This is a genomic window from Mesorhizobium sp. M0491 (assembly GCF_040321265.1).
GTDB lineage: Bacteria > Pseudomonadota > Alphaproteobacteria > Rhizobiales > Rhizobiaceae > Mesorhizobium.
This window is the reverse complement of sequence record NZ_JAMYRE010000031.1, coordinates 1-57,671: the sequence shown is the minus strand read 5'-3', so window position 1 is coordinate 57,671 and position 57,671 is coordinate 1. Positions and strand designations below refer to the sequence as shown.

General features: G+C 64.0%; 44 protein-coding genes and 1 tRNA gene. 19 read left to right on the top strand and 26 right to left on the bottom strand.

Annotated features, from left to right (window positions below; all coding sequences use genetic code 11):
- The first annotated feature begins 236 nt into the window (after nt 1-236).
- Nucleotides 237-1,127, top strand: coding sequence for an HpcH/HpaI aldolase/citrate lyase family protein (locus tag NKI69_RS29960; protein WP_352723104.1), 891 nt, complete (start codon nt 237-239; stop codon nt 1,125-1,127).
- A gap of 51 nt (nt 1,128-1,178) precedes the next feature.
- A complete protein-coding gene (locus tag NKI69_RS29955) occupies nt 1,179-1,385 on the top strand; it encodes a DUF1737 domain-containing protein (protein ID WP_013528780.1) in 207 nt (68 codons plus the stop codon).
- On the opposite strand, the gene NKI69_RS29950 is transcribed toward NKI69_RS29955, so the two are convergent.
- Entirely contained in the window at nt 1,372-2,040 is a 669-nt protein-coding gene (locus NKI69_RS29950; RefSeq protein ID WP_352723103.1) for a hypothetical protein, read from the bottom strand. The genes NKI69_RS29955 and NKI69_RS29950 overlap by 14 nt on opposite strands.
- 175 nt (nt 2,041-2,215) lie before the next feature.
- Here NKI69_RS29950 and NKI69_RS29945 point away from each other — a divergent pair, with 175 nt between their 5' ends.
- Nucleotides 2,216-2,902 (top strand): TetR/AcrR family transcriptional regulator, encoded by a 687-nt coding sequence (locus NKI69_RS29945; protein WP_352723102.1) that lies wholly within the window; start codon nt 2,216-2,218, stop codon nt 2,900-2,902.
- A 31-nt stretch (nt 2,903-2,933) separates the two neighbouring features.
- On the opposite strand, the gene NKI69_RS29940 is transcribed toward NKI69_RS29945, so the two are convergent.
- Nucleotides 2,934-3,356, bottom strand: coding sequence for a metallopeptidase family protein (locus NKI69_RS29940; RefSeq protein ID WP_023763026.1), 423 nt, complete (start codon nt 3,354-3,356; stop codon nt 2,934-2,936).
- Nucleotides 3,357-3,539: 183 nt separating this feature from the next.
- Here NKI69_RS29940 and NKI69_RS29935 point away from each other — a divergent pair, with 183 nt between their 5' ends.
- From NKI69_RS29935 to NKI69_RS29925, 3 genes are read left to right on the top strand one after another with little or no spacing between them, the layout of a single operon-like run.
- Nucleotides 3,540-4,592 carry an ImuA family protein gene (locus tag NKI69_RS29935; protein WP_023810892.1) on the top strand — a complete coding sequence of 351 codons (1,053 nt, stop codon included), beginning with the start codon at nt 3,540-3,542 and terminating at the stop codon, nt 4,590-4,592.
- Nucleotides 4,534-6,009: a DUF6504 family protein gene (locus NKI69_RS29930; RefSeq protein ID WP_352723101.1), complete on the top strand. Its 1,476-nt coding sequence runs from the start codon at nt 4,534-4,536 to the stop codon at nt 6,007-6,009. Before NKI69_RS29935 ends, NKI69_RS29930 begins: the two co-directional genes overlap by 59 nt.
- Entirely contained in the window at nt 6,006-9,356 is a 3,351-nt protein-coding gene (locus NKI69_RS29925) for an error-prone DNA polymerase (RefSeq protein WP_352723100.1), read from the top strand. Before NKI69_RS29930 ends, NKI69_RS29925 begins: the two co-directional genes overlap by 4 nt.
- 224 nt (nt 9,357-9,580) lie before the next feature.
- Here NKI69_RS29925 and NKI69_RS29920 read toward each other — a convergent pair whose 3' ends face one another.
- From NKI69_RS29920 to NKI69_RS29905, 4 genes are all read right to left on the bottom strand, one after another.
- Nucleotides 9,581-9,820: a Trm112 family protein gene (locus NKI69_RS29920; RefSeq protein ID WP_023810889.1), complete on the bottom strand. Its 240-nt coding sequence runs from the start codon at nt 9,818-9,820 to the stop codon at nt 9,581-9,583.
- A gap of 9 nt (nt 9,821-9,829) precedes the next feature.
- Nucleotides 9,830-10,501, bottom strand: coding sequence for an LON peptidase substrate-binding domain-containing protein (locus tag NKI69_RS29915; protein WP_023810888.1), 672 nt, complete (start codon nt 10,499-10,501; stop codon nt 9,830-9,832).
- A 103-nt stretch (nt 10,502-10,604) separates the two neighbouring features.
- Entirely contained in the window at nt 10,605-11,606 is a 1,002-nt protein-coding gene (gene trxA / locus NKI69_RS29910; protein ID WP_023810887.1) for a thioredoxin, read from the bottom strand.
- An 83-nt stretch (nt 11,607-11,689) separates the two neighbouring features.
- Nucleotides 11,690-12,187, bottom strand: coding sequence for a prolyl-tRNA synthetase associated domain-containing protein (locus NKI69_RS29905; protein ID WP_023810886.1), 498 nt, complete (start codon nt 12,185-12,187; stop codon nt 11,690-11,692).
- 246 nt (nt 12,188-12,433) lie between these two features.
- On the opposite strand from NKI69_RS29905, the gene NKI69_RS29900 reads away from it, so the two are divergent.
- Both NKI69_RS29900 and NKI69_RS29895 read left to right on the top strand, forming a co-directional pair.
- Nucleotides 12,434-12,508 (top strand) — tRNA-Gly (locus NKI69_RS29900).
- A 176-nt stretch (nt 12,509-12,684) separates the two neighbouring features.
- Nucleotides 12,685-13,248, top strand: coding sequence for a type 1 glutamine amidotransferase domain-containing protein (locus tag NKI69_RS29895; RefSeq protein WP_023810885.1), 564 nt, complete (start codon nt 12,685-12,687; stop codon nt 13,246-13,248).
- 61 nt (nt 13,249-13,309) lie between these two features.
- Here the strand turns inward: NKI69_RS29895 and NKI69_RS29890 are convergent, their stop codons facing one another.
- Complete coding sequence (locus NKI69_RS29890; RefSeq protein ID WP_023810884.1) at nt 13,310-14,101, bottom strand: SapC family protein; 792 nt, start codon at nt 14,099-14,101, stop codon at nt 13,310-13,312.
- A gap of 266 nt (nt 14,102-14,367) precedes the next feature.
- On the opposite strand from NKI69_RS29890, the gene NKI69_RS29885 reads away from it, so the two are divergent.
- Nucleotides 14,368-14,733 (top strand): DUF6916 family protein, encoded by a 366-nt coding sequence (locus NKI69_RS29885; protein WP_245273203.1) that lies wholly within the window; start codon nt 14,368-14,370, stop codon nt 14,731-14,733.
- A gap of 106 nt (nt 14,734-14,839) precedes the next feature.
- Here NKI69_RS29885 and NKI69_RS29880 read toward each other — a convergent pair whose 3' ends face one another.
- The 6 genes from NKI69_RS29880 to NKI69_RS29855 form a co-directional block, all read right to left on the bottom strand.
- On the bottom strand, nt 14,840-15,433 hold the full coding sequence (locus tag NKI69_RS29880; RefSeq protein WP_023810882.1) for a GNAT family N-acetyltransferase: 594 nt from the start codon (nt 15,431-15,433) through the stop codon (nt 14,840-14,842).
- A 3-nt stretch (nt 15,434-15,436) separates the two neighbouring features.
- Complete coding sequence (locus tag NKI69_RS29875) at nt 15,437-16,759, bottom strand: DUF8189 domain-containing protein (RefSeq protein ID WP_023810881.1); 1,323 nt, start codon at nt 16,757-16,759, stop codon at nt 15,437-15,439.
- 31 nt (nt 16,760-16,790) lie between these two features.
- Entirely contained in the window at nt 16,791-17,315 is a 525-nt protein-coding gene (locus tag NKI69_RS29870; RefSeq protein WP_023810880.1) for a phage tail protein, read from the bottom strand.
- A gap of 9 nt (nt 17,316-17,324) precedes the next feature.
- The gene (locus NKI69_RS29865) at nt 17,325-17,831 is read right to left on the bottom strand and encodes a phage tail protein (RefSeq protein ID WP_023810879.1); all 507 of its coding nucleotides are present in this window, start codon (nt 17,829-17,831) and stop codon (nt 17,325-17,327) included.
- A gap of 12 nt (nt 17,832-17,843) precedes the next feature.
- Entirely contained in the window at nt 17,844-18,344 is a 501-nt protein-coding gene (locus NKI69_RS29860; protein WP_023810878.1) for a phage tail protein, read from the bottom strand.
- 215 nt (nt 18,345-18,559) lie between these two features.
- Nucleotides 18,560-30,907, bottom strand: coding sequence for an inverse autotransporter beta domain-containing protein (locus NKI69_RS29855; RefSeq protein ID WP_352723099.1), 12,348 nt, complete (start codon nt 30,905-30,907; stop codon nt 18,560-18,562).
- 257 nt (nt 30,908-31,164) lie between these two features.
- Between NKI69_RS29855 and NKI69_RS29850 the strand changes: the two genes are divergently transcribed.
- Both NKI69_RS29850 and NKI69_RS29845 read left to right on the top strand, forming a co-directional pair.
- Entirely contained in the window at nt 31,165-31,731 is a 567-nt protein-coding gene (locus tag NKI69_RS29850) for an invasion associated locus B family protein (protein WP_245273202.1), read from the top strand.
- Nucleotides 31,732-31,798: 67 nt separating this feature from the next.
- Complete coding sequence (locus NKI69_RS29845; protein WP_023810875.1) at nt 31,799-33,043, top strand: M24 family metallopeptidase; 1,245 nt, start codon at nt 31,799-31,801, stop codon at nt 33,041-33,043.
- A 281-nt stretch (nt 33,044-33,324) separates the two neighbouring features.
- Here the strand turns inward: NKI69_RS29845 and NKI69_RS29840 are convergent, their stop codons facing one another.
- From NKI69_RS29840 to NKI69_RS29820, 5 genes are all read right to left on the bottom strand, one after another.
- Nucleotides 33,325-34,761 carry an amidase gene (locus NKI69_RS29840; protein WP_023814187.1) on the bottom strand — a complete coding sequence of 479 codons (1,437 nt, stop codon included), beginning with the start codon at nt 34,759-34,761 and terminating at the stop codon, nt 33,325-33,327.
- Nucleotides 34,762-35,082: 321 nt separating this feature from the next.
- Nucleotides 35,083-36,174, bottom strand: coding sequence for a Gfo/Idh/MocA family protein (locus tag NKI69_RS29835; RefSeq protein WP_023814186.1), 1,092 nt, complete (start codon nt 36,172-36,174; stop codon nt 35,083-35,085).
- A 304-nt stretch (nt 36,175-36,478) separates the two neighbouring features.
- Nucleotides 36,479-37,642, bottom strand: coding sequence for an ABC transporter substrate-binding protein (locus NKI69_RS29830; protein WP_023813384.1), 1,164 nt, complete (start codon nt 37,640-37,642; stop codon nt 36,479-36,481).
- 68 nt (nt 37,643-37,710) lie between these two features.
- A complete protein-coding gene (locus NKI69_RS29825; protein WP_352723096.1) occupies nt 37,711-38,553 on the bottom strand; it encodes an ABC transporter permease in 843 nt (280 codons plus the stop codon).
- On the bottom strand, nt 38,550-39,377 hold the full coding sequence (locus tag NKI69_RS29820) for an ABC transporter ATP-binding protein (RefSeq protein ID WP_023813386.1): 828 nt from the start codon (nt 39,375-39,377) through the stop codon (nt 38,550-38,552). Before NKI69_RS29820 ends, NKI69_RS29825 begins: the two co-directional genes overlap by 4 nt.
- 336 nt (nt 39,378-39,713) lie before the next feature.
- Between NKI69_RS29820 and NKI69_RS29815 the strand changes: the two genes are divergently transcribed.
- Nucleotides 39,714-40,658 carry a MurR/RpiR family transcriptional regulator gene (locus NKI69_RS29815; RefSeq protein WP_128305959.1) on the top strand — a complete coding sequence of 315 codons (945 nt, stop codon included), beginning with the start codon at nt 39,714-39,716 and terminating at the stop codon, nt 40,656-40,658.
- A gap of 116 nt (nt 40,659-40,774) precedes the next feature.
- Nucleotides 40,775-42,589 carry an NAD(P)-binding domain-containing protein gene (locus NKI69_RS29810; RefSeq protein ID WP_352723095.1) on the top strand — a complete coding sequence of 605 codons (1,815 nt, stop codon included), beginning with the start codon at nt 40,775-40,777 and terminating at the stop codon, nt 42,587-42,589.
- A gap of 234 nt (nt 42,590-42,823) precedes the next feature.
- Here NKI69_RS29810 and NKI69_RS29805 read toward each other — a convergent pair whose 3' ends face one another.
- Nucleotides 42,824-44,056: an amidohydrolase/deacetylase family metallohydrolase gene (locus NKI69_RS29805; RefSeq protein ID WP_352442370.1), complete on the bottom strand. Its 1,233-nt coding sequence runs from the start codon at nt 44,054-44,056 to the stop codon at nt 42,824-42,826.
- A 29-nt stretch (nt 44,057-44,085) separates the two neighbouring features.
- Entirely contained in the window at nt 44,086-44,451 is a 366-nt protein-coding gene (locus tag NKI69_RS29800; RefSeq protein ID WP_128305956.1) for a RidA family protein, read from the bottom strand.
- A gap of 221 nt (nt 44,452-44,672) precedes the next feature.
- On the opposite strand from NKI69_RS29800, the gene NKI69_RS29795 reads away from it, so the two are divergent.
- The gene (locus tag NKI69_RS29795; RefSeq protein ID WP_352723094.1) at nt 44,673-45,158 is read left to right on the top strand and encodes a hypothetical protein; all 486 of its coding nucleotides are present in this window, start codon (nt 44,673-44,675) and stop codon (nt 45,156-45,158) included.
- Between the two features lie 12 nt (nt 45,159-45,170).
- On the opposite strand, the gene NKI69_RS29790 is transcribed toward NKI69_RS29795, so the two are convergent.
- Nucleotides 45,171-45,314 (bottom strand): hypothetical protein, encoded by a 144-nt coding sequence (locus NKI69_RS29790; protein WP_352442368.1) that lies wholly within the window; start codon nt 45,312-45,314, stop codon nt 45,171-45,173.
- A gap of 110 nt (nt 45,315-45,424) precedes the next feature.
- Here NKI69_RS29790 and NKI69_RS29785 point away from each other — a divergent pair, with 110 nt between their 5' ends.
- From NKI69_RS29785 to NKI69_RS29775, 3 genes are all read left to right on the top strand, one after another.
- Nucleotides 45,425-46,216 carry a COG4705 family protein gene (locus tag NKI69_RS29785; protein ID WP_352723092.1) on the top strand — a complete coding sequence of 264 codons (792 nt, stop codon included), beginning with the start codon at nt 45,425-45,427 and terminating at the stop codon, nt 46,214-46,216.
- A gap of 433 nt (nt 46,217-46,649) precedes the next feature.
- Complete coding sequence (locus NKI69_RS29780; protein ID WP_352442366.1) at nt 46,650-47,327, top strand: winged helix-turn-helix domain-containing protein; 678 nt, start codon at nt 46,650-46,652, stop codon at nt 47,325-47,327.
- The gene (locus tag NKI69_RS29775) at nt 47,324-48,697 is read left to right on the top strand and encodes a HAMP domain-containing sensor histidine kinase (protein ID WP_023813395.1); all 1,374 of its coding nucleotides are present in this window, start codon (nt 47,324-47,326) and stop codon (nt 48,695-48,697) included. Before NKI69_RS29780 ends, NKI69_RS29775 begins: the two co-directional genes overlap by 4 nt.
- A 222-nt stretch (nt 48,698-48,919) precedes the next feature.
- On the opposite strand, the gene NKI69_RS29770 is transcribed toward NKI69_RS29775, so the two are convergent.
- Nucleotides 48,920-49,348 (bottom strand): Lrp/AsnC family transcriptional regulator, encoded by a 429-nt coding sequence (locus NKI69_RS29770; protein ID WP_023813397.1) that lies wholly within the window; start codon nt 49,346-49,348, stop codon nt 48,920-48,922.
- 115 nt (nt 49,349-49,463) lie between these two features.
- On the opposite strand from NKI69_RS29770, the gene NKI69_RS29765 reads away from it, so the two are divergent.
- A complete protein-coding gene (locus tag NKI69_RS29765; protein ID WP_352723091.1) occupies nt 49,464-50,567 on the top strand; it encodes a saccharopine dehydrogenase family protein in 1,104 nt (367 codons plus the stop codon).
- A gap of 158 nt (nt 50,568-50,725) precedes the next feature.
- On the opposite strand, the gene lpdA is transcribed toward NKI69_RS29765, so the two are convergent.
- From lpdA to NKI69_RS29745, 4 genes are all read right to left on the bottom strand, one after another.
- Nucleotides 50,726-52,123 carry a dihydrolipoyl dehydrogenase gene (gene lpdA / locus NKI69_RS29760; RefSeq protein ID WP_352723090.1) on the bottom strand — a complete coding sequence of 466 codons (1,398 nt, stop codon included), beginning with the start codon at nt 52,121-52,123 and terminating at the stop codon, nt 50,726-50,728.
- Between the two features lie 198 nt (nt 52,124-52,321).
- The gene (locus NKI69_RS29755) at nt 52,322-53,704 is read right to left on the bottom strand and encodes a dihydrolipoamide acetyltransferase family protein (RefSeq protein WP_352723088.1); all 1,383 of its coding nucleotides are present in this window, start codon (nt 53,702-53,704) and stop codon (nt 52,322-52,324) included.
- Between the two features lies 1 nt (nt 53,705).
- Nucleotides 53,706-54,719 (bottom strand): alpha-ketoacid dehydrogenase subunit beta, encoded by a 1,014-nt coding sequence (locus NKI69_RS29750; protein WP_027162844.1) that lies wholly within the window; start codon nt 54,717-54,719, stop codon nt 53,706-53,708.
- Between the two features lie 3 nt (nt 54,720-54,722).
- Entirely contained in the window at nt 54,723-55,955 is a 1,233-nt protein-coding gene (locus tag NKI69_RS29745) for a 3-methyl-2-oxobutanoate dehydrogenase (2-methylpropanoyl-transferring) subunit alpha (protein WP_352723087.1), read from the bottom strand.
- Nucleotides 55,956-56,470: 515 nt separating this feature from the next.
- Here NKI69_RS29745 and holA point away from each other — a divergent pair.
- Nucleotides 56,471-57,514, top strand: coding sequence for a DNA polymerase III subunit delta (gene holA / locus NKI69_RS29740; protein WP_352723086.1), 1,044 nt, complete (start codon nt 56,471-56,473; stop codon nt 57,512-57,514).
- Nucleotides 57,515-57,671 lie beyond the last annotated feature (157 nt).

The window sequence follows — 57,671 nt, the reverse complement described above, 5'->3', positions numbered from 1 at the left end:
TCCGCAGGCATGTGCAGTTTTCGTGCAGGGTCGGGACGCCGAGCGTCTACCTCCCCCTTGTGGGGAGGTCGGACCGCAGGTCCGGGTGGGGGTCCGGCGGCGCGGGGGGCGGGGCGCCCGGGCGCGGCGCCGCGCCCCCACCCAGCTGCTTCGCAGCGACCCTCCCCACAAGGGGGAGGGTGGGCGCACAGCCCTGCGCGCTTGCCTCCAACAACCGCAGGCGGCATAGATCACCCATGGAAACCTATCGCCCGCGCCGCTCCGTGCTCTACATCCCGGCCTCCAACGACAAGGCCTTGGCCAAGATCGCGCAGCTTGCCTGCGACGCAGTCATCATCGACCTGGAAGACGCCGTCGCTCCGGCCGACAAGATCACTGCCCGCGAAAAACTGGCCAGCATTTTCGCCGGCCATCCCGTTGCCAGCCATATTGGCAGACGCTGCGAGATGATCGTCCGCATCAATGCGATATCAAGCGAATGGGGCGCCGACGACCTGCTGGCTGCCGCAAGCTGCGAACCCGACGGCATCCTTCTGCCCAAGGTCGACACGCCGCGCGACCTGCTCGAGGCCGGCGATGTGCTCGACGACAATTTTGCTCCCGACAGCGTGAAAATATGGGCGATGATCGAGACGCCCAAGGCGCTGCTCAACATCGGCGCCATCGCCGAGCTTAGCCGTGATCCGGCCTCTCGGCTCAATTGTTTCGTTGCCGGAACGAATGATCTGGTCAAGGAGACCGGCATTCTGGCAACGCCTGATCGACGCTACCTCGTGCCATGGCTGATGCAGATGGTGCTGGCCGCGCGCGCCGGCGGCATCGACATGCTCGACGGCGTCTCCAACGATTTTCGTGACCTCGACGCTTTCACACATGAATGCGCGGAAGCCGCAGCCATGGGGTTCGACGGCAAGAGCCTTATCCACCCGGCCCAGATCGAAGCCGCGAACCGAGCCTTTGCGCCGTCCATGGAAGCGGTGGCCGAGGCGCGCTCGGTGAAGGAAGCCTTCGCGCTGCCGGAAAATGCCGGCAAGGGCGTGATCGCGCTGAACGGCAGGATGGTCGAGCGGCTGCACTTGGCGCAGGCCGAAAAACTGCTGGCGAAGGCAGCCGCCATCGGGTCATAAATGCTCGATGGATGCGGGCGAGCTATAGCTACTCACGACAGGAATTGAACAATGAAACTCTACCGCTTTCTGTCCGCTCCGGACGATGCCAGCTTCTGCCACAAGGTGACGGCGGCGCTGAACAAGGGCTGGCACCTGTTCGGCTCGCCGACTTATGCCTACGACAAGAAGGCCAAAGCGATGCGTTGCGGCCAGGCCGTGGTCAAGGATATAGACGGCCAGGAATACGGACCCGATACGAAGCTCAGCGACTGGTAGGCTCCGCTCGCATCCACAGCCAGCCGGCCAGCCAGGCGATGGCTGCCGCAAGCGTCACCAGGCCCAGGTCAAGAGCCCACTCCGGCACGAACGCACGGAGCGCGATAGGCGCCGCGCCAATGAAATAGAGGGCGAGCGGAATGCGCGGCACGCCTCTTGCAACGACAAGAGAGATTACAAACGCCAGCGTCCCAAGCAGAAAAAGAACCGAACTGGCGACCAGAGCCAGCCCGAGAGGGCCAGCGCGCAGATCGATGATGGTTGTCAGCGGAAGTTTCGAAAATACGAGATTGATCACCACTTCCACACCGACCAAACTTGCCAGTGCAACGAAGTTGATGACAAACGCGATGGTGCCGAACAGGCCCGCGCGCCGGCCAAACGCAAGAAACAGGCCGACGACAAGACCAAGCGCCAATATCTCGGCGACCGGTGCGAGAAGTTGCGTCAGATCGGTGGTCGCGATGAGCGCGCTGCGTTTGGCTGCGTTGACCAGAAGAATGAGCGCGCTTCCCACCCCGGCGACGGCGGCAAGCCGATAGAGCGGAGTGCTCGACTGGATAGTGGAATTTTCCTTGCGCTGAGGTTCTTCGGCTGAACTCCTCAGCGAAATGAGCGATTGCGGACGGCGGGGTTCGGCGGTTCTGGCAAGCATCTTCGTTTCCTCATCCGGGAAAACGGGAGCCGCGAAGACCGCAGGCCTGTTCCGATCCCATCTGTAATCACTGCTTACATGCTCTTGCCTGCATTGTAAACAGTGATTACATAAATCGCGGATCGTGCTACAGATGCGTGAAGCAGGCCTCCGGAACGAAAACGAAGGAGAAGAGATGGCAAACGCCAAGACGCCTCACCGCACCGGCTACCACCATGGCCATTTGCGGGACACGTTGATCGATGCTGCAATTCAACTTGTCGAGGAAGGCGGCCCCGACAATGTAAGCGTGCGCGAAGCCGCAAAGCGGGCCGGCGTTTCCCCCGGCGCCCCCTTCCGGCATTTTCAGTCGAAAACAGCGCTGCTGACCGCGGTCGCCGAACAGGCCATGAACCGGCTGACAGAGGCCGTTGCCAATGCACTTTCAGCAGTCGACAGCGCGGATCCCATCGTGGCCTTCGAAGCAATCGGACAAGGCTATCTGGAATGGGCGATCGCCAATCCCACGCATTTCCAGATCATCAGTTCCCGAACCCTGATTGATTTCGACGCGTCGGACAGTCTTCGCGGTCAGAATGAGGCCATTCGCCGGAAGATGATCGACCTGCTGACCCAAGCGCAACACCAGGGTCAACTGGCTGCGAACGCGGATTTCGATCATCTGGTTCTTGCCGCTCGTGCCTTTGTCTATGGGTTGGCACGAATGGTGGTTGATGGTCATTTTCCGGAGTGGCATCCGTCCGAGCCGCCATCGCTCGCCGTGCGCAAGGCGCTGCATCTTTTCATCAGCCGAATGACCAACCTATCTGAAGCGGGATCCCAGAAACCCTTGCCGCCGCTGGGTTGTGGACCGACTGGATAGGAATGGACATTTCACGCGACGCAGGAACCAGCTATTCCGCCGCCTCTTCGATCTTCTCCATATCATCGTCCGACAGGCCGAAATGGTGGCCGATCTCGTGGATCAGCACGTGGGTGACGATGTCGCCCAGCGTCTCTTCGTTCTCGGACCAGTAGTCGAGGATGGCGCGGCGATAGAGCGTGATCCGGTTTGGGCCTTCGCCGGTCTGCGGGTTCCAGCGCTCGGCGATGCCGCGTCCCTCGAACAGACCGAGCAGGTCGAACGGCGTTTCTAGCGACAGATCGTCCATGATCTCGTCGGTCGGGAATTCGGCGATCTGGATAACGATCTCGCCGGTCAGCTTGCGAAAATCCTCCGGCAGATGGGCGTACGCCTCCAGCGCCAGGAACTCCATTTCGTCCATCGAGGGCGAGAGTTCGTCGTGCCAGGTGCGGGTCTTGTAGATGCGGGCCATGCTTTGTCCTTTGATCCCGGCATATAGGCTTTCGCACCGTAATCGGCAAATGACACGGGCCGATGCGCCTGCGCCATCCGCGCGGAGAGGAATAAATTCCCCATGTGTCTGCTTGACTCTTGGGATGCGCTCTGGAATCTATAGGGAACATAACAGGAACAATGTGAGTGGAAGCTGACCGTCATGGCGATGACCGCCGTGGCGCGGGAGACTGTTTTTGCCCTGCGCCGCCAGATCGCGAAAATCGAGGGAACGCTGCCCGAGCGCTTGGCTGCGCCGGCCGCCGCGCCCTTTGATGCCGACGTCAACACCGATCTCACAATCGTCCGGCGTGGCATTGCCGCGGCGTTGCCGGATGCGTTCCTGCCTATTGGCGTCGAGCGCCTCGACGCCGCCCTGAGCGGCGGCCTGCCGAAGGCCGCCCTGAGCGAAATCCATGGCACGCAAACCCGCGATGCCGGGGCCGTCGCCGGCTTCGCTTTGTCGCTCACAAGCCTGATCCTCAAGCAAACGCCGGGGCTGCCGGTGCTGTGGATCGGCACATCGGAGATCTTTCGCGAGGCCGGCTTTCCCTATGCCAGGGGGCTTCACGCCTCGTTCGGCATCGAGCCGGAGCAATTGCTGTTTTCCGAGGCACCGAGACTTGTCGATGCGCTGTGGGTCGCCGAGGAGGCGGCCCGGATGACGGCGCTCGCCGCGGTCATCCTCGAAATTCGCGGCAATCCGCAGCGGCTTGACCTGACCGCGACACGCCGGCTGCATGCAAGGGCGCAAGCGGCCGGCCGCCCGGTGTTCCTGCTGCGGCAGGCGGCCGAGCCCGAACCGACGGCGGCACCCGTCCGCCTCATCGTCACGTCGGCACCGGCGGTGCCGCGCGACACCATCGCCGGGCCGCTGGCCGGCTCGATCGGCCGCCCGGCCTTCACCCTCACCATCGGCAAGAGCCGCACGGCCCTGCCTGGACAATTCACACTGGAGTGGAATCCCGATGAATGCGCATTCGACGAAAGAGCGGGCGACGAAAGAGCGGGCGACGAAGGAGCAGGTGGGGGAAGAAACCGGCCAAAGAATCCTGTCCCTGTGGTTTCCCTATCTGGCGGCGGAAAGGGTCCTGCGCCAGCGTCTGGGGCGGTCCTGGCGTTCCCGGCCGTCGGATCACCCATCTCACCCGCCGCTCGTGATCAGCCATCGCGACCGCAACGCACAGCGCATCTCGGCCCTCGACGAGCGGGCTGAGGCGCTGCACCTGAAGCGCGACATGGGCATCGCCGATGCGCGCGCCATGCATCCGTCGATCGACATCGTCGAGGCCGATCCGGAAGCCGACCGCCGCCTGCTCGAAGGCCTTGCCGACTGGTGCGACCGCTACACCCCGCTGGTGGCGCTGGATGGCGCGGACGGCCTGTTTCTCGACGTCACCGGCTGCACCCATCTGTTCGGCGGCGAACGTGCCATGCTGGACGACATCCTGTCGCGCTTCTTCCATCAGGGTTTCGATGTCCGTGCCGGGCTTGCCGCGACGCCGGGCGCGGCCTGGGCGGCGGCACGGTTTTGCGGCGACCGCATCGTTGTGTCAGGCGAGGAGGAAGCGCTGCTGGCACCCCTGCCGCTGGCCGCGCTGCGCATCGAACCGGCGACCCGCACCAGCCTGGAAAGCGTCGGCCTGCGCACGGCGGGCGCCGTCATGGCGGCACCGCGCGCGCCGCTCGCCCGCCGCTTTGGCACCTTGCTGCTCCTGCGCCTCGATCAGGCGCTTGGCCGCCTCGACGAGGCAGTCTCGCCGCGCCTTCCCGTCGCGCCGCTTTCGGTCGAACGCCACCTCGCCGAACCCGTCACCCTGACCGAGGACATCGAACGGCTGGTGGGCATGCTGGCGGCGACCTTGAAAACCGATCTCGAGCGCCGCGGCGAGGGTGCCAGGACACTGGCGCTGCTGCTCTTTCGCGTCGACGGCGCCGTCAGCCGCATCGCCCTCGGCACCTCGCGGCCGATGCGCGAACCCATGCTGATCCAGAAACTGTTCCATGAAAGGTTGGCCGCGCTCGAACAGGATATCGATGCCGGCTATGGTTTCGATCTGGTGCGGCTCTCGGTGTTGGCGGCAGCCACCTTCGACATGCAGCAGGCCGATCTGACTGGCGAAACGACCGACGACGGTGCCGATATCGCGCTGTTCGCCGACCGCATCCGCGCCCGGCTCGGCGAGGGGGCGGTTCTCCGGCCGGTCGCGGTCGAAAGCCATCTGCCGGAGCGTGCCGTCGCGACGATCCCCTTCACCGAAGCGCCGCGCCGGACCACGCCGCCGAAGAAGCCGGACAGGCTGCAGGCGCCACAAACCATTTTTCCGCCGGAACGGCCGATCCGGCTGTTCCGCTCGCCCGAACCCATCGATGTGCCGGCCACTGAAATGCCGGAAGGACCACCGCTGCACTTCCGCTGGCGGCGCGCGCTCTACCGGGTCACGCGCGCCGAAGGGCCGGAACGCATCGCCGCCGAATGGTGGCGCGAGGCAGCGAGCGATCCGATCACGTCAACCCGCGACTATTTCCGTATCGAGGACGCCGATGGTCGCCGCTATTGGCTTTACCGGCAAGGTCTTTACGGCAACACGCAGGTGCCGCCGCGCTGGTTCATGCATGGTGTCTTCGCATGAACGCGCTGACCGTCATTCCCTTTGCCGAGTTCGGCATCCAGTCGAATTTCTCCTTCCTGCGCGGCGCCTCCAAGCCGGAGGAGCTGGTGGTCGCGGCCAAGCTCCTGGGCTTCTCGGCGATCGGGCTTGCCGACCGCAACACGGTGGCCGGCGTGGTGCGCGCCTGGCAGCAGGCCAAGGTCGAAAAACTCTCCTATCATCCCGGCTGCCGGCTGGTTTTTGGCGACGGCACGCCGGACATCCTCGCCTATCCCCAGGACCGCAAGGGCTGGGGGCATCTGTGCCGCATGCTCACCCAGGCCAATCTGCGCGACGAGAACGAAAAGGGCGCCACCCTTCTCCAGCGCAGCGACCTGCTCGAATGGGGGGATCTGATGTCGCTGGCAGTCCTGCCCGGTCTGTCGGCGGGGGCGCAGGACGGTCTCGCCTTGCTTCGGCTGCTCAAGGATCGTTTCGGCAGAAATCTCCGTCTGGCCGTTTCGCCCGACTACGCCGGCAATGACCGTTTCCGCATCGAGCAGGCCGCGGCTCTTGCCGAGAGCGTCGGTATTCCGCTGATGGCGACCAACGACGTTCTCTATCACACCGCCGAACGGCGCCCGCTGCAGGACGTGCTGACCGCGATCCGCCTCAACACCCCCGTCGCCGAGGTCGGGCTGCAACTCACCGCCAATGCCGAGCGCCATCTGAAGCCACCGATGGAGATGGCGCGCCTGTTCCGCAGGCATCCGCAAGCATTGGCCGAGACCTTGCGGTTTGCCGAAAGCCTGGGTTTTTCCCTTGAGGAGCTGAAGCACAACTATCCAGAGGAGACGACTGAGGCAGGCGTCGACCCTCAGACGGAACTGGAGAGATTGACTTGGGAGGGCGCCAGGAAACGTTACCCCGAGGGCATCCCTGACAAAGTGGAAGGACTCATCCGGCACGAACTCGAAATTGTCGGTCAGAAGAAATACGCCCGTTATTTTCTCACCGTTCGCGACATCGTTCGGTTCGCGCGTTCGGAAGAGGTCGGCATTCTGTGTCAGGGTCGCGGCTCCGCCGCAAACTCCGTCATCTGCTATTGTCTGGAGATTACGGAGGTAGATCCTGGCCTTCTGGACGTTCTTTTCGAGCGCTTTGTTTCGACGGAGCGCGACGAACCTCCAGACATCGATGTCGACTTCGAACATGAGAGGCGTGATGAGGTCATCGCCTATATCTACAATAAATACAGCGCCAAACGCACAGCCTTGGCCGCAGCCGTCATCAGCTATCGCGGCCGTTCGGCGCTACGCGAAGTGGCTAAGGCAATGGGCCTGTCGGAAGATGTCAGAAGCGCTTTGGCGAGCACGATCTGGGGTTGGTCGACCTCCGAACTTGGCGAGAAGGAGGCTCACGCTGGCGGCATCAACCGCACCGACCCGCTGGCAAAACTGGTGATCGAACGCTCCAACGATATCATGGGCTTTCCCCGTCATCTGTCGCAACATGTCGGCGGCTTCGTCATCACCAAAGACCGGCTCGATGAGATCGTGCCCATCGTCAAGACGGCGATGGACGAACGCAAGATGGTCGAATGGGATAAGGATGACCTGGATAATGTCGGCATCCTCAAAGTCGATGTGCTGGCGCTTGGCATGCTGTCTTGCCTGAGGCGTGCTTTCGATCTGCTGGAAACCCACTACGGAGTAAGGGACAAGTATGACCGGCGGCTGACCCTTGCGACAATTCCGCAAAAGGATAGCCGCGTTTACGACATGATCTGCCGTGCCGACACATTGGGCGTCTTTCAGATTGAATCGCGTGCCCAGATGTCGATGCTGCCGCGTCTCAGGCCCCGCACATTCTATGATCTGGCCATCGAAGTGGCGATCGTGCGACCCGGTCCTATCCAGGGCGATATGGTGCACCCCTACCTTCGTCGACGGCAGGGAAAGGAGAAGGTCGAGTATCCGAGCAAGGAACTTCAAGCCATTCTGGAGCGAACTCTCGGTGTGCCGTTGTTTCAAGAGCAGGCAATGAAGATCGCGATCGATGCCGGGGGCTTCTCGCCTGGTGAGGCGGATAAGCTAAGACGCGCTATGGCCACCTTTAAGCGCAGTGGCATGATCAAAAACTATGAAACGCTGATGGTCGAAGGGATGGTCAAGAAAGGCTATCAACGAGACTTCGCCGAGCGCTGTTTCAAGCAGATCGAGGGCTTTGGCGAATATGGCTTTCCCGAAAGCCATGCCGCTTCCTTCGCCCTGCTCGTCTATGCCTCCTGCTGGTTCAAGACCTTCTATCCCGACGTGTTCTGCGCCGCGATCCTGAATTCACAGCCGATGGGGTTTTACCAGCCGGCCCAGTTGGTGCGCGACGCAAGCGACCATGGCGTCGACATCCGCGACGTCGACGTCAATTTTTCGGTGTGGGATTGTACGCTGGAAAAGGCGCCGTTCGATCCGGCCCGTATCCTCCCGCGCCATGCCGAGATGCGCGGCGTCATCGAGACGAAGCATGCCGTCCGGCTCGGCTTCCGCCAGATCAAGGGCCTGTCGAAGGAGCGCATGGCGGCCTTCGTCGAACGGCGCGGCTCAGGCTACGGATCCGTCCGGGATGTCTGGCTGCGCTCCGGCCTCGATGTCGGCGAGATCGAAAAACTGGCGCAGGCCGATGCCTTCCGCTCGCTTGGTCTTGATCGTCGCGAAGCGTTGTGGGCGGTGCGCGCGCTCGACGGCAAGAGCGCCGCCGAAAGGCTGCCGCTGTTCGACCAGCCGGCGCTTCGCCTGCGCGAGCTGGAGCCCGAGACGAAGCTGCCGAAAATGCCGCTCGGCGAGCATGTCATCCATGATTACCGCGCGCTCGGCCTGTCGCTGAAGGCGCATCCGGTCGCCTTCCTGCGCGAGCGGCTCGACCGCGCCGGCGTCATCCCCAATGCGAACCTGCCTTCCGTGCGCGATGGCAGGCGCGTCTCCGTCGCCGGCCTCGTGCTGGTGCGGCAGCGTCCCGGCAAGGGCAACGCGATCTTCCTGACGCTGGAGGACGACAAGGCGGTGGCCAACGTCATCTTCTGGCAAAGAACCTTCGACCGTTACCGACCCATCGTCATGGGTGCCCGTTTCGTCAAGGTCACCGGAAAATTGCAGTCTGAATCGGGCGTGGTCCACATCGTCGCCGAGAGGATCGAGGATCTGACGCCCTGGCTGACCGTACTTCTGGAGAAGGTCAGCGGGGCCGAACCAGCGGTTCCTCCGAGAGACCTCGCCAAGGAGCGTTCGGATCACTCCAGCCCCGCCGAACAAAGCGCACCGATCCGGCAGGATCTCGCAACGCTGTCGGAAGAAGCGGAAAGGGTCATGCCCAAGGGGCGGAATTTTCAGTAGTGTCAAAAACTTCGATGGCAGCGGGACAGCACCCCCCTCTGGCCTACCGGCCATCTCCCCCCCAAGGGGGGAGATTGGATGTAGTCTCGGCTTTCGCTAATCTCCACGGTTGCTGGAATGTGCGAAAGCGCCAAAGCTGGCAATCTCCCTCCTTGCGGGGAGATGGCCGGTAGGCCAGAGGGGGGTGCTGTCCCGCCCACCTCGCCAGCCTGTGGTGCAAGAACTCAGCCCGGCCCACCCAAGCGTGGCGGCGGCGGGGCGAGCACGTCCTCCACCGAAAGCGTCCGCGCCTCGGAGGGCAGCATGATCGGGATGCCGTCACGCACCGGATAGGCAATCTTGGCGACCCTGGAAATCAGTTCGCCGCGCTCTGGATCCCAGGCCAGCGGCCCCTTGGTCAGCGGGCAGGCCAGCAGCTCCAGCAGCTTGGGGTCGACCTTCCTCTCGTCACGTCCGTCCGCCATCGCGCCCTCTTACTGCAAACTCGAGCCAAAGTCCTCATTCTCGCGCGCCAGCGCCATTTCGGTGATGGCGATCAGCGTCTCCGCCCGGGTCTTCAGGTCGGCTGCTTCGAGCAGCGCCTGTTTCTCGGCCGGCCCGTAGGGCGCCATCATCGACAGCGCATTGACCAGCATGGCATTTTCGGCGCGGCTGACGCTTTCCCAGTCGGCCTCCAAATCGTTGGCCTGCAGATAGGCACGAAACGCCTTGAGCAGCGATGGCCGGTCGATCTCGTTGTCCGCCTGATCCTCGTCGAGATCGGCAAGGAAAGGCGCGGGCTTGCACTGGCGAAACGGCGTCTTGACCGTCAATTCGTGGGCGATGCGGAACCGGCACACGCCCTGCAGCGAAATTAGGTAGCGGCCGTCGCCACTCTCGGAAAAGGCGATGATGCGCCCGGCGCAACCGACATTGCAGAGCTCCGGCTCGCCATCGCCGCGCAAGGCGCCGTCGAGACTGGGCTGGATGACGCCGATGAGCCGCGAGCCGGCAATCGCCTCGTCCACCATCTGCAGATAGCGCGGCTCGAAGATGTTGAGCGGCATGCGCCCTCCCGGCAGCAAAAGCGCACCCTCGAGCGGAAAGATCGGGATCGTCGACGGCAAATCCTTGGCGAGCCGGTAATGCGCGTTTCCCGCTTGCACCATATTCCTCCGATCGCTTCACCAGAAGCGCGTCATGGCAGTTCTAATCTGGCGCAGTCATGGCCGACGCCAAGCCCGTGCGGCAAAACAACCGGCAAACGGCTCAGGAAAACAGCAATGCCGACAATTTGCGGCGCGCGGCAAGCGTTGCCTCGTCGGTCATGCCCCATGCCTCGAACAGCTGCAGCAATTGCGTCCTGGCGCCATCCTCGTTCCAGCTTCGGTCGGCCTTGATGATGGCCAGCAGATTGTCTGCGGCCGCAGTGCGGTCGCCGTTGGCGTTCTGGATCATGGCCAGATCGAAGCGCGCCTGGTGATCCCCAGGATTTTCCGCCAGCCGGCGCTCGAACTCGGCTGGATTGCCGAGAGCTGCCGCCTGCGCCGCAACCGCCATCCTGGCGCGCAGGGCTGCCAGTGGCGGCGCATCCTTCTTGGCCTCCGGGGCTGTTGCCAAAAGCGCCTCGGCGCCTTCCGTGTCGCCGGCGTCGAACAACAGTTCGCCCAGTCCGGCGATCGCCTCGATCGTCTCCGGCGCCTGCGCCAGGACGGCGTCATAAATGTCGGCCGCGGTCTGCATGTCGCCGGCCTCGCGCGCTTCGGTCGCCGCTGCCAAGGCTTCCGCCACCGGCGGCGCGCCATTGCCCTTGCCGCCGACCTTGGTGATGAATTCGTTGATCTGGCTCTCCGGGATGGCGCCCATGAAGCCATCGACCGGCTGGCCGTCCTTGAAGGCGATGACCGCCGGGATAGACTGGATGCCGAGCTGGCCGGCGATCGAGGGATGGTCGTCGATGTTCATCTTGACCAGCTTGACCCTGCCGCCGGCGGCCTTGACCGCCTTCTCCAACTGCGGCGTCAGCTGCTTGCAAGGCCCGCACCAGGGCGCCCAGAAATCGACCAGCACCGGCTGGCGGCGCGATTCCTGGATGACATCGGCGGCAAAGGCAGCCGTCGTCGTGTCCTTGATCACATCGGCGGGAGCGGCGGGCGCATCGCCAAGCGCGACTTTCGCCGGCGCCGGCGCCGCTCCACCATACTGCACCGAGGTGGTGTACTGGCCGCCATTACCGCCAAAGGAGCCGCCGAACGGATTGTTGTCGCTCATCTCTTTACCCTTCCGTGGCGCCGCCGGCCGGCGGCCAGGCGCCTATGCTTCAGACCATCTGACTCAAGCCATCCATGTGGCGATCACACGGAGACTTTCAAGATAGCAGCATCGTGCCCGGTTGCCTCGACGAATCTGATCAGGTCCCGCGCCGCGATCGATGTCGTCGCCTCATTGGTCAGCGGATGCCCATTGATCACCGCATGCTCCATCAAATCCTTGTCGAGCACGAGCTTGACCCTGTTTGCCGTGTCGTTGATGACGCCAAAGACCGTCACGGCGCCCGGTGTGACGCCGAGCAGCTCCATCAGCATCTCCGGCTTGCCGAAGGAGACCCGGCTGGCGGCGCCGATCACCTGGTGGATCTGCTTCAGGTCGACGACCGCGTCCTCGCCGACGGTGACCAGGAAGAAATTATCCTTCTTGTCCTTCAGGAACAGGTTCTTCGTGTGCCCGCCGGCGATTTCGCCGCGCAACGCCTGCGAATCCGCGACCGTGTAGAGCGGCGGATGGCGCTTCGTCGAGGCGGCAATCCCGAGTTCGGCGAGAAAGGCCATCAAATCGGCTTCGGTCTTCGGCATCGGTTTCGTTCCGTTTCTCAAGCCAGCCGTTTACGGCCAATGGGGCAGCCGACACAAGACCGTCATGCGACATCATGGTGAGCGGCACCGCCCTTCGCGCTGGCGCCCCCGCCGCCCGCCACTCACGCGCCCGCCGGCGGCTTGCCGGCCCCGCGCGGCGTGTCACAAAAAGCCTGCGATTTCCCTGTTGCAATCGCCGCGCTCTTCAGCCATATAGGCCCGGCTTGCGGCCAAGACGCCGTGCGAGCGGGTGTAGCTCAGGGGTAGAGCACAACCTTGCCAAGGTTGGGGTCGAGCGTTCGAATCGCTTCACCCGCTCCAGTTTCCTCCAGGGGACTAAGCATCGAAAAGCCGCGGAACTCCGCGGCTTTTTCGTTTTTGGGCTTGCCTGGCTAAGAGTTTCGGCGGAATTCCCCAGGAGTCACATAAAATTACAGCGAGGAACGGTTCCCGCCTCGCCTCGTTAGCGCTCCATCAACGCAACGATGGAGAAAGCCATGCAGGACATTTCCGGCAAGCACGTCGCTATCCTGGCGACGAACGGGTTCGAGCAATCCGAACTTGAGGTGCCGCTGAAGAAGCTGCGCGAGGCGGGCGCCAAGGTCGATGTCGTGTCGCTCGCAAGCGGCAAGATCAGAGGCTGGGATCTCAAGGACTGGGGCCGAGAAGTTCCCGTCGACAAGACTTTGGATGAGGCGCGAGCGGACGCCTATGACGCGATCGTCCTGCCCGGCGGGGTCATCAATCCCGATCTGCTGCGTGTCGAGCGAAAGGCCCTGGGCTTCATCGAATCGTTCTGGTCGGCCAAGAAGGTCGTCGGCGCGATCTGCCATGCGCCCTGGCTTCTCATCGAGACCGGCATCGTAAGGGGTCGCCGGGTCACATCTTACAAATCGATCAAGACCGATGTGATCAACGCCGGCGGTCTGTGGGAGGACAGCAAGGTCGTTACCGACCAGGGACTTGTCACCAGCCGCAACCCCGGCGATCTCGAGGCGTTCTGCGACAAGCTCGCCGAGGAGATCAGCGAAGGGCGGCACGACAGAAGGGTTGCTGCCTAGCCGGCTGTCCGCCCGGACGCATCGAGTGGAAGGTTACGCCGAGAAAACCGCACCGTTTTCCTCAGGCGCTCTTCGCCCCATCCGCCTTCCGCAGCGACGCCTGATGCACCAGCGAGGTCCAGCTGTTGGTCGAGGCGAGGTGGCAATAGAGCAGGCCGAGCGCGCCTGATTTGCGCAGGTCGAGAAACGCCTCGTCGCTCAATCTGTTGAAGGCCGGCTCGTCGATCACCTGGAAATCGGTGAGGTTGAGCACCTCGCCGCCTTCCAGCGTCACCTTGCTCTGGCGCGGTGAAAACAGGCTGTGTGCATCGATCTTTTCGACCATCTCGCGGGTGGCTCTGAAGTCGATCTGGAACTGGTTGCAGAAGGCGAGCGCCTGTTTGGTCGCTTCGGTCGGCTCGTTGCCGGTGAAGAACGGCAGGATCTTGTCATCGCGGGACGGCGCCGGCAACTGGTCGACGACCCGGTCGCTGGCCCGTTCGACGCACAGCGTCAGCCGGCCGGCCGATGTCGGGTCTTCGGCCAGGATGAAGGGATAGCGGCGGACATAGGCGGGGATGTAGTGCGGCGCGGTCCATTTGCCGTCGGCATCGACGAACAGGTTCTCGTTCTGGCGGACGCCGGTGATGATCACTGGCGACTTGGCCGGGCCGATAAAGACGATCGGGTAGGATCGCATCGCCGCCGGCATTTCCGACGCGACCACCGGAATGGCGTGCGCGGAGCGGGCGAAGCCGAAGTCGCTGCGCGCGGTCAGGCCAAGCGAGCCGTGCCGCGCCGGATTGAGCGCCTCGGGCCTCGAATAGAACAGCGGCAACGCATCGCCCGTCACGTTCGTCTTTGCATCCGCCATCATCCGTCTCCCGCACGCCCATCAGGCTGCCAATGGTCCCGAAGCCGGGATCTATGCTTGTTTGCGCTGCTCTTGGGTCGAAAGGAATCCCGCGCAGGAACAAAGTACTACAGCGTCTCTTGCGCGCATAAAAGGACAGGCGGTGCTGTATTTTGGGATGCGGCGGTCGATTGTCTTGGGGAACACGACCGCCGGCCTGCCCGCCTCTGGACAGCTTGCGGCGAAGCGGCGACAGTGCCTCCGCTGGAGCAAATTCCAGGAAAAGTGTGGAGCGGTTTTCCCTTGGCAATTGCGAAGAAACAAAAGCCGGATCAGCGATCCGGACGCTGAACCGCTCCAGCGGACAGATTGAGGGAAACGGAATGGCGTCGGTGTCGGATTTCGAGCAGGGACAAACCTTCACCGTCGAAGCCGGGGGCCGGCAGATCCCGCTCGAACTGAGCGCGGTCAAGCCCATCGCCGCCAGCCCGCGCCCGGGTGGCGGTTTCTCGCTGCTGTTCAAAGGCCCGCGCGATATCGCGCTGCCGCAGGCGACCTATCTTTTCACGGGGGAAAGCGGCAGCCACGAGATCTTCATCGTGCCGGTCGCCGCCGATGCGGCCGGGCGGCTGTACGAGGCGGTGTTCAACTAGAGGCTTGACGCAGGGAGGGTCTGATCGCTTCGAAATTAGCTGAAGCCTCTCCTCTTCGTTCGTCATCCTAGGGTCTGCGCCGCGTCGCTCCGCTCCTTGCTCCGCCCTAGGATGACGAAGCTGGTGAGAGCCGCCGCTTGCGATGCTCGCCGTCACATACCAGCCCCGCCGCCCCCGGCGCACAGTCCATCAGGTCATAAACGCCCTTGTCCTCGACGACCGCGAAGCCCAGCGCGGCATAAAGCCGTCTCGCCGGATTGTGCTTCTCGACATGGATCGATGCTGATTTGCCGGCTAACCATGCCTCGTCGATGAGGTCACAGAGCAGTGCGGTGCCGTAGCCCTTGCGGCGATGATGCGGCAGGAAGGCAATGTCGATGATGCGGTGCTGGCTTGGCCAGCGCTCGACATAGAGGCGGCCGATGTCTTCGCTATCGCGTTCCACCACCAGCCAGTCGGCCTCGGGATAGTGTTTTCGGTAATGCGCATGCTGGGCCTGGAACTGCATGCCGAGGAATTCGGCCTTCTGCGCCTCGCTCCACGACGTCACTGCGAGTTCTTCGAAGCGGGTCGAGGCATAGAGCCGCGACAGGAACGGCAAATCCGCTTCCGTCGCAGCGCGGAAGCCGAGCCCGGCCGTGTCAGACCGGGGCCAGACCGGACGGGCCTGCTTCGCTTGCGCCACGCTGGCGTAAATCAACCGTCAGACCGGCGGCGTCAGGTCGCGCACGACGACGATCTGCTTGAGATTGTTGTCGGTCAGCGACGTCCAGTTATACTCCCATTCGGAACTGTCGATGCCCATCTGGTTGATCGTCCACAGGCCGTTGGTGCCGTCCGGCATGAGCGCCAGGCTGAACAAAGCGAGCCGGCCGTCGGCATTGTAGTTGAGCGTCAGGCGCGTCGAGCGAAGGGATGCGCCGAAATCGCGCCATCCCGACCAGTTCTGGGTATAGGCATCCCATTGCGCGTTGAATTGGAGGAAGTGCTGCTGGTCGGCGGCGACCAGCACGATATCGCCGTCGCCCTGGATGCCGGCGGCAAGCGCAAGGTTGGGCGCCCTGGAGTAGCCGGGTGTCGCCCACTGCGTCCACGTATCCGATCCGGCGGGCATCTGGCGCGTGTGCAGCACCTGGCCGTTCTGGGTCAGGGCGAACAGATTGGTGGCGCCCAGCGGGCCGACGACCGGCGCCATCTCGATGAAGCCACCTGTCTGGGTCGTGTCGATCTGCACCCAACCCGTCCAGTCGGCGGCCTTCAGGGCCTGCGCCTTCGCCTGCTGGCAGCGATAGAGATGCAGGTTCGAATTGATGCCGAACAGGGCGATGCGGCCGTCGCCCTGGCGTATCGCCGAAACCGTCACCAGCCCGCCGGGGATCTGGATCCAGTCGCTCCACGGTTTGGCCGGCGGCGTCAGCACGTCGACGGTGACGACGATCGGTGTCGTCGTGCCCGGCGGCGTGATGGTTTTCTGCACCTGCACGATCTGGTCCGGATTCTGGTAGATCCACCAGATGCGGCCCTGATTGTCAGTGACGAAGACCTCGATGCGGCCGTCGGCATCGCGCGCCATCGAAAGCTTCTGATAGGAGGTGGCGCCGGGCGGCGTGCCGATGCCCATCGGCGCGGTCCATTTCTCGACCGGGCCGATCTGGTTGGCGTCTTCGGTGATGAAGGACAGATTGGTGGTTCCCGATGGCTGCGCGACCACGGCGACACGGCCGTCCTTGGTGAGGCCCGCCGTCATGATCACCCAGGCGCCGGGCGCGATGAACGACCAGGCCGAAGGCCATGGCCCGTTCGGCGAAAGCTGCGCCTTCTGGATCAACTGCCCCTTGGCGGAATCGATCCCCACCACCATCAGCCGCGACAGTTCGAAAAACGACGTGCCGGCCGGCTTGTGCTGGTAGACGGGCGCGGGACCGGAGCGCACCGGACGCCCGCCATCCCTGGCCTTGGAAGCCGCCCTTGGCGCTGGCGTCTTCGCGGCGGGGGCTTTCGACTCTGATGCTGCTTTCTTGGCCATCGTATTGGTCCCTGCCCTGTTGGCTCGGAATTCAGGTTCTTGGTGGGAAGACGCCTTGCAGTGCGATGCAGAAATAGAGCGTCAGATAGGGCTGCAGATTGTTGTGTGGCAGGTCGCCGCCGGCGGGGGGGAGCGATTGAGGACTCATCTGCGTCAGGTTGGCCGCCGGGGTATAGATTGTTGCGTTGGTGGATTTGGCCAGGCTTCGCGTCGATGACGGCGCATTGAGCTCGCCCAGATCAATGTCATGGTCGCGCATTGCGTGAGTGTGGTTAGGAATTTCCGATTCGAGCAGGGTTACCGTTTCCGTACCGCCAGGCTCGCCAAGATCGTGCAGGGACAAGCCCGGCCCCTGACCCCAGAACATCGGCGCACGGCCTTGCAGATCGGGCAAAGCGAAATTGGACTTGCCGTCGCCGCCATAAGTGGTGCCTAGCAGCGAAAACAGCGCCGTGTTCTGCGACAGCGGCAGCAACTGCCCGTCGCACCACGCCCAGCCCCTGGGCGCGAAATTGAACGGAAAGATCCGGATTTCGGCGACGAACGGGTCAGCCATGATGTCCTCTCAGGTGGGCGACGGAAAGATGCCGAAAAGTGAAATGATAAAGCTGATGCAAAGATACGGCTGGAAATTGTTGTGCGGCTGGCTGCCGCCAACGGCTGTTACAGCCTGCTGGGCCATGTTGGTATCGGTCGTGTCCTGGATGTAGGGCAAGGCGCCACCGCCAATCTGTGCAACGACCTTCCCGCTGGGACTGGTATCTTGACCAATATTCAGGGACGCGACCATTGGATGGCTGTGTGAAGGAATCTGGGAAATTGTCATATTGACTTCCTCCACGCCTCCCGTCTCCGCGAGGATAAAGCCGTTGCCCTGATGGAGCGGAACACGGCCTTGCAGGTCGGGCAGCGCAAAGGTGCTCTCGCCATCGCCGCCATAGGTTGTGCCAATCAGCTGGAAAAGTGTCTCGTTCTCCGAGATCGGCAGCAATTGTCCCTCGCAGAACATCCAGCCGGCCGGCGCGAAGTTGCCGGCAAACATGCGTATCTCGCCAACGTAAGGCTGTGCCATGGTCGCGCCTCCTTAATTTGGCGAAGGAAAAATGCCCTGCAGGGCGATGCAGAAGCTCAGCGTCAGGAACGGCTGCATGTTGAGATGCGCCTGACTGCCGCCAATACTGGCAATTGTGCTCGGGCTCAGCGTCGTCACGTTCGCGAAGTCGCTATACAGCCGCCCCGGAACCACCCCCAAAACGTTCCCAACACCATCTTGGCTACTACCGGTGTTTGTGCTGGCCTGCGCAAAATGAACGTGTGTCGGCATTTCGGAAATCGACAGCGTGTGGTTTTGCTCGCCACCGCGCTCGCCAAGTGTGTGACTGCTTCCGACGTGGATTGGGATACGTCCCCGATAATCGGGCAGTGCGAAATTGACCTGGCCGTCACCGCCGAAAGTGGTTCCAAGCAGTGAAAATAGCGCCTGGTTCTGGTTGATTGGCAAAAGCTGCCCGTTACAGAGCGCCCAACCCTTGGGCGGGAAGACAAATGACATAATCCTGATTTCCGATAGAAATGGCTCGGCCATGTCTCGCGCCCTCATTAGATATCAGTAGAATACACGGAATGACACAAAAGTCTACTTGGCTCTCTAACAAAATAGGACTTTATAAAATAATAGACAGTATTTAAATAACGAGAGGCGCAGGAAGACAGTACACATCCAAGGCTGTAGATCATCGCACCAAGATCACGGCACTGAACCGGCCGAGTGGTGGCCTTTCTACCTCATCAGCGTCGTCATCACGGGAACGGCGGCGTGGCGAGCCCGGCAAATCCGGTCGAGTCGGCCGTCGCAGTTGATGCAGAAACAACTGTATTGCGGCTGTTCAGATAGGCGATGGCGGCGGCCAGATCCGTGGGGGCCCCGGCATAGCCACTAAGGTTGATCGTCCCGTTGTTGCGTTGACGTACCCGGATGTCGCCGGCCGCCATGGTGCCGCCAAGCGAATGCGTGAAGGTGTTGGCCAGAGCGCCGGCGCCGCCTATGTTCAAATCGATGGATGAACCATCTCCCGTCGGCGACGTGATGCCCGACTGAACGAGAATGCCAGCGACTGCATTTCCGGCGCCATCCAGTTTGATGTCAATCGCGTTGCCGGTTATCTGGGCCAGGATGCTGCCGGCGCCGTCCTGTCCGGTCTGGACAAGGATGGCGCGTTGCGAGCCGGCATAATCGATGGTGTTGTTTTTGATCCCGACCCGCATGGCGCCGCCGCCGGCATTGATTACCGATATGCCATCAGCTGTCAGCCCGTTTGCGACCGTGATGGTGTTGTTTTCAATTCGAGCGTCAAAAGTGAAGCCGTTGTCGAACGCCGAGCCGAGTAGGCTCACCACGACGAAGTCGCCCGTGGCCGTACTGCTCAGCGTGTTGCCGGTGGCGACGAGGCTCACATCGCTGTTGTCCCCGGCGCTGACGGACAGCTGATCGTTGTTGCTGCTCGACGTGCTGTTGATGACGTTCAGGTTCATCGTGGAACTGTCGAACGCATCGGCGACGATACCACCGCTGAAGTTGTTGCTCGAATTGGCACCCGAGAAGTTGATCGTGGCGTTCGACGTTCCACGGATGCCGAACAGATACCCGCTGCCAAGCACGGCGCCGGTCGAGCTGCCGCCTGAAATCGTCAGCGCGAGCGTGCCGGACTGGGTCTGCAGCTGGAAGTTGTCGTCGCCGCTGCCCATGATCGTGGTGTTCGTGACCGCGCTGATGCCGGACATGTTGTAGAAATGGATGCCGTCTTCATCCGCGCCATTGCCGGCATTCGATATGCTGCTGTTGCTGAGTGTGAAGTTCGAAACGGTATTGCCGTTGATGCCTTGCTCGGCGCCGCCCGAAATGGCGATCCGGTCCAGCGTCGCCGTAGAGACGTTTTGAAGGTGGATGGCCGCGTTGGTCGCGAGGTTGTCACCGGTCGAAAGCCCCGAATTGTCGGCATCGAGATCGTCGGTGCCGGCATTGGTGAAATTCATGTTCTTCAACGTGATGTTGCTCGCGCTGATGAAACTGGCGCCGCGCCCGGTTGTGTTCTGAATAGTGCCGCCCGAGCCGGCGGTGGTGCCGACGCCTGTAACGGTCAATCCAGCCGAGCCCGTATTGTTGAGCACGATGCCGTTGGTGCCGCCATTCGCCGAAATGCTCTGGAAATTCAGCCCGCTGGCACCGATCGTCGTGTTGACGACGTTGAGCGCCGTGCCTGTGCCGGAGGTGATCGTGTTGCCGGTGCCCTGCACCGTCACCGTGCCGCCGCCCGTGGCGCTGAAGCCGCCGCCGCTCGTTGTGTTGATAATCAGCCCGCCATTGGTGAAGCTGATGGTCGCGCCGGGGTTGCTGGTCAGAATGACGGCGGCATTAACACCGGTCGAGAGCGTCTTGACCGCGCCGCCGAAGTTGATCGTGCCGCCGGCGTTGCTGAGCACGGCAATGCCCAGCCCGCCATCGCTGCGAGTGATCGTGCTGGCGCTGTCGAAATTGACCGAGCCGCCGGCCATGCCGCGGATGTTGGCGACATTGCCGCCAGGGTTGGTGATGTCGACATTGTTCAGATTGACGACCGCGCTGACGTCGTCATTGCCTGGCGTGCCCTGGTCGCCATCGACGACGAAGGCATTGTTCGCAGCCCCCGCGTCGGTCTGGATGGCGACATTGTTGAAGGTGTAGGTGCCGGTCGCGTTGTTCAGCGAATCGCCGAGAATGGTGATGCCGGCCGTGCCCGTCAGGCTGGCATTGTTGACGGTGACGCTGCCCGCCGCCCCGTCGATCACAATGCCGGTGCCGCCGGTGTCGTTGAGCCCGTTCGCCACGGCGGTGGTGAAATTCACCGAACCGCCGGCGGTGTCGGCGACGACGATCATGCGCTGGCCGGCGGTGGCTTGCGTGATCGTGCCGGCATAGGTGACGGTGGCGGTGCCGCCATTGACGTTGAACGCCGTGCCGCTGGGGCTGATGATCGAGGTGCCGGTGCCGAAATTGAACGTGCCGCCCGAGCCGTTGAGGATGTCGACGCTGGCATTGCCGCCATTCAGCGTCGTCGTGCCGACGAAACTGTAGATGCCGTCCGCATTGTCGAACTGCAGGCCGGTGCCGTTCGTCGCCGACAGCGTACCGGTAGCGAAGTTGAGCGTGCCGCTGTGGCCGCCCGCGACGCTGACCAGGGTGGCATTGTTCGCCTGGCTGACATTGCCGGTATAGTTGAGGTTGGCGGTGCCGCCGCTGACAGCGATGGTTGCCGCGCTGCCGCCGACCAGCGTGCCGGTGCCGAGATTGATCGTCCCCAACCCGATGACGTTGGTGAGGACGACGGCGCTGTTGCCGCCGGCGCCGTTGCTGGTCGAGGAAAAATTCATGCCGGTGGCCGCGACGGTGACGCCGCTCAGGTTCATCGCCACACCGGTGCCCGTGGCGATGGAGTTGCCCACGCCGGTGACGCTGACCGTGCCGGAGCCCGTGGCATTGAAGCCGGCGCCTGCCGAGGTCACGATCGCCAGACCGCCGCCGTTGAAATTGACCGTCACCGGGGCGCTGTTGCCGGCAATATCGACGCCAAGCCCGCCGCCGCTCATGCCGATGGCGTAGCTGGCGCCGCTGATGTTGTAGGTGCCGCCGGTATTGGCGGTGATCGATATGCCGGTGCCCCCACCGGTAAAGCTGTTCGAGGCGCCGGACACCGTCACCGTGCCGCCTGCATTGTTGTTCAGCGATACGCCCAGCCCGCTGGCCGTCAGATTGCCGCTCAGTGCGACGAGGCCGGCGCCGGCAAGCCGGCTCTGGACATTCAGCGCCGGACTGAATGCGCCCGAATTGTTGACCGTGCCCGAATAGCTCACGGCAGCCGTGCCGCCGACGACATTGAAGGACGCGCCCGTCGCCCCGCTGAGCGCGCCGGTGCCGAGATTGAGCGCTCCGCTGACATTGGTCAGGCTGACATTGTTGACGCCGCCGGCCGACGAGGTCGAATCGAACGCGATGGTGGCGGCGACACCGGAGAGATTGATCGCTGTGCCGCCGGTTGCGTTCACCGTCTGGGCGGCAGCCGTAGCGGTGATGCCCATCGTGCCGCCGGTGGCGAGAATGCCGGTTCCGGCGGTGGTGTCGATGGTGACGCCATTGGTGAAGCTGGTTGTGCCGCCGGCCTGCGAGAGACCAACGCCGCTGGTCGTGTCGATGTTGGCGAGACCGGTGACGTTGAGCGTGCCGGTCTGGACTCGGATGCCGCCGCCTGTGTTGGGGACGGTGACATTGTTCACCGTCACCGTGTTGAAGTTGAAGGTGCCAGTGTTGGTGTTGATGGCATCGATGCCGAAGCCCGTCGTGTTGGTGATGCTTGTCCCGCCGGTGACGGTGAAGGTCCCGGCGACGCCGTCGAAGATGATGCCGCTGGCGCCGCCTAGGGCGCTGACGGTGGCAAACGTCATGTTGACGGTCAGCGGATCGAGATCGAATGCCGCGCCGTTGTTGGTGGTGACCACGCCACCGCTGTTGTTCAGCGTGAAATTGGTGGTTTTGGTGTTGGCGATGACACCGGTGCCGCCATTGTTGGCAAGGCTGAGCGTGCCCAGATCAAGGGTACCGCTGGTGTTGGTGAAACTGAGGCCATTGCCCTGCACGCGAGCGCCTGGGTTACCGATGCCGAGCGTGCCGGCACTGACCGTGCCGCCGGCGCCGTCGGAATCGAAGCGGACATTGTTGAAGGCGATGCCGCCGCTGCCGGCGCCGCCGGTCACCTTGTTGCCGGCAAACGACCTGATCGCAATTGAGTTGTCGGTTGCATTGATGTTCTGACCGGCGAAGGACGCTGCGAGGCCGGAGCCGGTCGATTGCAGCGTGTTGCCGTCAATCGACAGCAGAAGCGTATTGGCCGGAGCTCCCGTGGTGGAGAAATCGAGCGCGTTGCCGCCGGCGGCGATGGTGTTGTTCCTGACGAAGAAACTGGAGGCGCCGGTGGCGTTGGCGGCAACGCCCGCACCGGAACCGAGATTGCTGACGATCAGGTTCTGGATGCCGCCCGTGAAGATGCCGCTGCCTGATGTCGCCAGGTTGATGACCTGCGTGGCGTTGTTGCTCTGCAGGACCGGCCGCAGCGTGTCGATGCCCCCCGGCGCCGAAATGATCGGCGAGTTCTGCACCGTGGTGAAGTGGAACGCGGCGGAGGCGCCGCTGCTGGTGTCGACACCGAGCTGCGAAACATCGACGGCCGCGTCGCCGCTCTTGAAGGCGAGCAGCACCTGCCCGTCATCGAGGTTGAACGTGGTGCCGCTGAGGTCGATGGTTTCCTGGGCGCCGTTGACGTTCTTGTCGATCAGCACCACGACGTTGGCCGTGGAAGCCTGTGCGCCCGCGTAACTGCCCGGATTGGCGAGGCTGCCGTCGCCGGTGCCGCCTTCGGTGACGTAGTAGACGCTGATCGATGACAGGTTGGAAACGTCGCCGGTGAAATTGACGTCGTTGAAATTGTAGTCGCCATTGGTCGGCAAACTATCGGTGGTGTGGATGACGTGGCCGCCGGTGGTTGCGATCGACGACTCGGCCGGGCCGGCGCCGTCGCCGAACACCAGCCTGGCGTTGGTGGCGCTGGAGAACTGCACGCCATAGCCGACATTGGCGATAGTCGATTTCTGGCCGGCCGGATTGTTGTTGACGGTGTCGCCGAGCTGGATCGTGCCCGTGCCGGTGGTGCCGGCCATGTCGATTCCGATCGTGCCGGCGAAGCCGCCGCCGTCTACATCAAAATCGTCCGCGGTGATGTTGCTCGCGCCGAGCGCCGCGCCGTTGAGGTCGAGGCCGACCGCATTGGCGGCATTGAGCCCGATGGTCAGGCTGGCGAAATTCAGCGTCGAGCCGAGCGTGCCAGAGACCTGGACGCCGGTCGTGGTGACGCCCTGCAGGTCGACCGCGCCGAGATTGAGGGTGCCGCCGCTGACATTGTTGAGCGATATGCCGGTCGCCGCGCCATTGACCGAAATCGTATCGAACTTGATACCACCGGCGCCGACCGTCGCGCCTTTCGCCCCGGCGACGACCGCCGTCGCGTCGCCAAGCTTCAGCGCCGTGCCCGTGCCGGTGGTGATGGTGTTGCCGTCGCCGGTGACGCTGATCGTGCCGGGGCCAAAGGTGCTGGCGGTGAAGCCGGCGCCGCTGCTGGTGGTGATGACGAGGCCGCCATTGGTGAAGTTGAGCGTGCCCCTGGTCTGCGGGTCCATCACGTACGACGGTGCCTTGACGATGGCATCGTTGGCGCCGGTGTTGAATATCTTCGACGTACCAGAGAAGGTGACCGTGCCGTTGGCCGAGCCGCCGATGGCGACACCCTCGCCACCGCTGTGATCGATGGTGCTCGAAATATCGTATATGCCTTCGGCATGGCCAAAGAAGTCGAAGGCCGTCGATGACGTGGTGGAAACGACGGAACCGCTCATGTTCAGACGGGTCGCATCGCCGCTGGCGCTTATCACCGATCCCGCACCGACCGTGATCGAACCTTTGTAGGTCAGCGTGGTGAAGGCCAGGTCATTGCCGCCGCCGAGGCTGATAGCCGAGACGGTGGTGTTCGTGATGCTGGCGCTGCCGTTGACGCCGACGTTGACGGTCCCGCCCTGCGAGCTCTGTATGATGCCGAACTGGCCGCCATCGATGGTCAGGGTGGATCCGGCGACATTGGCGATGTTGACGGTGCCAACCTCGGGACCGCCGATATCGAACCCGGCATATTGGACGTCGAGATCGATCGTGCCGGTGAAGTTGACCTCCCCGGTGCCACTCAGGGCGTACAGCCAGGCGCCGGTGTATCCAGTATCCCTCAGGCCGCCGATGTTGACATCCCCGACGAGATTGGCGCCCAACAGCGTCACGCCGGCACCGCCGGGGTCGCCGGGAAGAGCAGGGATCGTGGAGTCCGCCGAGATGCTGTCGAAGGTAATGCCGGCGCTGCCGACATTGGCACCATACACCACAAGTCCGTCGCTGCCGGCATTGATCTCGTTGCCGGCGCCGGTGACGGTAATGATGGTGGAGGTTGCGCCAGCCGGGCCTAAATCGCCAATTGCGACGAAGCCCGCCCCGGTCATTGTCGTTATAGCAAGGCCACCATTGGTGAAGTCGATCGTGCTGTTGGTATTGAGTGCCGGGACGGCTGAAGCGTAATTGCCAATGATGCCCAAGCTCACGCCGTCCGTCGCGCCCGAGCTGATCACCTTGCTGGTGCCCGAGAAGGTGATCGCGGCCGCGTCGTTGCCGGCAACGACGATGTTGCCGCCGGCCGCCGCATTGGTATCGGTGAGATTGCCCGACAGCGTCACCGAGCCGCCGGTCATGCTCTGGATCGACACCGCGGCGCCCGTGCCGTTGCTGGCGATCGTGCCGCCATAGGAAATCGTCGCGTTGCCGCCGCTGGCTGCGGTCCCCGAGCCGACATTGAACGACGTGCCCGAACCGGTGTTGGTCAGCGTACCGGTGCCGAAGCTTGCCGTGCCGCTGAGGTTCTGCAGGTCGACGCCGCTGCCGGAAGCGAATGTGGCACTTGTCGAGGCGAAGTTGATACCGGCCGTGATGCCGTCGAGCGCCGCCGCCTGCGCGTTGGTGGCGTTGATCGTGCCGGTCACGACATTGACCGTGCCGCCGCCGGTGGCGCTGAACGCTGTCACGCCGTTCGTGGAGACATCCAGATCCGCGAAGGTGATGACAGAGCCCGTATTGCCGGTCAGCGAAACGCCGCTGCCGTTGACCGTCGCCTTGTCGGCGAAATCGACCGTGCCGCCGGTGCGGTTGGCGATCGAGATGCCGCCGCCGGTCAGCGTGCCCGCCGGTCCGCTGTTGGGCAAGGTGCCGCGCGTGACCGTGATGTTGCCGGTGCCGCCATCGACGTCGAGCAGCGTGCCGGCAACGTTGATGTTGTTGTCTGTGATCGACAAATTGCTGTCGAGGCCGGCAACCTTGAACGCCGTCTGGCCGGTGGCGACATTGCTGACCGTGACGCCCTGGATGACGATACCGCCGACATTGCTGAAGCCGGCAGCATTCTGGTCGATGGTGAAGACCGAACCGCTGCCGCCAGTGAAGTCGAATGCGGTGTCGCGCACCTGATTGCTGCCGAGCAGCTGCAACGTATCGCCGCCCGTGCTCTTGACCACGCCCTCATTGCCGGTGACGTTGCCGCCGGTGGCGCCGAGATTGCCCTGGACATTGATCGGCTGGATGGTGCCGGAGGTGATGATCGAACTGCCGTTGCCGAAGCCGGCGATCGACTGGCCCGAATCGAGCGTGAACGGCATGGCGCTCAGATCGACCGTGCCGACAAAGGCGAAGGTCAATGTGCCGGTCATGGCATCGGCCTGGGCGGCCGTGACCGTGGTCACCGCGGCGCTGAGCCCGTTGGTGCCGGCAGCGATCACGCCACCGTCCTGGGAAATCATGACGACCCCGCCGACCGCGCTGGCCAGATTGGCGCTGCCGGTGAAGGCGACATCGTCGAAATCATAATTGCCGAGCGTCGGATCGAGCCCGATCGTGTTGACCGTGTAGCCGCCACTGGCCGCGCTGATGAAGGATTCCAGCCCGTCGCCCGCATTGCCGTCGCCAAAGGTGAAATTGGCGTTGGCCGACGTCGCCGTTGTGCCGCCGGACGACAGTTCGACGCCGACGCCGACCTTCGAGATGCTGGAGCCCTGCAGGAAGGTGATGGTCTTGTTGCCGATGGTCGACGACAGGTCGATGCCGCGCGAGGTCAGGTCGTCGGTGCCGGTGATCGTCGTCACGCCGAAATCGGCTGTCGTTGACGAACCGCTGAAGTCGATGCCGGTCTGGTTGGCGCCGGCGCCCAGCGTCACATTGGTTGTTCCAAATGTGACATCGGCATTGGTCAGGGCGAAGTTGATGCCGGCTGGACCTACGGTCGAACCCATCGTCACGCTGGTGGTGCCGAAGGTGACGGCGCCGGCATTGTTGGTGATGTCGATGCCATTGCCCGTGGCGCCCGACACGGTCACCGCCCCGAAGGTCGCCGATGCGGTGCTGGCGACATTGGCGACGGCCAGGCCAGTAGCCGTCGCGCCGGTGATCGACAGCGGAGCTGTGACGTTCAGCGTCGCGGTGCCGGCAAGGCCGGTGACGACGGCGCCACCGCCGCCCGTCGCAGACAGCGTCGAGCCGATGAAGCTGATCGCGCCGCCGACCGGGGGCAGCGACGAGCCGATCGCGAAAAGATTGCCGGTGCCGGTCGAGGTGATGCTGCCGCTGAAGGTCACCGAGCCGCCGGTGGTGCCGTCGACCTTGACCGCCGTGCCTGGCGCGGTTGCCGAGCTGAATATGTTGGCTGCTACACCGATTGTCGCGCTGCCACCGGAAATGACGACACCGTCGCCAACGCCCGAATTGGTGATGGTGCCACCGAGGATCGTGATCGAGCCCGTGTTGTTGGTCAGGCTGACATCGGTGCCCGCGACATTGGTCGTCACCAGATTGGTGATGGTGAAGGTCGATGACGAATCGTTGATTGCAACGCCGTTGATGCCGGCACCGGTGCCACCGATAGTGACATTGCCACCCAGGAACTGGCCGCCCGAGACGGCATTGAAATTGAGCGCTGTGGCTGCCACGACGCCTGTCGTGATGCTGTCGAACGCCATGCCGCCGGTGCCGATGGTGACGCCGTCGAGATAGATCGCGTGGCCGGTGCCGGTGGTGATCTGCTCCGTGCCTGCGGCCGCGACTGTGATCGTGCCGCCCCCGGTGGCGCTGAAGCCGGTGCCGATCGTCGTGGTCAGATCCAGCCCGCCGGTGAATTTGATTGTGCCGCCGGTGTTGCCACTCAGGTTGATCGCGAAGGCGGTGGCGGTGCTGGCGGTGATCGCTCCGCCGAACGTGGCGCTGCCGCCGCTCATGCCGGAGATCGTCACCGCGCTGGTAGCAGCGGTCTGGTTGATGGTGCCGTTGTAGGTCACGTTGGGCGTCGAGTTGCTGATGGAGAAGGCGTTGCTGCTCGTGTTGGCGATGGAACTCCCGACCCCGAAGGTCAAGGTTCCGCTGGAACCGCCGACGATGCCTATGCCTACGCCGCCGCCGGTGATGTCGAGATCGTCGAAGGTGGCGATGCCGTCGAAATTGTTGGTGGACAGCGCGGCACTGGTGGCGTTGGTGATCTTGGTGTTGCCGGTGAAATTGACGGTCGCGCTCGAACCGACAAGCGCGATGCCGGTTTGAGATGCGGTCTGGACGGTCAGGTCGTCGACCGAGACCGTACCGGTCACTCCATCGAGGAAGAGGCCGGTAGCGACATTGCTGACCGTCACGCCTTGGACGGTCAGGCCATTGATGCCCAGGCCGTGTATGCCGGCGGCGGCGCCACCGGAAATATTGAAATCGAGCAACGTGTTGCCGTTCCCCAGCGTCACGACATCGCCGCCGCCGGAACTGGTCAGCGTTGCCGCGCCCGCGGAATCCGAGATGGATTCGTCGTGATGGACGTTGGTGCCGGTGACATTCAACGGCACCCCGCCGAGCGAGAACTCGCGGCCGTTGCCGAACGAGGCCAGTTCCTGTCCGTCGCTCAGCGAGAAGCCGGTGGCGTCGTCGATTGTGCCGCGGTTGACCAGCACAATGATGGCGTCGCTGGCGGTAATGCTGTCGGCATAATCGATCGAGGCGAGGTCGGTGATCGACGTGCCGCCGCCCGAAGCCCCGGCCGCGACGAAGATGTAGTTGCGCAGATCGTAAAGTTGCGGGCCGGTAAACTGTGTCGTGCCGAAGGCGTAGTGGCCGCTGCCCTCATTGAGCCCGCGCGCATCGAGCGAGGCGGTGATGCCGGAGATGGAGCTGGAATCGCCGCCGAAGGTAAATTCGGCGTTGGCCGTGGCCCCCGGCGTGCCGGCTATGCCCAGCCGCACGCCGGTATCGACATTGGTGATGACGCCGCCAACGGTGATGGTGATGACCGCCCCGCCAACACTCGGTGAGGTCAGGTCGATGCCGATCGAGCCGGCAGCACCGGTGCCGGTGATGTTGAGCGACTGCGCGGTGAAATTGGTCCTGGATCCGGAGAAGTCGAGGCCGGTGCCGACACCCAGTCCGGAGATGACGATGTTGCCGGCGACCACCGCCGCATTGACGCCGGCAAACGAGATGCCGTCGGCGCCGGGGTTGGTGATGCTGATGTCGCCGAAGCGGATCGTCGCCGGCGAATCCGAAATGGCGATCGCTGGTCCGGTCGTGTTGGAGATCGTCGTCGCACCGTTGACCGTGAAGCTGCCCGCGACATTCTCGAGCACGACACCCGACGTGCCGCCGCTCTGGCTGATCGAGTCCAGCACCACATGAGCGGTGATCGGATCGATGAAGACGGCGGTGCCGCCATTGCCCGATATTGTGCCGCCGGTGGTGGTGAACGTCCCGCCGGTCGAGGTGCCCTGCACGGTGATGCCGCGGTCGGTATTGTCCTGCGCATTGACGGTGGCGAAGGTGTAGGTGCCCTTGCCGGTGATATCGAGACCGTCGTCGAGATTGCCCTGCAGCAGCGTCGTGCCGGTGAAATTGTAGGTGCCGTCGCCGTCGATGTGCAGACCGTCGAGGCCGTTGCCGGTGGCGGTGAAGTTGGAGCCGGTGATGCCGGTCGAGCTGCCCGTGAAGTCGGCGCCGTTGCCGCCCGCACCGGTGACCGTCACATTGGTCAGCGTCGCGCCGGTGATGTTGTTGCCCAAAATGCCGTTGGCGCCGCCCGTGATGGTGATGCCGTTGAGCGTGTTGCCGTTGCCCAGCGTGATGACGGGGTTGACGACGTTGGTGCCCTGGATCGTGCCGTCGCTGCCGCCCAGGTTGAAGGTGCTGGTGCCGCCACCGAACAGCCTGGCGGTGACGCTTTCGCCGCCGCCGATGACGGTCTGGCCATTGGCGAGCGTCACGCCGCCGGTCGTCAGATTGCCGTTGCCGCCAAGCGCGACGACAAAGCCGTTCGCACCCGACTTGGTCACGGCGTCGTCCAGCGTCGTCGGGTCGGCCAGCGTGCCGGCGCCGGCGAGGCCGCCGTCGGCGAAATAGAACTTGCCGAAGGCGGCACTGGTGGCGGCGTTGATGGCGATGCGCGTGGTCGTGCCGCCGGTCAGCGTCTGCGACTGGACGCGGACGCCGATGTCGCCACGCACCCGTTCGTTGACGCGCTTGCGAAGGCCTTCGCTGACCGGATAGACCGGCTCCGCCCCGCTATCGGTCCCGTCTGCATTGTCCGAGCCGCTGCCAGGATTGAACGGGATGTTCAGCCGCACACTGCCGGCGAACTGGGTGTCGTCGCGATTGTCGTTGCGGACCTCGCCGGCGAAGACCAGTTCCGTGTTGCTGCCGAAGACATCGCCGATCGTATACTCGAACCCGGCCTTGGCGCCGGTGACGCTGCCGTCGTCGCCATGCGGATCCTCGAAATGATAGCCGCCGATGTCGAGCCGCAGCGAATGCTTGTCGGGCAGGGCGACCGGCACCTGCGCACCGATCTCGCCCTCGATGCCCCACGCCGCGTAGTCGCGGTGGTCGATGACCGAGATCTGCTCGATCAGCTGGTTGCTGACCATCGACAGGGTCGAGCTGGCCGAGTGATCCGTTGAATCGCCCTTGATCGGCAGATAGACGTTCACATGCGCATCGAAATGAGGCGTGATCGCCTCGGCGCCCAGCGTGGCGGCGGTGAACTGGGTGGAGTTGTAGTTCTCGATGTTGAGGTAGGCGTGGCCGCCGATCATCAGGTCCGGGTTGACGATGCGGCGAATGCCGAGGCCGACATCCTGGCCGAAACCATCCTTGAAATCGTGCTTGGCCCGGACATCCAGGAACAGCACGGATTCGGCCGTCTGCTTGAGCGGGATGAAACCTTCGAGCGCGGCGTTGCCGCCATTGTTGTCGGCGCCGATGATAGCGCGGATCTGCGGCTGCCACAGGCCGTTCGGATCGGCATGGGCCGCCGGACCGGAAAGGCCGAGCGCCAGCGTCGTCAGCGCCGTCGTCTTCCAGAGATGCCTGGCGATTCGCGAACGGCGATAGCCGGCGCGAGCGTGGAAATCCTCCCCACGCGCCGCTATCTCACCAACTTGCCGAGAAGTCTCGGTAGTTCCCATCCCTGGCGAGTCCTTCGGGGACTACACGCGCCCCGTGTAAATCCTTAATCGAATTCTATTGTATAGCGAGTCTCGGGCGCTCCGATTTCTGAAAGCTCCCTGTAAAATTGTTCGCTGTATCCGAAAGGTCACAGTAATTTCGCCGGCTTTCTTGCCTCCGGTCGAGCTTTCGAAACAGTCGCGGGTGTTGTATCAAGCCGTGCTCGGGAGAATACCGGGCGCGGTGAGGAAACATGCAAGACGTCCGGCAAAATAACATGACAGCTACTTTAGCGAAGTCTAATTTACTTGGCGTGGCCGCGGGGCTGACCGCCCTGTGGCTTGGTCTGGCCGCCGGCCCAGCCCTTGCCGAAGATGCCAAGCCGGCCCAGCCAAAGCCGGCTGAAAGCAATGCAAAACCGGCCGATGCCAATCCATGGGCAGTGAACTGCTCCAGCGGTTCGGCGACCAGCGAGCTTCAGTGCCAGGTTTCGCAGAACCTGACCGAGGCCAAGACCGGGCAGCGCGTGCTGACCGTGACCGTGCGCCGCGACAACGGCAATGGCAGCCTCGCCATGCTGCTTGCCCTGCCACACGGCCTGTTCCTGCCGTCCGGCGCCTCCTTCCAGATCGACCAGGGCCAGAAGACGACGATTGCCATCCAGACCAGCGACCAGAACGGCGCTTATGCCGCCACGCCGCTGTCGGCGGATCTCATCAAGGCAATGAAGTCCGGCACCAATCTGAACATCGGCATGGAATCGGTCACCCGCAAGCCGGTCACCATCCCGGTGTCGCTGGCTGGCTTCACGGCCGCCGTCGCCAAGCTGGAATCGATCAAGTAGCTGCTGTCAGCGGCTTGATTGTCGATGCGCGGAGTGCTTCGTTGCCGCTTCGAACAGTGGGGAAATCATGACAGGCTTTGTCGATCGCAGGCGCGCGGCGCAACTGATGAAGCGCGCGGGCATCGCGGCGCTGGTGCTGTGCGCACCCGAGGCCTTCCACTATGCGACCGGCGCCTCGATCGGCCCGGCGGGACTGTTCCGGCGCGCCGGCGCCGGCTTCGTCGTCATCCCGGCCCGCCAAGGCCTGCCGATCGGCGTGGTGGTGGCGGATTTCAATGCGGGACAGTTGCAACTGGCTCTGCCCGACGCCGTCATCCGCAGCCACCCGATCTGGATCGAATTCGCCACGTTTGACGCCTCGAGGCCAGCGCAAGGGCTGGCGCGGCGCATAGTGGCCGGCTTTGGCTCGTCCGGCTGGACGCCTGCCATTACCCGGCCCGCTACATTCGAGTTGGCCAATTCCGTCCATGAGCTGAAGCAGATCCTGACCGGGTTCGGTCTCGAGCGCGCAACGATCGGCGTCGATCTCGATTTTGTTCCCGCCGCTGATTTCGCTGCCATGCAGGCGCTGCTGCCGGGCTGCACGATGGTCGACGGCTCGGCGGTGCTCGACAGGCTGCGGGCCGTCAAGTCGCCGCGCGAGATCGATCTGCTGCAGCAAGGCATCATCCTGTCGGAGGCCGGGCTGGAGCGGCTGCAGGTCGATGCCATGGCCGGCATGCGTCAGGCCGATCTCATTGCCCTCTATCGGCAAGGCGTCGCCACGGCCGCGGCCGGCCTGTCCCATCCGGTCGCCACAGCCGAATATGTGACGCTCGGCGCCCGGCTCAAAAGCACCGATGCGAAAGCCATGCCGGGCGATCCGCTGAAGTGCGACATGGTCTGCACGGTCGGCGGCTACGCCTCCGACATGTCGCGCAACTTCACCTTCGGGCCGCCATCCGCCGAGCAGGCCGAACTGCACGCGATCGCCGAGCGGACCTTTGACGACGGGCTGGCATCCCTTGTTCCGGGAACCACGCTCGCCCAAGTGCATCGCGTCGCCACCGACAGCCTGGCGCGGCAAGGGCTGCGTACCTACCGCCGCGGCCATTTCGGCCATGGCGTCGGCCAGTCCGTCTTCTCAGAGCAATGGCCGTTCATTGCGGCCGACAGCGATGTCGTGATCGAAGCCGGCATGGTGCTGGCCTTCGAAATCCCGCTCTACATAGACCGCCTCGCCAGCTTCAATCTCGAGGACCAGTTCCTGATCACACCGGACGGGCCTGTTGCCATGAATCGTCTGCCGAGACGGTTGGAGAGGATTGGATAGCCGGCTTTGAGTCTGCACGCTGGAGATTGGCCGAAGCCTCCCCACCTTCGTCATCCACGGGCGGAGCAGGAGCGAAGCTCCGTCGCGGAGCCCCGAGGATCCATGCCGTGACCTTGGCCGAGGAATGCAGCGGAGCAGAACTCTTCATCGTAGCGACGCTTTGAAGTCGCGGCATGGATCCTCGGGTCTGCGCTGCGTCGCTGCGCTCCTTGCTCCGCCCGTGGATGACGAAGCGATGGGCGGATTTGGCCAATCTCGAAGCCGCACGCGGTGCCCAGCACCTACCCACTCACCGCCGGCCGCCGCCCCTTCCACGGCATCTCTCGCTCCAACTGTGCCGACGCGGCCAGCACCGTTGCCTCGTCGCCGTAGCGGCCGACGAGCTGCACGCCGATCGGGACGCCGCCTTTCGACCAGCCGAGCGGCAGCGAGATCGCCGGTTGGCCGGAGATGTTGAAGGGGAAGGCAAACACCGAGTCCGCCCATTTGGCGTTGTAGCGATCGATGTCTGTTTCCGACATGTCGTAATAGCCGAACGGGCGCGGCAGCTGCGTCAGGGTCGGGGTGATGAAGAGATCGTAGGCGCCGAGGTCGCCGACGATGTCGCGGCCGACCTGCCTGAGTTGCTCGACATCGGAGATGTGCCTGATGCCGCTGGTCGAGCGGCCGCGCTCGATGATTGCCCAAGTCACCGCCTCGACATCGCCTGGCGTCACCGGCCGCCCCACCACCGTCTCAAGGTAGTCGAACGTCGCCGCCGTCTGCACGCAGGTCATGTTGGTGTAGGTCTTCCACACAGCATTGGCGTCGAGCGGCATGTCATGCTCTTCGACGTGGTGGCCGAGGCGCTCGAGTGCCGCCACGGTCGCCAGCACCGCCGCCTTCACCTCCGCATCGATCGCCGTGCCGTTGGGCGGCGTGACGGAAAAGCCGATGCGCAGCTTCTTTGGCGCTCGCGCCGAGAGGCTGAGCCAGCTGCCATCTGGAACCGGCGGCGTGTAGGGATCGCCGGGCAGCGCGCCGGCAACCGCATCGAGATAGGCCGCGGTGTCGCGCACGGTGCGCGAGCAGCAGAGAAAATAGGCGCCGCCGTACCAATAGTCGCCGAACGGCGCGAGGCTGACACGTCCGCGCGACGGTTTTAAGCCCACAATGCCGCAGCAGGAGGCCGGGATGCGGATCGAGCCGGCGCCATCGCTGGCCTCGGCGATCGGCACCATGCGCGACGCGATGGCCGCGGCAGCGCCGCCGCTCGAGCCGCCGGGCGTGATGCCTTCCTTCCACGGGTTCTTGGTCACACCGTAGAGTTTCGGCTCGGTGGTGATCGACCAGCCATTTTCCGGCGCGTTCGACTTGCCGACCAGCACCAGCCCGGCCGCCTTCATGCGGCGAACGACCTCGGTGTCGAAATCGGCAACGACATCCCTGAGGTAGAAAGAAGAATTGGTGTTCGGCGCCCCGGTCCAGGACGAGGCCAGCTCCTTGAGCAGGAACGGCACACCGGCGAAGGGCGCTGATGTGTCGACCGTTTCGGCCTGCGCCCGCGCCATGTCGTAGAGGCGATGGATGACCGCATTGAGCGCCGGGTTGAGCCGCTCGACCAGCGTGATCGCTGCCTCCACCAGTTCCGCCGGTGAAACCTGGCCGCTGTGCACCAGTCCGGCCAGGTCGAGCGCGTCGGACTCGGCATAGGTTTTCAGCAGACTTTCGGTGACCATGTCTCTCTCCCAATTTTTCAACGTCGTTCGTTGATCTTGCCAACGTTTGGCGCCGCCTCCCGGCACCCTCTGTCGAGAGGGACCAAGGCACTCAAGAAACCTAGCTTTTCGCCCTACGAATACCCCCACCCCTAACCCCTCCCCACAAGGTGGAGGGGGATTCTGTAGGCGCTGAACTCGGCAAATCACAGGCGTTTAACACCGAGGATGAAGAGCGCGGCAGCTTCCCTCCCCCTTGTGGGGAGGGTTAGGGTGGGGGTCCTTCTTCGCCAGAATCCATATGCGACAGCCTCGAATGGGGACGGGGAGACGGGAATTGCGTCAGGCCAGGTCGATGGTCCGCCCGAGCGCGATGCTCTGTTCGGCGGCGAGCACGATGCGCAGGCTGTTGACCGCTGCATCCATCTGCTCGGTCAGGTCGAGATCCTCGCGGATGGCGCGCAGGAAGAAGGCCTGCTCGCGGTCGCAGAGTTCCTGGTGGCCGGGCTCGTCCTCCATGCTGACGATCTCGTCGGGCTTGGAGAAATTCTTGTCGCCATCGACAGCGGCATAGTGGATCTTCAGCGCGTCGGTCTTGGTGTGGCGGTCGATGTCGGCGGAGTTCGACACCTCGGCGGTGTCGGCGGCGCTGCTCGCCTGCTGTCCGGCGACGATCGACACCGCGCCCTTGGGGCCGACCACGTCCTTCACGAAATAGGCCGTCTCGCTCATCATCGGACCCCAGCCGGCTTCGTACCAGCCGACCGAGCCGTCATCGAAGGTCACGTGCAGGTGGCCGTAATTCTGCTTGTCGGCTTCCGCCCAGAGCTTGACGCCGATGCCGTGCACGCGCACCGGCTTGGCGCCGGTCAATTGGCACATGACGTCGACATAGTGGACGCCGCAATCGACGATCGGGATCAGCGAATCGATCAGGTTCTTGTGCCAGTGCCAGGCACTGCCGCTGCTCTGCTGGTTGAGGTTGAGCCGCATGACCAGCGGCTTGCCGAGTGTCTTGCCGACCTCGATGAACTTGATCCATGACGGGTGGACGCGCAAGATATAGCCGAGCACCAGCTTGCGGTTCTTGGCGCGCGCCGCCGCGACAACCTTCTCGGCATCCTCATTGTTGGTGGCGAGCGGCTTTTCCATGAACACATGGCAGTTGGCGGCGATCGCCTTCAGCGCATATTCGGCATGGGTGTTCGGCCAGCTGTTGATCGAGACGGCGTCCGGTTTCGTCTCCTTCAGCGCCTGGTCGAAATCCTCGTAGAGTGGGTAGCCGGCTAATTCTCCTGGTATCCTCGTGTTGCTCTTGATCGAGCGGCTCATGATGCCGACGATCTCGAAACCGTCGAGCCGGTGATAGGCGCTGGCATGCGACGCACCCATATTGCCGAGACCCACCACCAGCACTTTAACCTTGTCGGACACCGCTGCCTCCCAATTGATTGAATTGTGGACGGCGATCAGCGCCGCCGCTCACTGCCCTTCCTCTCCCCCGTCGATCGGGGGAGAGGTGTCGAGCCCCGCTCGACCGCGTGGGGGTCGGCCTTCGCCGCCCGCCGAATATTTATTGCGCGTCGGATTGTGCCTGTCTTGCGGCGACTGCGCGTTTGGCGAACGCCTTCCCCCACTCCGTCGCCGCTTCGCGGCGCCACCTCTCCCCCTCCGGAGGGAGAGGAAAGGAGCCCGGCAGGGCAATGAGGGGCGGCGCCGGCATGATCCGTTTGCGCCCCTACTTGATCGCCGAATCGAACAGATGTGCCTTGATCTTCTCGACATCGAGCGCGGCAAAGCCTTCCGACAGCTTGTATCCGTCGGCATCGGCCTTGACCTTGGCCTTGTCGAAATCATTGGCCGGACCGATCAGGTCGTTGGTGCAGACATCCTCGGCCTTCACCGGGGCGGTGATCTGGCCGATCTTGTGGATCTCGTCGAAAAAGCCCTGCCAGCTCGCCATGTCGTGCGAGCCCCAGCCGCCGCGCTTGTCCATGTCGCCACGGAAGACATTGATCTGCTGCAGGATCGAGGTGGTGCCGAGCTCGGGCCCGAGATTCTTGGCCAGCGTCGGGAACTGCTCGAACACCGCTTCGACCGCCGCGCGGGGATTCTGGTAGCCGAATTCGAGGCCCATCGCCCAGCCGCGCAGATACTTTTCCAGCAACGCCTTCTTGTCGGCATCCTCGAGGTCGGCGGCGCGCACGACGAAGGTGTTGGCCGGCAGCTTGGAATTCTGCACGCCGAGCCAGTATTCGAAGTCGAGCCCCTTGGCAATCCATTCGGCACGCAGCCCTTCCCATGCCAAAGCGGCGTCGCCCTGGCCGCCGGCCAGCGCCGTGCCCCAGGTCGGCCAGCCGGCCTCGACATATTTCACCTTCTTGATGTCGACGCCTTGTGCGGCCAGCAGCGGGTCGGTGATCGACTGCCAGGCGGCGGAGCCGAGCAGGATGGTCTTGCCTTCCAGCTTCTTCAGATCGTTCGACCCCTCGCCCTTGCGGAAGGCGATGCTGAACGTGTCGCGGGCGCCCATGTGGAACACCGACTTCAGCTTCATGCCGTTCTGGATGGCGAAGGAGAACACGCCGGGCGACGGGAAGCCCATATCCGCCTGGCCGACATCGACGAACTTCACCGTCGCGGTGCCGTCCGACGGCCCCGGCTGCATGTCGGTGTCCAGCCCATCGAAATAGCCGGCCTTCTTGGCCGCCCAGTAGGGATAGTCGTCGAGCACTTCGAGCGTGCCGCGCGGCGAGATCCAGGTGAATTTTCCGTAGGGTTCGGCCCTGGCCTTGAGGCCGGTGGCGCCGAGCGCCGTGGCGGTCACCAGCCCAGCGCCGGTCACCTGCAGGAAAGTGCGGCGGCTGATCCCCGCCGGATTAATCGAGATTTTTTTGGTCATGGCATTCCCCTTTTTTGTTTGATGTCGGTCTCTTGCCGCCCGCCTCCCGGGCGTTCATATCCTTGTGTTCAAGCCTCCCAGCTCGCCCATTTCTTGCCGATCAGGAAGAACAGCACGTAGATCAGGATGCCGAGCGTCGACAGGATCAGCACCACGGCGAAGAACTGCGGCATCTGGATCATCGACGAATAGGTCGTCAGCCGGTTGCCGAGGCCGAAACCGCCGCCGACCATTTCGGCGCCGACCGCTGTCAGCAGGCCGAAGATGGCGCCAATCATCAGCCCGACCAGGATCATCGGCAGCGCCATCGGCGCGCGGATCTTCCAGAAGATCTGCAAGGTGCTGGCGCCATAGGAGCGCGCCAGCGCGATCTTGGCGCTGTCGACGCGGCGAAAGCCGGTCGCGGCATTGATCATCACCATCGGCCCGGCGGCCAGCGCCACCGCGATGATGCGCGGCGTGTAGCCGAAGCCGAAGCGCAGGATCAGCAGCGGCACCAGCGCCAGCATCGGCGTCGTGACCAAAAGCAAAATGTAGGGCGCGACGATTTTCTCGGCGAACGGAAACTGGGTGATGACGGCGGCTAGAACAAGGCCTATGACGGCGCCGATCGCAAAACCGGACAACAGCTCGACCAGCGTGTAGCCGAGATGCGGCGCGATCAGCGGAAACTCGTCGAACAGCGCATAGGCGATCGAGCTTGGCGGCGGCATGATGTAGAGCGGCACATGAAACAGCCGCAGCGCCAGTTCGATGCCGCCGATGATGATCACCGCCACGGCAAGAATGGCCGCCACCTCCTTGCCCGACTTGATGCCGGGGCCGCTGGCGAAGGCCGACAGATTGGTCAGGCTGACCTCGTGGCCGTCGCCGGACTTGGTTTTCGAGAATTCCGGGATCGTGTCGCTCACGGCCTGATCCTCACGATCTCCGCGCTCGGGCGCTCCGGGGCTTTTGGCCGCGTGCGTTCGCCGACAATGTCCATCTTGATACGGTTGGTGAGGTCGAAGACCTCCTTCGTCGCCATGATCTCCAGCGAGCGTGGCCGGGGAAACGGCACGCGATACTCCTTGGCGACGCGGCCAGGCCGGGCGCTCAGCACCACGACCCGGTCGGAGAGGAAGATCGCTTCCTCGATCGAGTGGGTGATGAAGACGATGGTTGTCTTGGTGTCGAGCCAGATCTCCTCGACCAGACGGTTCATCTCCTCGCGGGTGAAACTGTCGAGCGCGCCGAACGGCTCGTCCATCAGCAGCACCGAGGGTTTAAGCGCCAGCGCCCGCACGATCGCCGCCCGCTGCTGCATGCCGCCCGACAGCTCGCGCGGAAACTTGCCGCCGAAACCGTCGAGCCCGACGCGGTTGAGCAGATGCGCGATCCACGCCCGGTCCGGCTTCTCGCCCTTGATCTCGAAGGGGAAGCGGATGTTGGCGTCGAGATTGCGCCACGGCAGAAGGTTCGCTTCCTGGAAAACGATGCCGATATCGGGATGCGGACCGGTGATGGCCTTGCCGTCGAGCCGGATCTCGCCGCTGGTCAGGCTGTGCAGGCCCGACATCGACCACAAGAGCGTGGTCTTGCCGCAACCGGAAGGACCGACGATCGAGACGATTTCATTGGCGCTGACATCGAGGCTGCAACGGTCCAGCGCCAGCAGGTCGCCGGAGGCCGTGTGATAGATCTTGGTCGCTGCCTGCACGCCAAGTTTCGGCTTTTTTGCATCGCCCGTGTTCATCTGCCCCCCGGGAAGATTGCGCGATGATCCATTGGATCATCCCTGCGAAAATCAGTCTGTAACTATCCTACTTTCCTGTCAAGCACCGGCGATGATAACTGTATCACGAAAACCGGGGGATATACCTATCTGGTTGTTTTAATGGCATTTTCACGCCCTTGAAATGCATGTTGCTTTCCTACATACTTCTGGACTGACACGGACCGGAGAGGGGAGGAGGAAGGTGAGCTTTACCCAACGACACGCTGCGGTTGCGATGCGGTCGGGCACGTGGAGCCAGGGCGTGCAAACATGCTAAGACGGCAGCCTCGCAACCCAGGGAAAGACCAGGACCCCATGACCGAAGCTGGCAGCCAGGACGAGCCTGTTCCAGACCCCGATACCGAGGGGCGCGATCCTGTCCGGCGCATTCCCGACATCATTTCGCTGGTCAAGGATTCCTACAGCGAATTGCGCCCTGCCGAACGGCGTGTCGCCGACGTCGTGCTCGACGACGTCAAATATGCCGTCGACGCGTCCAACGCCGCCCTTGCCCAGCGCGCCGGGGTCAGCGAACCGACGGTGACCCGGTTCTGCCGCGCCATCGGCTGCGAGGGTGTGCGTGACTTCAAGCTGAAGCTGGCGCAGAGCCTCGTCGTCGGCGCGCTTTATCTGGCCAAGTCGCCCTCCGTCAGCAATGACAATGGCATGCCGTTCTGGAACGCCGTGTTCGGCGAGGCGCGCCGGGCGCTGCAGGAGGCCGAGCGGCAGCTCGACCCGGCGCAGCTGCAGAAAGCCGCCGAGCTGATCGCCAAGGCGCGCCAGGTTACGGTCTTCGGCCTCGGCGGCAGCTCCTCGGCGCTGGCGCAGGAAACCCAATACCGGCTGTTCCGCTACGGCATCACAGTCAGCTCCCAGTGCGACCCCTATCTGATGCGCATGACCGCCTCGACGCTCAAGCCGGGCGATCTGGTGATCGCCATTTCGGCGACGGGACGCACCCGCGAGGTGATCGAGGCCGTCGAGCTCGCCAAGCATTACCGCGCCAACGCGATCGCCGTGACCGCGCCCGACACCGAACTCGCCCGCGCCTGCGACGTCAGGCTGACGGTGGCGGTGCCCGAATACCCCGACACGCTGAAGCCGACGGCCTCGCGCTTCGCCTTCCTGGCGGCGATCGACCTTCTGGCGGTGGCCTCGGCCTACAAGCTCGACGGTTCGGCCCGCGAGACGGTGCGCCGCATCAAATACAACGCCCAGATCCACCGCACCGGCAAGGAGATGGAGCCGCTCGGAGACTAGCTCCCTTCTCCCCGTTCACGGGGAGAAGGTGCCGGCAGGCGGATGAGGGGCGGCGCCGCATTCGACAATTGAGATTTTTACGCCGTGTGCGGCGTGTTGCAGGAAGAGGGAAAGACATGCTCGAGATAGCCCCATCGAAACAGGCAGCCGCATGGCTCGGGTCCTTTGCCAAGGTACTCGAAGCGGGAGACGCGGCGGCCGCGACCAACCTGTTTGTCGATGATTGCTACTGGCGCGATCTCCTGACCTTCACCTGGAACATCACCACCATGGAAGGCCGCGAGGCGATCGCCGATATGCTGAAAGCTGCGCTGGCGACGACCAAGCCCAGGGCATGGCAGCTGATCGGCGAGGCAACTTCGGAGGAGGGCACCATCGAGGCTTGGTTCAGCTTCGAAACCGCGGTGGCGTCAGGCGAAGGCATCATGCGGCTGCGCGACGGCCGCTGCCGGACATTGTTCACCGCGATGACGGACCTCAGGGGATTCGAGGAGCGCAAGGGCGCAGACCGGCCACTCGGCGTGCGCCACAAGGCCGATCCCCAGCGTGAAACCTGGTCGGAGGCGCGGGCGCGCGAGACGCGCGAGCTCGGCAACGAGGAACAGCCCTACTGCCTGGTCATCGGCGGCGGCCAGGGCGGCATCATGCTGGGGGCGCGGCTGCGCCAGCTCGGCGTGCCGACCATCGTCATCGAGAAAAATGCGCGGCCCGGCGATTCCTGGCGCAACCGCTACCGCACGCTCGTGCTGCACGACCCGGTCTGGTACGATCATCTGCCCTACATCCCCTTCCCCGAAAACTGGCCGGTGTTCACGCCCAAGGACAAGATGGGCGACTGGCTGGAAATGTACACGCACGTCATGGAGCTCAATTACTGGGTCGCCACCAAATGCCTCAGCGCGTCCTATGATGAGGTCGAAAAAGTCTGGACCGTGGTGGTCGACCGCGTCGGCCGGCAGATCACGCTGAAGCCCAAGCACATCGTCTTCGCCACCGGCGCCTACGGCCCGCCACGGCGGATCGATCTTCCGGGCGCCGACCGGTTCAAGGGCGAATTGCTGCACTCCAGCCAGTATGCCAGCGGCGAGAAATTCCGGGGCAGACGTGTCGCTGTCATCGGCGCGGCAAGCTCCGGCCACGATGTCTGCGTCGACCTCTGGGAAAGCGGCGCCGAGGTCACCATGATCCAGCGTTCACCGACGACGGTGGTCAAATCGAGCACGCTGATGGAGGTCGGCTTCGAGATCTTCTCGGAAGACGCACTGGCGCGCGGCATCACCACCGAGAAAGCCGACATGATCGTCGCCTCGACACCGTTCGCGCTGGTGCCCAAGGGCCAGCGGGCGCTTTACGAGGTGATCAAGGCGCGCGACGCGGCCTTTTATGACCGCTTGCGCGCCGCCGGCTTCGCCCTCGATTTCGGCGACGACGAGACCGGCCTTCTGATGAAGGCCTACCGCACCGGCTCCGGCTACTATATCGATGTCGGCGCTTCCGACCTGATCATCGACGGCAAGATCGGCATCCGCAGCGGCGTCGCCATCAAATCGCTGACCCCGAGCGGCATCCTGTTCGAGGACGGCAGCGAACTCGCCGCCGACGCCATCATCGCCTGCACCGGCTATCAGTCGATGAACGAGAATGTCGCCGCGATCGTCTCGCGCGAAGTCGCCGACAAGGTCGGCCCGTGCTGGGGTCTCGGCTCGGGCGTCAAGGGCGACCCCGGACCGTGGCAAGGCGAGCTGCGCAACATGTGGAAGCCGACCGCGCAGGAAGCACTGTGGTTCCACGGCGGCAATCTGGCGCTGTCGCGTTTCTATTCGAAATATGTCGCGCTGCAGATCAAGGCGCGGAGGGAAGGGATTGAGACGCCGGTTTACGGGGCACCGAGCAATTCAAGCAACGAGCGTCCTATGGATTCGTCATCCTAGGGCGAAGCAAGGAGCGAAGCGACGCGGCGCAGACCCTAGGATCCATGCCGCGCCATTCGTGCACGCGAAAGCGGACCAGAATCGGCTTTCAATGCACCAACGGCGATGAAGGGCCTATCGAACAACCATCCTGATCCGTCGCATTCTTCGGCAATGGTCACGGCATGGATCCTCGGGTCTGCGCGTCCGCTTCGCTTCCGCTCCGCCCGTGGATGACGAAGTCGCGCAGAACTTTCACTCATGCCGGTGCCCAAAGTGCCTCGCCGCCACCTCGACATGCGTATGCGACGCCTGCGCCACGAAACGCTCGGTCTCGTTGTGATCAGCCGCCTCGTTCGGCCACCAGGTGCCGCCGATAACGATGCCTTCCGACACCAGCCTCTGGTCGGCGACCAATGACGCGCCGACCGCATCGACAAAGGTGAAGCGGCCCGGGCGCTGCCGGAGCACGGCGACATCGCCGACGGTGCCCACCGCCAGCGTGCCGAGATCAGGCCGCGCGATCGCCCTCGCCGGCGCTTGCGTGGCGGCGCGCAGGACCTCGACCAGCGGCATGCCGAGCGCCAGCAGCTTCGACATGCAGACCAGGATGTCGAAGGCCGGCCCATCGACGCAGTAGAGATGCACGTCGCTCGAGATCACGTCCGGGGCCAGCCCTTCCTCAAGCATGGCGCGGGCGACGGCGAAATCGAACGAGCCCATGCCGTGGCCGATGTCGAAGATGACGCCGCGCTCGCGCGCCAGCCGCATGTCGGGCCGCACCGCGCCGGAGGCGAACACCGGCGCATTGGGAAACGGCCGGAAGCAGTGGGTGAGGATGTCACCCTTGCGCAGGCGCGGCAGCACTTCCGAGCGGCCGGGCGGCGGCTCGTCGATATGCGCCATCAGCGGCAGGCCAGCCTGGTCGGCGGCCTCCAGCGCCAGATCCACCGGGGCGATGCCGCTGGTGCCGCCGGCATGCTTGCCGGAGCGGACTTTTACGCCGACCACGACATCGCGGTGTTCACGCACCGCCGCGACCACCTCGCGCGGTTCGCACAGCCTGAGGTCGCTGCACTCGCCGACCGACACCGTCTGCGAGAAGCCGAAAATGCCGGCAAAGGAAATGTTGACATAGGCCAGGATGCGGACCTTCGACCGCTCCATGACATGGCGGCGGAAGCCGAGGAAATTGCCGGCTCCCGCACTGCCCGCATCGATGAAGGTGGTGGTGCCGCTCTTGGCGGCCAGCCGGTCGGCATCGACGCCAAGCGACGTGCCGCCCCAATAGACGTGGCTGTGCAGGTCGACCAGGCCCGGCGTGACGATGCAGCCGCCGGCATCGACGATCTGCGCGGCGCTGGTCACCGGGATATCGGCATCGACAGCGGCAACGCGGCCATTGGCGATGGCGACATCGCGCGGCGCATCGATCCCGGACGCCGGATCGATCAGCCGTCCACCCTTCAGCAGGAGGTCGAATTGCATTTGGGGTCACCTCCGCTTGGTTGCCTTGCCTACAGAGGCCGGTAGGCGACCGCCTCGACCTCGATCTTGATGTCGATCATCAGCCGCGATTCGACCGTGGTGCGGGCCGGCGGGTCTTTGGGGAAGTGCCGGGCATAGACCGCGTTGAAGGCGCCGAAATCGCGCGCATCCTCCAGCCAGACCGTGGTCTTCACCACATCGTCCATTGTGCAGCCGGCCAGCGCCAGTGCGGCCTTGATGTTGGCGAGCACCTGCTCGGTCTGCTCCGTTATGCCGCCCTTGACCACGATGCCATCGCTGCCGACAGGCACTTGCCCCGAGACATAGACGAGATCACCGGCCCGCACGGCTGGCGACAACGGCACATGCGATGTTCCAAAACACTGTTTCGGCAAGGGACAAGCCTCCTCTGATGACAGGACGGGGTGCCATGGCAGCGCCCGCTTCGATCGACACTTACGCCGATCGGGGCGATCCTCATAGCGGGCTTGTTGGAAAGCAACATTCTTCGAAATCCGCGTTGCTTTATTACAAGAGCGCTTGCATCGTACGCGCTGGCGGGCGACTTGGGAGCCGTAACGCACAGACGCATTTGCCAGAGCGGAGACACCCAGCAATGACTTACGACAAGAACCCGTTTCCATCAGGCGATACCGATCGCCACGCGCTCTGGGAAATGCTGGTGCGGCGCGACATCGACGCCTTCATCGGCCAGGACTGGGCCATGGTCGAGGATGATTTCGTCGGCGAGAGCTTCTTCGGCATGCATGCTCATTTCCTGCATAACGCCGACGCCTGGCGGCTGCAGTTTCCAAGGCTGGACATCTACCGCGACGAATGGCTGCGCCAGGCCAGGGAGACGGCGGCGACCAAATTCGCCGAGCCGCTGCGCGAGGCGCTGTTTCGCGTCACCAACATGCGCGACATCGATGTCGACGGCGACCGCGCCGTGCTGCACAAGAAATTCGACGGCTCGGTTGCCAAGGCGGACGGCAGCGTCGATCGCTTGAAATGGCAGACGCTGTATTTCTGCAGCAAGGTCGGCGGCAGCTGGAAGATCGCCGGCTTCGTCGGCTACATGCCGCATCCGCTCGGCAGCTAGAACCACCGATCACTAGAGCGCAGGGTGGGTCGGGCCGAACGTGCGGCCCGGCATCGCGCCCGCCATCAGCGCGCCGTTGAGCAGCAATGGCGGATGCAAGGCGCCGCATTCCATCAAACGCACCGCCAGGCATTCCCAATGCCTTTTGCGCGCCATTCTTACGAATTTGTATGCCGCCGGACAGGCCGGTGTGAACTCGTTTGCTTACGATGCGCGGGGTGGATCGCCACCGCCCCGCCGCAACCGTCGACCTCTGGACTTCAGCCATGCTCGCGCCCAACAGGCAACAACCCGCCGCACCGAGCCACAGCAGGGTTCCCGACGTCACCCTCGACTTCTGGCTGGTCAAGCTGATGGCGGTCACCACGGGCGAGACCGCGGCGGATTATCTTGCCGACACACTCGGGCTTGGGCTGACCGCCACCTCGCTGATCATGACCGGCATCCTGACCACGGCCCTCGTCCTGCAGTTTACGCGGAAACGCTATATGCCGTGGGCTTATTGGCCGGCGGTGGTGCTGATCAGCATCGTCGGCACGCTGGTGACGGACAGCCTCGTCGACAGTTTCGGCGTGCGCCTGCAGACGGCAACCATCGCCTTCTCGGTCGCGCTCGCTGCGACATTCGCGGTCTGGTACGCCAGCGAAAGGACGCTGTCGATCCACACCATCTTCACCACCAGGCGCGAGATCTTCTACTGGCTGGCGATCCTGCTGACCTTCGCGCTCGGCACCGCCGCCGGCGATCTCGTCGCCGAAAGCTTCGACATGGGCTACCTCACGACGGGGCTGCTGTTCGGCGGCGTCATCGCGCTGATAGCGCTCGCCTACTGGCTGCTCAGTCTCGACGGCATCCTGGCCTTCTGGCTCGCCTATATCCTGACGCGGCCGCTCGGCGCCTCATTCGGTGACCTGCTGTCGCGGTCGGCCAGGCATGGCGGCCTGGGCTTCGGCACCATCTTCACCAGCCTGCTCTTCCTTGGCTGCATCATCGCCCTCGTCCTGCACATGACCCTGAAGGGCGACGAGGCCGATGAGATCCTCCTGGAATCGGATTGACCTCAGCGTGTGCGTGCGCTGACCAAGTGCAGAGCAGAATGGAAGTTTTCTTCAGTAGCGATCCTTCACACCCCCCTCTGGCCTGCCGGCCATCTCCCCCGCAAGGGGGGAGATTGACTGTACCTCCGCTTTCGCCAATCTCGAATGTTGCAAGAGTTGCAAGAGGGGTGGGGGATCGAAGCTGCCGATCTCCCCCCTTGCTTGCGGGGGAGATGCCCGGAAGGGCAGAGGGGGGTGCTGTCCCGCGGACGTCGGGTTCCGCATCGCTACGCGGCTCGGAGATGTCACGGCATCCCAAGGACGAAGCCAGGAAAGCTTCCGCCAATCGCGAATGTATGACGAAAGCGCCACCATACCTGCGCCTTCGTGACATCCTAGGAACAAGCCCGTGCCGGTGATAGCCTCTCCATCTCGGCAACGGACCGGACCTTTCATGCGACTGCTTCTCGTCGAGGACGACCACAGGACGGCCGACTATATCGTCAGGGGACTGACCGAGGCCGGCCATGTCTGCGACCTGCTGCGCAACGGACATGACGCGCTGTTCGCGGCGACCCGGGGCAATTACGACGTGATCATCGCCGATCGGATGATCCCCGGCCTCGACGGCCTGTCGATGATCAAGGCGGTCCGCGCCGCCGGCGTGCGGACGCCGGCGATCTTTCTCACCTCGGTCGGCGGCATCGACGACCGCGTCGAGGGGCTCGAGGCCGGCGGCGACGACTATCTGGTCAAGCCCTTCGCCTTTTCCGAGCTTCTCGCCCGCATCAACGCGCTCGGCCGGCGGCCGGCGGCGCAGGAGCAGAAAACCGTTCTACGGGTTGCCGACCTCGAGATGGACCTGATCATGCGACGCGTCATCAGGCGGGGCCAGACGATCGACCTGCAGCCGCGGGAATTCAGCCTGCTGGAAGTGCTGATGCGCGGCGAAGGCCGTGTCATCACCCGCACCATGCTTCTGGAGCGCGTCTGGGATTTTCATTTCGATCCCAGGACCAGCGTCGTCGAGACCCATATCAGCCGGCTGCGGGCCAAGGTCGACAAGCCCTTCGAAACCCAGCTCATCCACACCGTCCGCAACACCGGCTACAGCCTGCACGCGCCGTCATGACCGGAACATGGTCCCGCCTGCTGCGCAGCACGCCGTTCCGGCTGGCCCTGACCTTCGCCTTCCTGTTCGTGCTGGCCTTCGTCCTGTCGGGCGCCATCGTCTACCAGATGATGAGCGCCGATCTTGCCGAGCGGCTCGACGACACCATCAAGGAGACCTACGCGGTGGTCGCCGCGACCTATGCCGAGAACGATCTCAAGGAGCTGGTTGAGACCGTCGGCAGCCACTCCCTGCGCAGCCTCAAGAAGGAGCAGCTGTTTTCGCTGACCGACGCGACGGGCAATCGCCTGGCCGGCAACTTCACCGCGGCAGGGCTCCCCGACGGCTTCTCGATGTTCGACACCGAAATGCCCGGCGTGCCGCCCGGCGCCGAGTACCGCGCCTATTCCGGTCCGGTCGGCGGCAACACCCTGACCGTCGCCTTCAGCCTTTCCGAGACGGAGGAGCTGGAGAGGATCGTGCTGATGAGCTTTGGCTGGGGAACCCTGATCATCACCGGGCTGGCGGTCGCCGGCGGCGCCCTGCTGGCCTCGCGGGTCCAGCGCCGTCTCGACGGCATCGCCGCCACCATGGTGGATGTCTCGCACGGACGGCTGGACACCCGCATTCCGCTGACCGGCAAGGGCGACGACATCGACATCGTCTCCAGCCAGGTCAATGCCGCGCTCGATCGCCTGTCGGCACTGGTCGAAGGCATGAAACAGGTCAGCGCCAACATCGCCCACGACCTGAAGACGCCGCTCAACCGGTTGCAGATGATCCTCGACACCGCATCGGAAAAGAACCTGTCGGGCCAGAAAATCGCGGCTGAACTGGCGGAGGCGCATGCCGAGAGCCTGCAGATCAACGAGACCTTCGATGCGCTGCTGCGCATCGCGCAGATCGAAGCCGGCGCGCGCCGGGCGCGGTTCACCGATGTCGATCTGGGCGAGGTGCTGCAAACCATCGCCGAGATCTATGCCGATGTTGCCGAGGACGACGGAAAGTCGCTGTCGTTGGCGCAACCACAGGAAACGACGGACCGGATCCATGGCGATCGCGAGCTGTTGACGCAGATGTTCGCCAATCTGGTCGAGAACGCGCTGCGCCATTGTCCATCGGGCACGACGATAAAGCTGTCGGCGACGCGCCAGGGCGAACGCGTCGTTGCCGGTGTCGCCGACAACGGTCCCGGCATTCCCACCGACGAACATGAAAAAGTGTTTCAGCGGCTTTATCGGCTGGACCATAGCCGGTCGACATCCGGCAGCGGGCTGGGTCTCAGCCTTGTCAGGGCCATCGCCGACCTGCATGGCGCGTCGATTACGCTTGAGGATTGTCGGCCTGGCCTTGAGGTGGCGGTGAGCTTTCCGCCGGCGCTGGATTGGTAGGCGAAATGAACCATTCGTCCAATGCCTGAGGTAAGGAAATTGGCGAAAGCCGAAGTGACGGCCAATCTCCCCCCTTGCGGGGGAGATGCCTGGCAAGGCAGAGGGGGGTGCTGTCCCGCCGACCTGTCGATCTGTCACACGGCGCAGATGGCCGGGCTAGCGCCTGAGCACCCCCCTCTGGCCTGCCGGCCATCTCCCCCGCAAGGGGGGAGATCAGCAGCTTCACCTATCTATCCGCGTCGACAGGATGATCGACGACAAAGTCCGCTCGACTCCGTCCATGGCGCCGATCTGGTCGAGCAGCATGTCGAGGTCGCGGATCGACGGCGCGTCGACGATGACGATCATATCGAAATTGCCGCTGACCGAATGCAGCGTCCTGACCGTCGCCAGGCCGCGCAGGGCGCGCACCACCTTGTCGGCGAGCTTGGGCGTCACGGTGAGCAGCACATGTGCCCGCACCAGCCCCTGCTCGTAGTCCGGCGCCAGCCGCACGCCATAGCCTGATATGATGCCGCGCTGCTCCAGCCGTTCGATCCGGCTCTGTACCGTGGTCCGCGAGACGCCAAGCCGCCGCGCCAGCTCGGCGGTCGAGGCGCGCGCATTCTCGCGCAGCAGGGAAAGCAGGGCTTGTTCGGCGTCACTGAGCATTTCGACGATTCTTCTCGGCAGACTAGCCAATAGATGGTTTCGTTTCGAACAAAACCACGCTTCCATTCGACGGGCAAGCTGCGAATCTGGGCTTACAATCAGTGAGGGATCGGTCATGAAGAAAATTGTCGTTGTCGGCGCCGGAAAGATCGGCTCGACCATTGCCGAGATGCTCGCCGCCACGGGGGATTATCAGGTCACGCTTGTCGACCGCTCGGCAGCACAGCTCGCTTCCGCCGAACTGCCGGCCACGGTCGCGACGCTGGAGCTCGACATCGAGGCATCCGGCACGCTGGAAGCCGCCCTCGCCGGCAAATTCGCGGTGCTCAGCGCCGCTCCCTTCCATCTGACCACGTGCATCGCCGAGGCAGCGGCCAGTGCCGGCGTGCACTATCTCGACCTCACCGAGGATGTCGTCTCGACCCGCCGCGTCAAGGAATTGGCGCGCTCCGGCAGAAACGCCTTCATTCCGCAATGCGGTCTGGCGCCGGGCTTCATCTCGATCGTCGCCAACGATCTCGCCAGCCGCTTCGACACGCTGGAGAGCGTGCGCATGCGCGTCGGCGCTTTGCCGCAATACCCGTCCAACGCGCTGAACTACAATCTGACCTGGAGCACCGACGGCGTCATCAACGAATATTGCGAGCCCTGCGAGGCGATCGTCGAGGGCGAACTGGTCGAAGTGCCGCCGCTGGAGGAGCGCGAGGAGTTCTCGCTCGACGGCGTCACCTACGAGGCCTTCAACACCTCCGGTGGGCTCGGCACGCTGGCCGAGACGCTGAAGGGCAGAGTGCGCACGCTGAACTACCGCACCATCCGCTATCCCGGCCACGCCGCGATCATGAAGGCGCTGCTCAACGACCTTGGCCTGCGCCACCGCCGTGACGTGCTGAAAGACATTTTCGAGAGCGCCCTGCCGGCAACGCTGCAGGACGTGGTCATCGTCTTCGTCACCGTCTCGGGCCGCAAGAACGGCCGCCTGCTGCAGGAGACCTACGCCAACAAGATCTACTCGAAGCGTGTCGGCGACACGGTGCGCAGCGCCATCCAGATCACCACCGCATCCGGCATCTGCGCCGTGCTCGACATGCTGGCCGACGGCAGCCTGCCGGCGACCGGCTTCGTCAAGCAGGAAGACATCGCGCTCGACGCATTCCTAGCCAACCGCTTCGGCCGCGCCTATGCCCAGCACGAGATGGTGAGCCGGCTGGCGAGCTGAAGTTCTTCACCCTCCCCCTTGTGGGGAGGGTCGGCTCGCATGCGTAGCGAAGCGTAGACTGCGAGACGGGGTGGGGTGAGCGCTGACGGTCGGCGAGGACCCCCACCCCGCTCCGCTTCGCGGATCGACCCTCCCCACAAGGGGGAGGGTAAGCATCCTCAAATATGCAGCGCGTGCCCCAGCGCCTTGAGCGCCGCTTCCTGGAACCCTTCGCCCTGCGTCGGATGCGCATGGATCGTGCCGGCAATGTCCTCCAGCCGCGCGCCCATCTCCAGCGCCAGCCCGAATGACGCCGCCAGTTCCGACACACCTTGCCCGACCGCCTGGATGCCAAGCACCAGATGGTTGTCGGCCCGCGCCACCACGCGGACGAAGCCGTCTTCGCCCAGCTTCGTCATCGCCCGGCCATTGGCGGCGAACGGGAACATGCCGATCTTGATCTCGCCGCCCAGAGCCCTGGCCTCTTCCGGCGAAAGACCAGCGGTGACGAGTTCCGGATCGGTGAAGCAAACGGCGGGAATGGCGCGCTTGTCCCAGTTGCGCTTGTGACCGGCGATGATCTCGGCGACCATCTCGCCCTGGGCCATCGCCCGGTGCGCCAGCATCGGCTCACCGGTGACGTCACCGATGGCAAAGATGCCGCGCATCGAGGTGCGGCACTGCTCGTCGATGCGGATGAATTTTCCAGCCATATCAAGGTCGATCTGCTCGAGCCCCCAGCCTTCGGTCACCGGCTTGCGGCCGACCGTCACCAGGATTTTTTCGGCGGCGACCTTGGCGCTCTTGCCGTCGGATGTCTCGATCAGCAGCGCGTCGCCTTTGGTCGACAGCCCCTTGGCCTTTGCACCCAGCATCACCTCGATGCCGAGTGCGTTGAGCCGCTTGACCACCGGCCGGGTGAGTTCCGCATCATATTGCGCCAGCACGCGCGGCAACGCCTCGACCACGGTCACTTTGGCGCCCATTTTGGCGAAGGCCATGCCGAGTTCCAGGCCGATATAGCCGCCACCGACGACCGCGAGTTTTTTCGGCACATCGCTGAGCGCCAACGCCTCCGTGGAGGAAATCACCGGACCGCCAAAGGGCAGGAACGGCAGTTCGACCGGCGTCGAGCCGGTGGCGATGACGATCGCCTCGGCGCGGATGACTTGGCTTCCCGTCTCGGTCTCGACCTCCACAGTCTTGCCGTCGCGAAAGCTCGCCCAGCCATGCACGGTCTTCACGCCTGCCTTCTTGAGCAGGCCGGCGACGCCGCTGTTGAGCCGGCTCACGATGCCGTCCTTCCAGGCGATCGTCTTAGCCAGGTCGAGCGTCGGTGCGGTGAGCGAAATGCCAAGCGGGCTCTTGCCGCCTTCCATGTGCGAGACCCTCTCGAACTCTTCCGCCGCATGGATCAGCGCCTTGGATGGGATGCAGCCGACATTGAGGCAGGTGCCGCCCGGTTTGCCGGCCTCGACGATTACCGTATCGACGCCGAGCTGTCCCGCGCGGATGGCGCAGATGTAACCGCCAGGACCGGCGCCGATGACGAGCAGCTTGCAGGAGATTTCTTTCATGACGGCACGCTCTCTATGGTGACGAAGGCCCCCTCATCCGACCGCTTCGCGGCCACCTTCGCCCCGCTGGGGAGAAGAGACTGGCGCCTGCGCTGACGACCTCCTCTCCCCTCGGGGAGAGGTCGGAGCGCCCCGAATTGCCTTTGCAATTCGGCTGGCAATCCGGGTGAGGGGGCCTTTGCGACGGTTCTCATCCCCTCAATCCACGAAAATCAGCGCCGGTGTTTCCAGCAGCGTCTTTATCCGCTGGATGAACACCGCCGCGTCCCAGCCGTCGATGACGCGATGGTCGAAGCTCGACGACAGGTTCATCATCTTGCGCGGCATGAACTGGGTGCCGTCCCACACCGGCCGCACCATCATCTTGTTGACGCCGATGATCGCCACTTCCGGATGGTTGATCACCGGCGTCGTCGCCACGCCGCCCATGGCGCCGAGCGAGGTGATGGTGATGGTCGAGCCGGACAGCTCGTCGCGTGTCGCGGTGCCGGACTTGGCAGCCTCGGCCAACCTGATGACCTCAGTGCCGCATTCCCAGATGTCGCGCGCCTCGGCATGCCTGACCACCGGCACCACCAGCCCCGACGGCGTCTGCGCGGCAATGCCGATATGGATGCCGCCATGCTGGTGGATGATGCCGGCCTCGTCGTCGAACAGCGAATTGAGGTTGGGCTGGTCCGCTATCGCCTTGACCATCGCCCGCATCAGGAACGGTAGCAGCGTCAGCTTCGGCCGCTCCACGCCCGGGCGCTTCTCCTTGTTGAGTGCGGCGCGCAATTCCTCCAGCGCGGTGACGTCGATCTCCTCGACATAGGTGATGTGCGGGATGCGCGATTTGGACAGCGTCATCTTCTCGGCGATCTTGCGCCGCAGCCCGACCACCTTGATGTCCTGTATCGTATCGTTGCGGGCGAGACCGGATGTCCTGGCGACCTGCGGGCCGCGCGCCAGGAACGCCTCGATATCCTCATGGCCGATGCGCCCGGCAGGGCCGCTCCCCGCAACCTGCCGGAGATCGATGCCCGCCTCTTTTGCCCGCAGACGGACGGCCGGAGAGGCCAACGATCTTTCGCCCTCGGGACGGGGTGCGCCGGCGGGCGCGACAACTCCGGACGTCGGCGCAGTACCCCCGCCCCTAGCCCCTCCCCACAAGGGGGAGGGGGATTCTGTCTGCGCTGCTCGCACGCTTTTTGCGGAGGACTCTGATGATGGCGAAGTAGATTTTGCTCCGCCCTTGGAGGCCGTGGCGCGTCCCCCTCCCCCTTGTGAGGGGCTAGGGGTGGGGGTACTCTCAGCCGTGACTTTTGCCGGCGTCGCACCACCCGCAACATTGCCCTCGCCCGCCACCTTCAGCCGCACGATGGGCGAGCCGATCGCCACCGTGTCGCCGATCTCGGCGCCCAGCCACAGGATTTCGCCGTCGACAGGCGACGGGATTTCGACCGTCGCCTTGTCGGTCATGACGGCGGCAAGCACGGTGTCCTCGCGCACCATGTCGCCGATCTTGACGTGCCATTCGACGAGCTCGGCTTCGGCGACACCCTCGCCGACATCGGGCAGCTTGATGATGTGTTCGCCCATCTCAGGCCCCCATGGTTTCAAGCAAAGCACGGCCTACCCGGGCGGGACCGGGGAAATAGTCCCATTCCTGCGCATGCGGATAGGGCGTGTCCCAGCCGGCAACGCGAGCGACCGGCGCTTCGAGGTGATAGAAGCAGTTTTCCTGCACCAGGGCCGACAGTTCGGCGCCGAAGCCCGACGTCAGCGTCGCCTCGTGCACGATGACGCAGCGCCCAGTCTTCTTGACCGAGGCGACGATCGTGTCGAGATCGAGCGGCAAAAGGGTCCTGAGATCGATGATCTCGGCATCGATGCCGGTTTCCTCGACCGCGGCCTGCGCGACATAGACCATGGTGCCGTAGGCGAGCACGGTGAGGGCCGAGCCTGCCCGGCGGATCGCCGCCTTGCCGAGCGGCACGGTGTAGTGGCCGTCGGCGACCTCTCCGAGCTCATGTTTCGACCACGGCGTCACCGGCCGGTCGTGATGGCCGTCGAAAGGGCCGTTGTAGAGCCGCTTCGGCTCCAAAAAAATCACCGGATCGGGGTCTTCGATCGCCGCGATGAGTAGCCCTTTGGCGTCATGTGGGTTGGACGGCACCACGGTCTTCAGTCCCGACACATGGGTGAACAGCGCTTCCGGGCTCTGGCTGTGGGTCTGGCCGCCAAAAATGCCGCCGCCGGTCGGCATGCGCACCACGATCGGACAGGTGAAATCGCCGTTGGAGCGGTAACGCAGCCGTGCCGCTTCCTGCGTCAGCTGGTCGTAGGCCGGATACATGTAGTCGGCAAACTGAATCTCCACGCACGGCTTCAAGCCATAGGCGGCCATGCCGATGGCCGAGCCGACAATGCCGGATTCGTTGATCGGCGCATCGAAGCAGCGGCTCTTGCCGTATTTGGCCTGCAGGCCTTGCGTGCAGCGGAATACGCCGCCGAAGAAGCCGACATCTTCGCCGAACACGACGACTTTGTCGTCGCGCCCCATCGACACGTCCATGGCATCGCGAATGGCCTCGATCATGGTCCGTCTCGGCATGGCTCAAACCCCCGCCTGCTGGCGCTGGCGTCTGAGATGCGGCGGCATCTCGGCATAGAGCCCTTCGAACATGTCGCGTGTCGACGGCTTGCCGCCGGCATGCAGCGTGCCGTGGCTTTCCGCTTCCTTCTGCGCCGCGATGACCGTGTCGAGGATTTCCGCCTCGGCCTGCGCGTGCCGCTCGTCCGACCAGACGCCGAGCGCGATGAGATGGTTCTTCAGCCGCACGATAGGGTCGCCGAGCGGCCAGGCGTCGGATTCGGTCTTTGGCCGATAGGCCGAGGGGTCGTCCGAGCTCGAATGCGCGCCGGCGCGGTAGGTGACATATTCGACCAGCGTCGGCCCGAGATTGCTGCGCGCCCGCTCCGCCGCCCATTTGGCAACGGCATGCACCGCGAGATAATCATTACCGTCGACGCGCAGCGACGGGATGCCGAAGCCAAGGCCTCTCGCCGCGAACGTGCCCGAGCCGCCGCGTGCGATGCCTTGAAAGGTCGAGATCGCCCACTGGTTGTTGACGACGTTGAGCACGACGGGCGCCTTGTAGGTGGAGGCGAACACCAGCGCCGAGTGGAAATCGGATTCGGCCGTCGAGCCGTCGCCGATCCACGCGGCTGCGATGCGCGAATCGTTCGATATCGCCGAGGCCATCGCCCAGCCGACCGCCTGGATGTACTGCGTCGCCAGATTGCCGGAGATCGAGAAGAAGCCGTGCTCCTTCGACGAATACATGACCGGCAATTGCCGGCCTTTCAGCGGGTCGGCCTCGTTGGAATAGATCTGGTTCATCATCGTGACCATCGGATAGCCGTCGGCGATGAGCAGCCCTGCCTGGCGATAGGTCGGAAAATTCATATCGCCCGGCGCCAGCGCCTTGCGGAAGGCGCAAGCCACCGCCTCTTCGCCCAGATGCTGCATGTAGAACGAGGTCTTGCCCTGCCGCTGCGCCATCTGCATGCGCGCGTCGAAGGCCCGCAGCGTCATCATGTGGCGCAGCCCGGCCAGCAGCTCGTCGCTGGAAAGCAGGCCGGCCCAGGGACCGACGGCCTCGCCAGTGCGGTTCAGCACGCGGATGATCGAGAAGGCATGATCGCGGATGGCCCGCGGATCGACGTCGATCTCGGGGCGCGCCACCGAGCCGGCCTTGGGGATCGGCACATTGGAAAAGTCAGGCGTCCCGCCCGGCCGCACTTCCGGTTCCGGAACGTGGAAACGCAACATCCCAGCATCGGCCATGACCTTTGTCCTCCAATGTTGCCTGGTGCCGATATTTGCATATCTGCGCCGCCAGGCCAGTGCGAATTCGTCGGGGTAGCCTGCGGACGTCGGTCCCGGCCGCGCCGGCCGATCCAGCCTCCCCAGCACCAAGATGAAGATATGTCGACGAAATTTCTTGTCGATGTTGGGGGATGGCGCGCAATTAGGGAGAAGGTTGGGCTGGGTTTGCCGGAAGATAAGGTGATTGGCGAAGGCGGCGAAGCGTAATCTCCCTCCTTGAGGGGGAGATGGCCGGCAGGCCAGAGGGGGTCGGTTCGACTGGATGCGACCTCCTTGCGGCAGACGAAGGTTAGCGCTCCACGCGCAACGACCCCCTCTGTCGCCTTCGGCGACATCTCCCCTCAAGGGGGGAGATTACTCGCTCCGCCGCTTTTGCCAATCTTCCACGCTGCGAGAAAATCACGCGCATCATCCTTTGCCCCAATCACCAACCTCCATTCACCCCGCCCCCGCATCATGCTAACCAACCCGCCATGGCACAGAAGAAAGCATATGAGGTCGATGGGTGGTTGGCGCGGCCTGATGCGCGCATTTCCATCGTCCTGCTTTACGGCCCCGATCGCGGCCTCGTCTCCGAGCGGGCGAAGGCCTTTGCCGGCAAGACCGGCCTGGCTCTCGACGATCCCTTCTCGGTGGTCAGGCTCGAGGGTTCGGAGGTCGACCGCGATGAGGGCCGGCTGCTCGACGAAGCGCGCACCGTGCCGATGTTTTCCGACCGGCGGCTGCTATGGGTGCGCAATGCCAGCGGCCAGAAGGCATTGGCCGACGACGTCAAGGCGCTGACGGCGGAGCCCGCGCGCGATGCCATCATTCTCATCGAGGCCGGCGATCTCAAGAAGGGTGTCGGCCTGCGCGCCATCGTCGAGGCGGCGGACAATGCCATGGCGCTGCCGTGCTATGCCGATGAGGCGCGCGACATCGACGGCGTCATTGATGCCGAACTGGGCAAGGCCGGCATGTCGATGACCATGGAGGCGAGGCAGGCGCTGCGCCGTAATCTCGGCGGCGACCGGTTGGCCTCGCGCGGCGAGATCGAAAAGCTCGTGCTCTACGCCCATGGCCAGAACGAGATCGGGCTGGAGGAGGTCAAGGCGATGTCGGGCGACGTCTCCGGCGCCTCTTTCGACGACGCGGTCGACGCGCTCCTCGAAGGCAAGATCGGCGACTTCGACACCGCCTTCACCCGCCATTGCCAGTCTGGCGGCCAGCCCTTCCTGGTGCTGTCCTCGGCAATGCGGCAGTTGCAGCAGATCCAGACCATGCGCGGCCAGATGGAGTCCGGCAACCGCAACGCCGCCTCGGTCGTCGCCGCCGCCCGCCCGCCGGTGTTTTTCTCCAGACGCAAGCTGGTCGAGAAGGCGCTGGAACGTTGGAACGTCGACGCGCTCAGCCGCGCGCTGATGCGGCTGCAGACGGCGGTGCTGCAGACCAGGCGGCGGCCGGATCTATCGGTGGCGTTGGCGCGGCAGGCGCTGCTGGGTATTGCCGTGGAGAGCAGCCGGCTGGCGCAGAGGTAGGAGATTGGCCAATCTCCCCCCTCGTGGGCCTGTTGCAAAATTGTGTGGATGTGATTCCCTGTTTTTGAACCAGGGATCTTGCGATGACGACGAAGCCGAGCGGTCAGTTCAGTTTTGTGGAGGCTCTGCTGCCGCAGGGTCTTGGTCGGAGCGGTCG

Excerpts from the sequence above, each read along its gene's own strand:
- NKI69_RS29960 (WP_352723104.1), top strand. The coding sequence starts at position 237 with ATGGAAACCTATCGCCCGCGCCGCTCCGTGCTCTACATCCCGGCCTCC.
- NKI69_RS29955 (WP_013528780.1), top strand. The coding sequence starts at position 1,179 with ATGAAACTCTACCGCTTTCTGTCCGCTCCGGACGATGCCAGCTTCTGC.
- NKI69_RS29950 (WP_352723103.1), bottom strand. The coding sequence starts at position 2,040 with ATGCTTGCCAGAACCGCCGAACCCCGCCGTCCGCAATCGCTCATTTCG.
- NKI69_RS29945 (WP_352723102.1), top strand. The coding sequence starts at position 2,216 with ATGGCAAACGCCAAGACGCCTCACCGCACCGGCTACCACCATGGCCAT.
- NKI69_RS29940 (WP_023763026.1), bottom strand. The coding sequence starts at position 3,356 with ATGGCCCGCATCTACAAGACCCGCACCTGGCACGACGAACTCTCGCCC.
- NKI69_RS29935 (WP_023810892.1), top strand. The coding sequence starts at position 3,540 with ATGGCGATGACCGCCGTGGCGCGGGAGACTGTTTTTGCCCTGCGCCGC.
- NKI69_RS29925 (WP_352723100.1), top strand. The coding sequence starts at position 6,006 with ATGAACGCGCTGACCGTCATTCCCTTTGCCGAGTTCGGCATCCAGTCG.
- NKI69_RS29920 (WP_023810889.1), bottom strand. The coding sequence starts at position 9,820 with ATGGCGGACGGACGTGACGAGAGGAAGGTCGACCCCAAGCTGCTGGAG.
- trxA (WP_023810887.1), bottom strand. The coding sequence starts at position 11,606 with ATGAGCGACAACAATCCGTTCGGCGGCTCCTTTGGCGGTAATGGCGGC.
- NKI69_RS29905 (WP_023810886.1), bottom strand. The coding sequence starts at position 12,187 with ATGCCGAAGACCGAAGCCGATTTGATGGCCTTTCTCGCCGAACTCGGG.
- NKI69_RS29895 (WP_023810885.1), top strand. The coding sequence starts at position 12,685 with ATGCAGGACATTTCCGGCAAGCACGTCGCTATCCTGGCGACGAACGGG.
- NKI69_RS29890 (WP_023810884.1), bottom strand. The coding sequence starts at position 14,101 with ATGGCGGATGCAAAGACGAACGTGACGGGCGATGCGTTGCCGCTGTTC.
- NKI69_RS29875 (WP_023810881.1), bottom strand. The coding sequence starts at position 16,759 with ATGGCCAAGAAAGCAGCATCAGAGTCGAAAGCCCCCGCCGCGAAGACG.
- NKI69_RS29870 (WP_023810880.1), bottom strand. The coding sequence starts at position 17,315 with ATGGCTGACCCGTTCGTCGCCGAAATCCGGATCTTTCCGTTCAATTTC.
- NKI69_RS29865 (WP_023810879.1), bottom strand. The coding sequence starts at position 17,831 with ATGGCACAGCCTTACGTTGGCGAGATACGCATGTTTGCCGGCAACTTC.
- NKI69_RS29860 (WP_023810878.1), bottom strand. The coding sequence starts at position 18,344 with ATGGCCGAGCCATTTCTATCGGAAATCAGGATTATGTCATTTGTCTTC.
- NKI69_RS29855 (WP_352723099.1), bottom strand. The coding sequence starts at position 30,907 with ATGGGAACTACCGAGACTTCTCGGCAAGTTGGTGAGATAGCGGCGCGT.
- NKI69_RS29850 (WP_245273202.1), top strand. The coding sequence starts at position 31,165 with ATGACAGCTACTTTAGCGAAGTCTAATTTACTTGGCGTGGCCGCGGGG.
- NKI69_RS29845 (WP_023810875.1), top strand. The coding sequence starts at position 31,799 with ATGACAGGCTTTGTCGATCGCAGGCGCGCGGCGCAACTGATGAAGCGC.
- NKI69_RS29840 (WP_023814187.1), bottom strand. The coding sequence starts at position 34,761 with ATGGTCACCGAAAGTCTGCTGAAAACCTATGCCGAGTCCGACGCGCTC.
- NKI69_RS29830 (WP_023813384.1), bottom strand. The coding sequence starts at position 37,642 with ATGACCAAAAAAATCTCGATTAATCCGGCGGGGATCAGCCGCCGCACT.
- NKI69_RS29820 (WP_023813386.1), bottom strand. The coding sequence starts at position 39,377 with ATGAACACGGGCGATGCAAAAAAGCCGAAACTTGGCGTGCAGGCAGCG.
- NKI69_RS29815 (WP_128305959.1), top strand. The coding sequence starts at position 39,714 with ATGACCGAAGCTGGCAGCCAGGACGAGCCTGTTCCAGACCCCGATACC.
- NKI69_RS29810 (WP_352723095.1), top strand. The coding sequence starts at position 40,775 with ATGCTCGAGATAGCCCCATCGAAACAGGCAGCCGCATGGCTCGGGTCC.
- NKI69_RS29805 (WP_352442370.1), bottom strand. The coding sequence starts at position 44,056 with ATGCAATTCGACCTCCTGCTGAAGGGTGGACGGCTGATCGATCCGGCG.
- NKI69_RS29795 (WP_352723094.1), top strand. The coding sequence starts at position 44,673 with ATGACTTACGACAAGAACCCGTTTCCATCAGGCGATACCGATCGCCAC.
- NKI69_RS29790 (WP_352442368.1), bottom strand. The coding sequence starts at position 45,314 with ATGGCGCGCAAAAGGCATTGGGAATGCCTGGCGGTGCGTTTGATGGAA.
- NKI69_RS29785 (WP_352723092.1), top strand. The coding sequence starts at position 45,425 with ATGCTCGCGCCCAACAGGCAACAACCCGCCGCACCGAGCCACAGCAGG.
- NKI69_RS29780 (WP_352442366.1), top strand. The coding sequence starts at position 46,650 with ATGCGACTGCTTCTCGTCGAGGACGACCACAGGACGGCCGACTATATC.
- NKI69_RS29775 (WP_023813395.1), top strand. The coding sequence starts at position 47,324 with ATGACCGGAACATGGTCCCGCCTGCTGCGCAGCACGCCGTTCCGGCTG.
- NKI69_RS29770 (WP_023813397.1), bottom strand. The coding sequence starts at position 49,348 with ATGCTCAGTGACGCCGAACAAGCCCTGCTTTCCCTGCTGCGCGAGAAT.
- NKI69_RS29765 (WP_352723091.1), top strand. The coding sequence starts at position 49,464 with ATGAAGAAAATTGTCGTTGTCGGCGCCGGAAAGATCGGCTCGACCATT.
- lpdA (WP_352723090.1), bottom strand. The coding sequence starts at position 52,123 with ATGAAAGAAATCTCCTGCAAGCTGCTCGTCATCGGCGCCGGTCCTGGC.
- NKI69_RS29755 (WP_352723088.1), bottom strand. The coding sequence starts at position 53,704 with ATGGGCGAACACATCATCAAGCTGCCCGATGTCGGCGAGGGTGTCGCC.
- NKI69_RS29750 (WP_027162844.1), bottom strand. The coding sequence starts at position 54,719 with ATGCCGAGACGGACCATGATCGAGGCCATTCGCGATGCCATGGACGTG.
- NKI69_RS29745 (WP_352723087.1), bottom strand. The coding sequence starts at position 55,955 with ATGGCCGATGCTGGGATGTTGCGTTTCCACGTTCCGGAACCGGAAGTG.
- holA (WP_352723086.1), top strand. The coding sequence starts at position 56,471 with ATGGCACAGAAGAAAGCATATGAGGTCGATGGGTGGTTGGCGCGGCCT.